Here is a 44,612-nt window from a genome sequence, read left to right as displayed (position 1 = left end):
TCTTTATTTTCGATTTTTGAAGTGTCAACTTATTCAGTACACTACATGTTGAGATCTAGTTATATAGAGTTCTGTTGGCAATGTTATAGAGTTCATGTTCATGCCCGTACGGTTTTGAGCTAAATGATAGTCAGCTGACCATTCAGCAGATCAGCGAACAGCTGAACTTCTCGAATCAATCATTCTTCGGGAAGTTCTTTAAGCGCTGTGCTGGTATGTCTCCAAAGGACTATATGAACAGTTGATCTGTTATTTCTTAGAATCGGCAGCGGAGGTCTATTCCGAATTGTACGGGACGTCCTTTCTGCATAAATCCTTTGTTCATTGTTTCAAAGTAGAAGGCTGCATAGTCTTTGTCCAGGAAGTTACGTGCCCAGAAGCTGATCATTGCATTCCCTTTTTCAAGATTTACACGCCAGTTCAGTGTGCCGTAAAAAGATTGGCTAACATCATTCAGTTCCGTCCAGTAGATGCGTCCGGCAGCATTGTAGTTTGCTTGGAATACAACACGGTCGAAGATGGAACGGGAGCTACAGGTGATGGCGTATTCTCCTCCGATATTAAGCGTATGCTTGGGGACGAAGGGAACATATTTGCCGTTGTAGTCAGCTTTTACTGTTAGGTTGCCATCTTTGTCTGCTTCATTTATAATATAGTCGGTAAAGGTGGCGTACGTATATCCGTAACTTGCGTTCAGACTTAGTTCGTTGGTCAGGCTGGCGCGGAGGGATGCTTCTGCACCGTAGCTGTTGCTTTTGCCTGCATTGATTGTGGTACGTCCAAGACCGCTGCCGATAAATTGAGAGAGTTGCTGGTCACGGGTATCCATATAGAAAGCTGCAAGGTCGGCCCAGAGTTTTCCTTCCCACAAAGTGAGATGAGTACCCACCTCATAATTCCATGAATATTCCGGTTTATAGGTGGTTGCATCTTTTACTTCGGGTATAGCAGGCATTTTGTCTCCTATCATTCCTTCAATCAATGTGCTGTATTTTTCGAACTCCGCACTTTTTTTAATGGCTTCTACCATCGAGTGCGCCTGTTGCCCAGTGATTATATCAGAGAACATTTGGACATTATAGCCTCCCGAACGGTAACCCTTGGATACTGTAGCGTAAACGTTATTGCCTTTTCTCCATTCGTATTGTAAGGCAAACTTGGGTAATAATTGGACATAATCTTCAGATAGTTTACCATTGTAGGCAGCATCTGCTATCAGGTCTTTGGCGGTAATAACCATAGGGCCCATGGCAAAGTTGAAGTCGAAGTTGAGTGGGTCGCTTGCCGAATTGTACTTCATACTCATCTTTTCGTAGTCCAGACGAAGACCTACAGTGAAGGATAGTCCTTTGGTAAAAAGGTTATTGAAGGTTGATTGATGAAAAATGGCTCCGTTCCATATTGGAGTATCAAAGTTGCCACTGACTTTTAACGTAGGGTTAAGAACACTCATGCTCATCTTAGGTGCTTTATTCCCTAAATTTTCAAAGATGCTGTTGGTATTTCCTTCAATAGTTTCTTTTACCCCGTCTTCTTTGAAGGTAACCGGACCGTCTGTATTCAATGTCTGATAGAATCCAAAGATACCTGTTGTCCATTCCCACTTACGGTTGGGCTTCGATTTAAGCACAATTTCTTCTGAAATAGTATTTAGTTTCTGCTTCTGGGTAAGATTGAATATGTTCTTTTCAGTAAAGTCCTGGTCGAGAAACATTCGGTCTTTCAGATGCTGATAACCGGTAACAGCGCTTAGGATGAAATTCTTGGCTTGATATTCGACATTAAATCCTGCATTCAGCAGGTTACGGTAGTAGTTGCTTCTATCATTATATGCAATCTTTCCGATCATTTCTTCCCGTTCTTCAGTCTTTCCCTTGTTGACGCCTTCCTGGGTGATGCCTGTGTAAAAGTAAGGATATCCTCCTTGGTCACTATATTCGTAGCTGACATTCAAGTCTAGTTTAAGGTTATCTTTCGGCAGATAAATACCTCTGAACCGTCCACCTCCTGCATTGCCTTTGTCTACCCGTTCATTATTGCGTGCAGAGTTTTGATAGAATCCTCCGGTATGTTCGTAGAATCCTCCGGTAGAAAAGGCGAATTGGTCGGATATACGGTGGTAATGTGTTAACGATACATTGTAGTCATTATAAGTTGCTGCTCCCATACGGATATCTGTACCTTGATATGTGAAAGGTGACTTGGTGTGTACCTTGATCAGCCCGCCCATTGTATTACGTCCATACAAAGTTCCTTGCGGACCGCGGAGTACATCAATACGTTCTATGTCGGAGTAGTTGAAATCGAAAGCTGATTTATCAATATAGGGTATGTTGTCTACATAGAGTCCGATAGCCGGTGTGTTGATACGTGAACCAATCCCCCGAATATAGATAGAAGTAGTCAGCTTTGATCCATACTCCGGAATGAAAATATTCGGAATGAGTCCGGATAATCTTTTCACGGAGTTCACTTGGTTAGCCTGCATGTCTTTCTGTGACAATACAGTTGTAGCTGCTGGCAGCTCACGTAGTTTCCGGTTTTCTTTCGGAGTGGCGATCACTACCACTTCTTCGATGTCTACTACTTTAAGAGAATCTTTAGGGAAATCTTCAGCCCATGTTGTTCCTGTCGTCAGGAATGTGAGGGCAATCATAATATTCTTTGTTTTCATTCGCAGTTAATTTGTCTGGTGCAAAGTAACGGCAAATATATAAGGTAGGCAATCCTCATTTATTAGGATTATGCCTCATATTTTAAGAAATCAGATTCGGTCCGCCTCTATGTATCCGTTCATTACTGCATAGATGGTTAATCCTGATACAGACTTGATTCCAAGTTTTTCCGTGATATTTTTCCTGTGGGTGATGACGGTAGTCAGACTGATATTCAGTTTGTCGGCAATTTCTTTGTTAATTAATCCTTTGGTAATTAGAACCAGTACTTCTATCTCACGGGCAGATAAGATTTCCTGATGTACCTCCGGCATGGCAATCGGGGGCATATCTTTTACAGGATAGCCGTTGTGGTGTGCATGTTGATGAAGCTTCAAAAGGCTTTTCACCAGTTTCTCTTCGGGTTCGTAGATATTGAGTACAGGCACACCCGACAGTTGGAATTGCGGGCTGTCACTGGCCAGCACAATTGTTTTCCGCTTTCGGGGGAGGAAGAAGGCATTGTGTTCAACATAGATTTGCGCCGAGATGAAGTAATGGGCATACATGTCCGGGGTATCATCCATTAGTTCACTGAAACTATGGAAAGTACGGATAGTTGCCATTGGAATAATTTCTTCCAATATACTTTTCAGTCCGAGACAAGTGAGGGTATTGGACTCGATAATGGCTATTTCAGGTTTGTAGTTCATTTGACCGTAGAATATTTATTAATGATTGATATAATTAGCTACCGCTTCCGCACACCGTTCTCCATCGACTCCTGCCGAAACAATTCCACCTGCATACCCTGCACCTTCTCCGCAGGGAAACAGTCCGCGAACAGTGACGTGCTGTAACGTCTCCTTATCCCGTACGATGCGGACTGGCGAAGAAGTGCGGGTTTCCACACCAATCATCACCGCTTCATTCGTAAGGAAACCGTGACTGGTACGCCCAAACTGCTGAAAACCGAGAGATAATCTTTTGCTGATAAAATCCGGCATCCAAAAATGAAGCGGAGAAGAAATCAGCCCCGGACTGTAGGAAGATTCCGGTAAATCAAAACTTAATTTCTTGCGAGTAAAGTCCAGCATACGTTGCGCCGGTGCCGTTTGGCGCCTGCCACCCTGCAACCAGCATTGACGTTCCAACTCCTCCTGAAAGTGAAGGGGAGTAAGTTGAGTCTTGAGAGTTGAGAGCTGAGAATTGCTCAGCAATGGATTAATGGCTAATAACTGCGCATTTTGTTGCGCAGCCAACTCTCCACTCTCCATTTTCAACTCTCCACTTATAAAATCTTCCGGTTGAATCTCTACCACCATTCCTGAGTTACTCCAACGCGATCCGCGGTTAGAAGGAGACATTCCGTTTACTACAACTTGTTCCGGTCCGCTGGCGGCAGGAACAATGAAACCGCCGGGACACATACAGAAGCTATAAACTCCTCTGCCTTCAGCTTGTGTCACGAAGCTGTATTCGGCAGCAGGAAGGTATTTCCCCCGCCCGTTCTTATTGTGGTATTGTATCTGGTCGATCAGCATAGCCGGATGTTCCAGCCGGACACCGACAGCGATTCCTTTGGCTTCTATCGTAACACCGTTTGCAGCCAGCCAGCGATATACATCCCTTGCGGAATGTCCGGTTGCCAGTATCACAGGACCGAGAAAAGTCTTTCCTGTGTTGGTTTCAATACCTTTGCTTTCGTTGTTCTCAATAATCAGTGCATCCATTCTGGTCTGAAAATGCACCTCTCCACCACACTCGATAATCGTATTCCGCATATTCTCAATGACACGCGGGAGTTTGTCTGTCCCAATGTGAGGATGGGCATCGGCCAGTATAGCCGCAGAAGCTCCGTGCTGACAGAATACATTCAGTATCTTGTCTATATTTCCTCTTTTCTTGCTACGGGTGTAAAGTTTTCCATCCGAATAGGCTCCTGCGCCTCCTTCGCCAAAGCTATAGTTCGATTCCGGATCTACGGTATGTTCTCTGCTGATTTGTGCCAGATCTTTTTTCCGTTCGCGCACATCTTTTCCTCTTTCTACGATAACCGGACGTAGTCCGAGTTCGATGAGGCGTAAGGCGGCAAACAGTCCGCCGGGACCGGCACCTACTATGATAACCTGTGGCTTGCCTTCCACATTATTATATATAGTGCGTTCGAATTCATCCTCCTTGGGCATCTCATTAATGTATGCCCGTACTTTCAGGTTGACAAAGATAGTCCGTTGACGTGCATCGATGCTCCGTTTCAGTATTCGGGTAGCAGTGATATTACGCAGGTTAATGCCTTTTTCTTTAGATATATATTCTTTCAGTCGCTGTTCGTTTGCTGCGATTTCGGGAAGGATGCGGAGTTGGTATTCTTGTGTCATGGATTTATTTTAATTTAAACTTATCCGAAGAGTGCTCTGAATGCCTCTTCCACCTTTTTTACAGGTACTAATTCTATTTTTAGTTTTTGGGTATCAATCCCTTGCAGATTATATTTAGGAAGCAGGAACCGTTTGAATCCTAACTTTTCCGCTTCTCCGATTCGCTGCTCTATTCGATTTACGGGGCGTATCTCTCCCGACAGACCGATTTCTCCTGCCATACAGACTTCCGGTTCGACAGCCGCATCCATATTGGAAGAAAGGATGGCACTGATCACTGCCAGGTCAATAGCCGGATCATTCACCTTCAATCCTCCGGCAATATTCAGAAACACATCTTTCTGCGCAAGCTTGAAGCCTACGCGCTTTTCGAGGACAGCCAGAAGCATATTCATTCTCCGTATATCGAAGCCGGTTGCCGACCGTTGAGGATTTCCATAGACGGCAGAACTCACCAAAGCCTGCGTCTCAATCAGGAACGGGCGTACTCCCTCGATAGCAGAAGCAATCGCTACTCCGCTCATCCCTTCATGATCCTGACTTAACAGCAACTCCGAAGGATTGCTGACCTGACGTAATCCGTCCTGACGCATTTCGTAAATACCTAGCTCGGCAGTGCTTCCGAATCGATTCTTGATGCTTCGCAGAATACGGTACATATAATGCTGGTCTCCTTCAAACTGGAGAACTGTATCTACAATATGTTCCAGTACCTTTGGGCCTGCAATACTGCCTTCTTTATTTATATGTCCGATCAGCAGGACGGGTGTATGCGTTTCTTTGGCAAAACGGAGAATCGATGCCGAACATTCCCTTACCTGGGCAATGCTTCCGGGAGATGATTCAATATTTTCCGTGGAAATAGTCTGTATGGAGTCGATAATGACCAGGTCGGGACTGGTGTTCTTGATATGCACGTAAATCTGTTCAAGTGAAGTTTCACAAACGATCAGACAGTCGCTGGAGACTTCCGAAAGGCGGTCGGCGCGTAGTTTCAGCTGTCGTGCGCTTTCTTCGCCGGATACATAGAGAATCTTCTTGTCCGGCATACGCAAGACAGTCTGCATGACGAGTGTCGATTTTCCGATTCCTGGTTCGCCGCCGATCAAAACCAGAGAGCCGGGCACAAGTCCTCCGCCCAATACACGATTCAGTTCGTCGTCGTGCATATTGATGCGCGGCTCATCATCGGCTTCTATTTCGCTGAGGATAACAGGTTTCGCTTTCTGCGTCTCGATGCCCGATACCGGACGGCGGTTAGTCGTTTCTTTCCGTACGATCTCTTCTACATACGTATTCCATTCTCCGCACGACGGACACTTGCCCACCCATTTCGGTGATTCCTGTCCGCAGTTACTGCATACATATACGGTTTTTTCTTTTGCCATTGAAATTCCTTTCTTTTTGTAGGGTACAAAAATAGGGATAATTTATTAGAAATAAGTTATCCCTGCCCAATAGATATGGATGAAGCCTATAGAGTGATCTCACCAGCTATCGACCGATTCATACGATCACGAACCTCATCCGGAGTATATCCGTGTCCCAATAAGAACATCAATTTAGTCACGGCCGATTCTGTCGTACTGTCATATCCGGAGACCACTCCTGCCTGTAGTAGCTGGTACCCTGTTTCGTAACGTTCCATCTCCACCATTCCGGCATTGCACTGGGTTACATTGACAATGACAATCCCCTGCGCACTGGCCTGACAAAGCCTGCGGATAAACCATTCCTTTCGGGGAGCATTGCCGGAACCATACGTTTCGAGTACGACCGCTTTTAATCCTTTGGTCTCTAACATCGTAGCTACTACATTCTCCTGAATGCCGGGGAATAACTTGAGAACCACGATGTTCGTATCCAATAAATAATGTGGCACTAACTCCTGCTTGCTTTTGTTGACATGAATCTGTGCCTGATTATATTTAATGTGAATACCTGCTTCCGCCAATACCGGGTAATTGAATGAGCGGAATGCGTTGAAGTTTTCCGCGTTCATCTTTGTCGTACGGTTTCCCCTCATCAGATGATTCTCAAAGAAGATGCAGACTTCCGGAACGAGTGCTTTCCCCTCCTTATCCTGTGCGGCGGCAATTTCGATACTTGTCATCAGGTTTTCCTTTCCGTCCGTGCGGAGCACCCCTATCGGGAGTTGGGAGCCCGTAAGGATCACAGGTTTGTCCAGTCCTTCCAGCATAAAACTCAGGGCGGAGGCTGTATAAGCCATCGTATCCGTTCCGTGCAAAATGACGAAGCCATGATAGAGATCATAGTTCTCATGAATAATGTGTACCAGCTTTCTCCACATATCGGGTTCCATGTCCGAAGAGTCCATCGGAGGGTCAAACTGATAAGTATCAATCGGGAAGTTGAATTTTTGCAATTCGGGGATATGCCTTTGGAGTTGCTCGAAGTTGAAGTTCTCCAATGCGCCTGTTGCGGTGTTTTCAATCATTCCAATTGTCCCACCGGTGTATATTAACAATACGGAAGTATTTAACGGGGTCATATGCTGGTTTTATGCTGTTGTTTTTGCAAATATAATAATATAAACGATATATAAATAGCAAAATGTCATAAAAGTGCAGGGCTTTTATGGGAGGGAAAAGAGACGGGATGTTCTTTTTATCAGAAAAAAACCGAAAAAAGTGATAGATTGAACGTTTTTATTATTACTTTTGCGACACTTATCAAAAACAATGGTAGAAACAGAGACTATGATGAAGTACTATCCACATACAGTCACATCCATGTGTACCATGACCCTTTGGGGTTAATGGATAGTATTTGTGTATCTACGTGATTCACGCCTGTGTAAGTAGGCAAAACTCAATTTTAATTTTTTCGTAAACAACCAATCACCCTGTAATAACTATACTCGAGGGGATTGTATTTAAATATGTATCTTCATGAAAGTAATGAAATTCGGCGGAACGTCCGTAGGTTCCGTGAACAGCATTTTAAGTGTAAAGAGAATTGTAGAGTCGGCCAGTGAGCCGGTAATTGTAGTTGTTTCCGCGTTAGGGGGCATCACTGACAAATTGATTAATACATCGAAGATGGCGGCAGCCGGAGATTCGGCCTACGAAGGAGAATTCCGTGAAATCGTCTATCGTCATGTGGAGATGATTAAAGAAGTGATACCTGCCGGAGCAGGGCAAGTGGCATTGCAACGTCAGATTGGCGAATTGCTGAATGAGTTGAAAGACATTTTCCAGGGTATCTATCTGATCAGAGACCTTTCCCCGAAAACATCGGATACCATTGTCAGCTATGGCGAACGTCTTTCGTCCATCATCGTTGCCGAACTGATCGATGAGGCAAAATGGTTTGATTCACGTACTTTTATCAAGACTGAAAAGAAGCATAATAAACATACGATTGATGCCGATCTGACTAATCAGTTAGTAAAAGAGGCTTTCCATTCCATTCCGAAAGTGTCGTTGGTTCCCGGATTTATTTCTTCGGATAAGGTGTCGGGAGACGTGACGAATCTCGGTCGTGGTGGTTCGGATTATACGGCTGCCATTATTGCCGCAGCGCTCGATGCCGGCAGTCTGGAGATATGGACCGATGTAGACGGCTTTATGACTGCCGATCCGCGTGTGATCTCAACAGCTTATACTATTTCCGAACTGAGCTATGTAGAAGCAACCGAACTTTGTAACTTCGGTGCGAAAGTTGTTTATCCGCCGACGATCTATCCGGTATGTCATAAGAATATTCCTATTATAATAAAGAATACGTTCAATCCTGACGGAGTGGGAACAGTTATCAAGCAAGAGACTTCCAATCCGCAGAGTAAGGCCATTAAAGGTATTTCCTCTATCAATGATACGAGTCTGATCACTGTTCAGGGGCTGGGTATGGTAGGTGTGATCGGTGTAAACTACCGTATCTTCAAGGCTTTGGCAAAGAATGGAATCAGTGTATTCCTTGTTTCGCAGGCTTCATCAGAGAACAGTACCTCTATCGGTGTTCGGAATGCTGATGCCGATCTGGCTTGTGAAGTGCTGAATGAAGAATTTGCGAAAGAGATCGAGATGGGAGAGATTTCTCCGATCCTTGCAGAGAGAAATCTGGCTACGGTGGCAATCGTTGGCGAGAATATGAAGCATACACCGGGTATAGCAGGTAAGCTCTTCGGTACATTGGGACGTAATGGTATCAATGTAATCGCTTGTGCGCAGGGAGCTTCGGAAACCAACATTTCTTTTGTTGTCGATTCCAAGTCATTGCGTAAATCTCTGAACGTTATCCATGACTCCTTCTTCCTGTCCGAATATCAGGTATTGAATCTCTTTATCTGCGGTATCGGTACGGTTGGCGGTAGTCTGGTAGAGCAGATTCGTTGCCAGCAACAGAAGCTGATGATGGAGAACGGATTGAAGTTGCACGTCGTAGGTATTATCGATGCTGCGAAAGCCATGTTCAGTCGTGAGGGATTTGACCTTGCCAATTTCCGTGAGGAGTTGCAGAAGAAAGGCAAGGATAGTAACTTGCAGACGATCCGTGACGAAATAGTCGGAATGAATATCTTCAACTCCGTATTCGTGGATTGTACGGCAAGTCCGGACATCGCGTCGCTTTACAAAGACCTTTTGCAGCACAACGTTTCCGTAGTGGCAGCCAATAAGATCGCTGCATCTTCGGCTTACGAGAACTATCGCGAACTGAAAACGATTGCCCGTCAACGGGGTGTGAAGTACTTGTTTGAAACAAACGTAGGTGCGGGACTGCCGATTATCAATACCATCAACGACCTGATTCACAGTGGTGACAAGATACTGAAGATTGAAGCTGTACTTTCGGGTACATTGAACTATATCTTTAATAAGATCAGCGCTGACATTCCTTTCAGCCGCACGATCAAAATGGCACAGGAAGAACGCTATTCCGAACCGGACCCGCGTATCGACCTGAGCGGAAAAGACGTGATCCGCAAACTGGTGATTCTGGCACGTGAAGCCGGATACCGCATCGAGCAGGAAGACGTAGAAAAGAATCTCTTTGTCCCGAACGACTTCTTCGAAGGTTCGCTGGACGACTTCTGGAAACGAGTGCCGAGCCTCGACGCAGACTTCGAAGCCCGTCGTCAGGTATTGGAGAAAGAACATAAACATTGGCGCTTTGTAGCCAAACTGGAAGACGGAAAAGCTTCTGTCGGCCTGCAGGAAGTGGGCGCCAACCATCCGTTCTACGGACTGGAAGGCAGCAACAACATCATATTGCTGACTACGGAACGCTATAAAGAATATCCGATGATGATTCAAGGATACGGTGCCGGTGCCGGAGTAACGGCTGCGGGAGTATTCGCTGATATCATGAGTATCGCAAACGTTTAAATAAGGGCTATTAAAATGAAGCATATTATTATACTGGGAGACGGAATGGCCGACTGGCCAGTGAAGTCATTGGGGGACAAGACGCTCCTGCAATATGCGAAGACGCCTTATATGGATAAGTTAGCCCGCATGGGACGCAATGGACGTTTGATAACTGTTGCCGAAGGTTTCCATCCGGGTAGTGAGGTTGCCAACATGTCCGTGTTGGGATATAATCTTCCGAAAGTGTACGAAGGACGCGGGCCGCTCGAAGCAGCCAGTATCGGTGTGGACCTGAAACCGGGAGAAATGGCGATGCGTTGTAATCTGATTTGTGTGGAAGGAGAGATTCTGAAGAATCACTCTTCCGGACATATATCTACGGAAGAAGCGGATGTACTGATCCAGTATCTGCAAGAGAAGCTGGGGAATGACCGCGTACGTTTCCATACAGGAGTTCAGTATCGTCATCTGCTTGTTATCAAGGGGGGGAATAAAGAACTGGATTGCACCCCTCCGCACGATGTCCCGTTGAAACCTTTCCGCCCGTTAATGGTGAAACCCTTAGTGCCGGAAGCGCAGGAAACGGCGGACCTTATCAATGATCTTATTCTTAAATCACAGGAACTGCTGAAGAACCATCCGTTGAATCTGAAACGGATGTCGGAAGGCAAGGACCCTGCAAACAGCATCTGGCCATGGAGTCCCGGCTATCGTCCGCAGATGCCTGCTTTCTCCGAAACTTTTCCGCAAGTAAAGAAAGGAGCAGTTATTTCGGCTGTCGACTTGATTAACGGAATCGGATATTATGCCGGCTTACGCCGTATTGCGGTAGAGGGAGCCACCGGACTGTATAATACAAATTATGAGAATAAAGTAGCTGCCGCTCTGGAAGCACTGAAGACGGACGATTTCGTTTATCTTCATATCGAGGCCAGTGATGAGGCGGGACACGAAGGGGATATCGATCTGAAACTCCTGACGATAGAGAACCTCGACAAACGTGCTGTAGGCCCTATCTACGAAGCAGTGAAGGACTGGGACGAGCCTGTGGCGATTGCCGTATTGCCCGACCATCCTACTCCCTGCGAACTTCGCACCCATACCTCCGATCCTATACCGTTCCTTATCTGGTATCCGGGCATCGAACCGGATGAAGTGCAGACGTATGACGAGATATCGGCATGCGACGGCATTTACGGTGTGTTGAAAGAAGATGAGTTTATAAAAGAATTTATGAATCAAAAGAATATCCAATGAAATACTATAGTACAAATAAACAAGCGTCGATGGCTTCTTTGCAGGAAGCTGTAGTAAAAGGGCTTGCCGCCGACAGAGGACTTTTCATGCCAATGACTATCAAGCCTCTTCCCCAAGAATTTTACGATACGATAGATACTTTGTCTTTTCAGGAGATTGCTTATCGTGTAGCCGATGCTTTCTTTGGCGAAGACATCCCTGCCGATACCCTGAAACAAATAGTGTATGACACATTGAGCTTTGATGTACCGTTGGTGAAAGTGGCGGACAACATCTATTCTCTGGAACTTTTCCACGGACCGACTCTGGCTTTCAAAGATGTAGGCGGCCGTTTTATGGCACGTTTGCTGGGCTACTTCATCAAGAAAGAAGGGCAGAAGGATGTGAATGTGCTGGTAGCGACTTCCGGTGATACGGGAAGTGCCGTTGCCAACGGTTTTCTGGGGGTGGAAGGTATTCATGTATATGTACTTTACCCGAAAGGAAAAGTCAGCGAAATACAGGAGAAGCAGTTCACTACTTTGGGACAGAATATCACCGCTCTCGAAGTGGACGGAACGTTTGATGATTGTCAGGCACTGGTAAAAGCTGCTTTCATGGATAAGGAACTGAACGAACATCTGTCACTGACTTCCGCCAATTCTATCAATGTAGCCCGCTTCCTGCCGCAAGCATTCTATTATTTCTATGCTTATGCACAGCTGAAGCGTGCCGGAAAAGCCGATAATGCCGTGATTTGTGTTCCTAGCGGAAACTTCGGAAACATCACAGCCGGATTGTTCGGCAAAAAGATGGGCTTGCCTGTCAAACGTTTTATTGCTGCCAACAATCGCAACGATATATTCTATCAATACCTGCAAACAGGTAAATATAATCCCCGCCCATCCGTTGCAACCATTGCCAACGCTATGGACGTGGGTGATCCGAGCAACTTTGCCCGTGTGCTTGACTTGTATGGCGGTTCTCATGCTGACATTTCCGCTGAGATTTCGGGAACTACATATACCGACGAGCAGATTCGCGAAACTGTGAAAGAAACCTGGAAGGAACATCATTACCTGCTCGATCCTCATGGAGCCTGCGGTTATCGCGCTTTGCAAGAAGGACTGAAACAAGGCGAAACGGGAGTCTTCCTTGAAACTGCTCATCCTGCTAAATTCCTTGAAACTGTAGAAAGTATCATTGGCGAAGCGGTAGAAATACCTGCCAAGTTGCAGGAATTTATGAAAGGGGAGAAGAAGAGCTTGCAAATGACGAAAGAATTTGCAGACTTCAAGAAGTATTTGCTTTCTGTTTGATTGGGTTGTTAAAGCAAGGAATAAAAGAAATAATTATGCAAGATATAGTAAACGGACGCTGTGGTTGGTGTGGAACCGACGAACTGTATGTGAAATATCATGATCAGGAGTGGGGAAATTTAGTTACTGACGACAAGACGCTGTTTGAGTTTCTTGTGCTGGAGAGTGCCCAGGCGGGGCTGAGCTGGATAACCATCCTCAGAAAACGGGAGGGTTATCGCAAAGCCTTTTGCGATTTTGATGCCGGGCAGGTGGCACAGATGACCGATGAAGATGTAGAACGGTTGATGCACTTTGAAGGCATTGTGAAAAACCGTCTGAAAATCAAATCGACCATTACCAACGCCAGACAATTCCTTGCTATACAAAAGGAGTTCGGTAGTTTTTACGACTACACTCTCTCATTCTTTCCCGACAGAAAGCCTATTGTCAATACCTTTTGTTCATTGAGCGAGATTCCAGCATCTTCTCCCGAATCCGATGCAATGAGTAAGGACATGAAAAAGCGCGGATTCAAATTCTTTGGAACAACGATTTGTTATGCTCACTTACAGGCTTCGGGATTTATCAACGATCACTTGAAGGATTGTATTTGCCGGAAAAAATAAATGACGTGCGGAAATAATTCAAATCTGTTTAGGAATGAACTAAACAGTAGCACACAATAGTAACTCAACTCTCCTCCTTCCCGAAGGAGGAGAATGGAAGATAGAACCGACTATCATTTAGCTCATAACAATACGAAAAGGAATAAATTGCTTTGAGCCGCTCTACTAGAGAATTGAAATATCCAAAATTGCTGTCATCTGTCACCAAATGATAGATAACGCACTGATTATAAACTAATAAAGAGGTGACAGCACAGCGTGACGGCATTGTGACAGCATATTTTGCTATCACAATGTCGTCACGCTGTGTTATTATATCCTGCTACAATAATATACTGACCTCTTGGAATGATAAGTCAGGAATACCTTAGCTTAGTTAGTTTCCATGCAATGAAACTATAGTTCCAAAGCCTTGAAACCAATAGTTTCAAGCTGAAGAAACTTTAGTTCCAAACTGCAGAAACTAAAGTTTCAAGCGCTGGAAACTCTAGTTCCAAGACCGTGAAACTAAAGTTTCATTAGGCAAAAAAATAATAGTTCCACAGTAGGAAACTATCAGTAGTAAGGCAGATGAAAGAATATTTTTCCGGAACAGGGATTTAATAAGCAAGGAATACTAAATATTCTCCTGTACAATGAATGGTAAACTCATCTGCTGTTGCTTCATTAAGTGTTCCCTGCCACCAGTTGCTGAAGTCGCTTAGCGGATAAAACAATCCTTCTCCTTTTAATCCTTCAGCTCCAAAATTGATGATAGAGACCTGCTGACCGGGATGTGAGGCAAAACTTTGCGTATCACTCACAGGAATAAATGTCCCGTAATCAGTGACTGTCCGTACTTCCATACCACTTCTCATATACTCCATGAGCAGGCTGATGTTTCCTAACGTATGATCTTCCCGTTTGCCGGTAGCACCTACGATGGCGATTTTCCGTATCCCTTTACTTTGCAGATAATGGACAGCTTTGGTCTGATCATTCGTCTCCTGATCCGAAATTTGAAGGATAATAGAGGAAAAACGCTTTTTATATTCCGGCAGGAGCGAGTCTCCATCGCCTATAATCACGTCGGGAGTATGTCCGCGGGAAATATATTCATTGGCGGCCCCGTCGCAACAAACGACGAATTGGGCTTCTGCCAAAAGACGCAGGGGAAGTTCGTGCGCAGGATATTCACCGTTGGCAAGTATGACGGCTTGGGGTATATAGTGTTCGTTTATCATTGCATGTTCATTATTTTTTTCCATTTGAAGTAGCCAAAGATAGCTATAATGGAGTAAAGTCCGTACAATGCGGAGGTGAAATAGAGATCTTTATAGATATAAAGTCCGCAACAGACGATGTCGACAAGAATCCAGGCAAACCATTGCTCGATGTATTTGCGTGCCAGCATCCACATTCCGACAATGCTCAACGCCGTTGTGAAACTGTCCAGCCACGGAACGTTACTGTCTGTGTATTCGATAAGTATCCGGGCGATGCCGACGAAAGACACGATAAACACAAGGAATAGTGGCAGATAGCATTTCCACGGGGTATGTATAATGGGGAGACTTTTCTTTTCCCCGTGTCCCCACATCCAGAAGAACCATCCGTAGATGGCAGCTATCAGATAGTAGATGTTGATGCCGAAGTCGGCATACAACCCCGCGTCGTAATAAACAAAGATATAAATGGCCGGCATGATGATGCCCGCCAGCCACAGATAGATACTGGCGCGATACTCCAGCCACAGGTAGATAATACCGATAAACGTACCGAATATCTCCAGATAATTCATTTCCATATTTGCTTATTTATTCGTTCTCTACGCCGGCATTACCCGGATCAGATTCTATGGGTATGTTCTCAGCCTGTCATGTTAGGGCACCCCTATTGCGTGAATCGGCGGTAAAATTACGAATTTAGCAGAAGGAAAACAAGGAATCATGTAAAAACAAGTCCTCCGTTGAAAAAACGAAGAGGAGATTTCAGCGGCATTTTTGCAATGCCGTGAAATCTCCTCTTCTCCTCATTTGTCGTGTATTATAAAACTTCTTTTTCTTTGGTCAGTTGCTCTTCATATAGCGTGTTACCGATCGTATATTTGAGGCTGAACTTTTTGGCGGTTGTGTTGTAGGTACTTTCTCCTGAGTCGATAATTACCGGTCCGTTTTCAGCATCCCATGCTTTGATCAAAACTTTCTTTACATCATTAGTGCCTTCCACTATCTGATCCGTGATGGTCAGTTCTATTGTACCCGTTTGGATATCAGCTTTCTCGTCGCTCTCGTTGTTCATGGCATAGAATAGTCTGACAGTGTTGACTCCGGTAGGCTTAATCGTTTTAGGCTTCTGAATCGTCTTCGGAGTTTCTCCTTCTAAGGTGGTATGCCCACTCATCTGGTAACTGCCCGAATAGTCATTCTTTAATTTTAATAGAATCAACATTTTATATCCGGATTCACTTATCGGATATCCTGTTGTACTTTCTATTTCGACGGGGATGACGTATGACTGGTCAATCTTCAGACTTGCTGTCTTTATCAACACAGGAACTTCGGCGGAAATACCTTCAGCGTGCTTGATTACCGTATTCTCCAAAGAAGGAATGGAATATAAATCAGTATCCAGTGATTTATAATATTTGTCCTCATTCAGAACGGTCCAGTATTTTTTATTGTAAATATCTACCAACTCTTCGTTGATCTTCATTTTTACGTTCACATCTCGGTCTAATGCTAATGTACCGGAACTGCTGACCGTGAAATAAGTTTTCACTTCTTCGTTACTGTAGCTTACTTCTGTGGTCCATACTCGGTTGTAAGCACCGATCAGGTAGATTTCTTTCTGATATTGTTCTTTTTCAAGCAGGTCTTTTTCACAAGAAGTGATGGAGAGCGTTAACAAAGAACAGACCACTATTTTGTATATTGATCTCATTATATGTTCAATTTTATATGATTAATAATCAGTTATATGATAGAAAGGGGAAAGTTACCAATCTCCGAATCCGTCCCATCCTGGATTTTGTTTCAGTTTGGCATTTTTATCCAATACGGCTCTCGGAATAGGATAGAAGTACATCTTCCTGTCAAAGCTGCGTAATGCATACTTATGAACTACATTGACAACAGTATAGAATTGGTCTCTTTCGGTTGTCTTCTTGGTAACGTCCATACCTTGTACCGGTTTGTTTTCTTCTGTTTCTGCTAGTCCCCAACGACGCAGGTCATGATATCTTCTTCCTTCGCACGCAAATTCGATCATGCGTTCGCGGATGATTAACTGACGCATCTTCACTTGATCGCTGGCATCGGCAAGGGTGATGCCCGGCAATCCGGCACGGTAACGAATCATGTTGAAGTAGTACATGATTTCCTCCGGATTATACAAAACATGATAAGTGGTGTTATCTGCCGCTTCCGTATATTCCGGTTCTCCTTTCAGTTCATTCAATGCTTCTACATAGTTCAACAGTATTTCCGCATATCTGAATACAGGGAATGTTTTCGGTTTTATTTTAGCACCTGTATGACTGGTACAGTTATCCTCCGGATGGATATATTTCTTTAGAGTATATCCCGTTAAGTTATAGTCTTCTGGATTGGCAGCCTGTTTTGCACAGTTGCCATTCACGTAATATCCTGCTGTAAAGTTAGTCACGTTGGGAGCTTCGGTTCCTGTTACCGAAGTTGCGGGCCAGAAACATTCACAGAATCCGATAGATGCGTAGAAACGCGGTTCGCGGTCCAGATACATTTTGGCAACGGTTGGTCTCAGCTCATATCCTGTGGCGATGGTAGGTACAGTACCCGCTTCTTCATAATAATCAGGTTGTTGCACATAATCTTCTCCATCTTTCATGTAGTAGGCATCTATGAGTTTCTGAGTGATTCCTAAGCCGTTCCATCCTCCCAGTTTCAACGGGAAGGCGATTGAAATGATGTTGTTGTTCAAGGGAGTAGCATAAATAAGTTCAGGGTTTTTCACAGCCAGTGCTTCTCCATTGAACATGTCTATATACGAATGGTAAGGATCGATTCCTCCTACTCCTAACGGGAATTCCGCTTGTGACGCCTGAGAGGATGCATACGTGTTTTCATCGCTGGGTACAGTGTATAATGAGTAAATACCGCTATCGATAATTCTCTTGGAGGCAGCAGCTGATTTCGCCCATTTCACCGGGTCATATTGCTGGGCTATCATGTTTCGTCCGTCGGAAGTGGTCCAGTCGGCATAATATTGATTGCCGTTGTACCACTTGGAAGCTTGATAAAGCCGGACACGTGACATGAGGGCGGCTGCCGCATATTTGGTAGGACGTTCGAATTGAGTGCTCGGGCGCGTCGGGTCCAGTAGACTGTAAGCTTCTTCGAGGTCTTTGCAGATATATTCCACACATTCATCGTACGTGTTACGTTCGAATGACAAGTTTTCAATGTTTTCATCTACCGACAGCGGCTCTTCGGGAAGGATGACTGCCGGTCCGTAAAGTTCCAACAGATAGAAATAGAAGGAAGCTCTCATGAAATGAGTCAAACCCATAATTTCACGTCTGTCCAATCCTTTCAGGTCTTTGCATTCATCGATGCGGGTGAAGATAGTGTTACACTTACGGATACCTTTGTAGTATTGTCCCCACATGTTGTAGTAAGAATCGTTTTGCGTAATTTTGTCTGCGTACAAGTAGGTACCGGCGTACTCAGCTTTCTGCCATGACAGAAGAACTTCATCTACCGCAGTCTCGTAAGGACCGTAGGAACCGGAAAACAAGTTGCCTTGAGCGGGCATTAATGCCGCAGTTCCCCACACATAACGCTCCAGATAATCTTGTCTGGCAAAGATGGAGTCGAGTGGAGTCAGGTCGTTAAAGTATTCATCAACTGCCAGATAGTTGCATGAAGTCAGCATGAACGGGATGATCCCCAGTGTCGTGCATAGAATATGAAGGCTTTTCTTTAATATCTTTTTCATAATAGTTTTCAATTAGAACGTAGCTGTTAACTGTAAAGAGAAAGTACGCTGTAGCGGATATACGGCGCCGTTTTTAGATGCCTGTCCCGGATCCCATAGTTTCACTGAATCCCATACTGCCAGATTCTGTCCGACAAATTGCAGATTCATATCACTGATGCCCACTGTCCTTAGTACTTTATTCGTTCCGATACGATAGGAAATATCCAATGATTTCCAACGCAGGTAAGAACCATCTGCCAGCCAGAAAGTAGAAGCACGGTTATTGTTCTTATTCTCTCCGTAAGTCAGGCGCGGGAAACGTGCATTCGGGTTTTCTGTAGAAGGATCCCCTGAATACCATGCCGGTGTCCAACGATTCTTCGGGTCGTTTACGATGGATAGAATGTTGCCGACTTCTCCGCCTGAGAAGGGATAGAATCCGGAACCGCCGTATAAGAAGTTAACTTTGGCTGCTCCAGTGAATAAAGCACTGATAGTCCATCTTTTATATCTGTATTCCAGTGCAAAACCGTATTGAATTTGCGGTACATTGGAGTGTGCAATAGGAACAATATCGTCATCGTCAATTTTTCCGTCAGCGTTCACGTCTTTATAGCGGATATCTCCGGGGCGTACTTCGCCGTATGTCTGTTTCGGGCTTCGGTTGATTTCATCCTGATTTTGAAATAAGCCTAATGCAACCAAACCGCGCATAACACCATAATTTACATCGCTATACGATTGGTAAGGGTAGCGCACCGCATCTTGGTCCCAATGTACAACTTTGCTGACAGCATATGTCATGTTGGCACGCACCGTGAAAGAGTTGTCTTCGTTTATTTTCTGGTTCAGGTAAATGTTACCATCTATACCGCTACTGCGCATACGTCCTACGTTGGTATATGGGTTGGTCACGACGCCTACTTCCGAAGGCATCATTTTTCTTTCCTGAAAGATATTATCACGAGTGTCTCTGAAGATATCTACCGTTCCACCTATTTTATCATTGAGAAATTGGAAGTCGATACCCAGGTTATATTTCTTGGCTACCTCCCAATGTAAGTTGTTGGCTCCGATTTGTTTTTCTGTCAATCCATTGGAACCCCAACGACTACCACCTCCAAAGTTAATCAACGTCAGATATGGGAACCGACGTCCACCACCGATCTGATCGTTACCAACTTCACCATAAGAAGCTCTGATCTTCAAAAAGTTGAGCCATCCTGCATGATTCTGCATAAATTCGTATTGGGTCGGGATCCATCCTAAGGCTATTGCAGGGAACAAACCGAATTGTTTGCCCGGTTCAAAGTTTTCGGAACCGGTGTATCCTACGTTTCCTTCTATCAGATAAGCATCTTTATAAGAGTAAGTGGCTCTGGCAGATAACGCTTGATAACGTTTGGGAATAGATGAAATTTCATCATTTGCTTCGGTGGTTTCGGTGCTTTGCATATAGTAATGTATCAAACCGGTTACACGATGTTCCTGATTGAAAAGTCTTTCATAGGCAAGTTGCGATTCGAAGTAATATCTCCGGTCACTGGCAGCACTCTTGGCGAATTGAATGTTACTGGCTGATACCGTACGTTGTGTCATTAATGAACCGTCATTGTAACGGCCAAAGGCCTTGTATAGGTCCGGCATTTTGGAGCGGACTACGTTGTGTATATTGTTATTGTTATACGAGAACATTCCTCTGGCAGTCAAACCCTTGATCCATTTTCCGAAGTCTTGACGTAAGGTGAAATTGATGTTCATAGTGGTCCGGTTTCCCTTTTTAAATCCGGTATGGTTCAACAAGATATATGGTGAGATTTGTTCTCCGTTTTTCCCATAAGCAGGAAGCATTCCATTGGAATAACGTAAAGGCACCGTCAGGGGAGTCAGATAGGCTTGTGCGGCCCAGAGTGCGTCATTGTTAGTTCCGAATCCCGGTGCTCTGTCTTCTACAATAGCTCCGTCCATAGCCAATCCCATGATCGTCGATGAAGTTAGGTTCATGTCTACCTTTGCGCGGAAATTATATTTAGCCCATTTGACATTCGTGTTGTATTTGTTAACTTTGTCTTGCTTGAAGATAGCATCTTTGAATGTACCTCCTACACTGACAAAATATCTGGCAACTTTTCCACCACCGGATACATTTAAATAGTGCTGATGATTAATAGTTACATCTTTCAGTATCTCTTTTTGCCAGTTAACGTTTGGATATAAGTCATTGTCCAGTCCTGCTTTAATAATCTCCAGTTCTGTCGGGCTATAAAGAGGGTCCATATTGCTTACCACTCGGGCTTCGTTTGCCAAGCTGGCATAATCGTATGCTTCCAGATATTCGGGCATACGGGGGGAATAAGAGAGAGTCATACTGCTTTTCCAGGTTACCTTGGTGCGACCTTCCTGACCGGAACGGGTCGTTACCAAAACAACGCCATTTGCACCACGTACACCATAAACGGCTGTTGCCGAAGCATCTTTCAAGATAGAGAAGCTCTCAATATCCGACGGGTCGAGGTCGTTGAGGTTTCCTTCAATACCGTCAATCAAAACCAGCGCAGACTGGTTGGCACCAAATGTGCTGATACCGCGAATCCAGAACTCAGAAACATCCTGCCCCGGTTCGCCGCTTCGGTCAACGGCTATAATACCGGGAACCACACCTCCCAGCATATTGGCTACGGAAGTTGACGGAGCACTGATGGCAGCCGGATTGACACTGGTGACAGCACCTACCACGCTGACTTTACGTTGTGTTCCCATACCTACAACAACTACTTCGTCCAATGATTCTGAGTCGGGCTCCAGAGATATACGCATCTTCTTATCGGTTTGAGCAACCACTATTTCTTTGCTCTTATATCCCATAAATGAAACAATCAGCGTTGTTTTTGGAGCTAATGATTTCATACTGAAGTTACCATCCATATCTGTTATAGTTCCGGTTTTTTCTTTCCCTTTAACAGATATGTTTGCACCCGGGAGCGGATCACCATGTTCATCTAACACGATTCCGGCAATTTGAATTGGTTCTTGTTGGGCCCATATCCCTTGTGTTGCATTTCCTGCCAATAGCAGAGAGAAACACAGGGTTAATTTAAAATATAGTGTTTTCATTTCTATTCCTTATTAATTATTCAATAGCAAGTTTTCTGATGCAGTGGTTGTTTTGATCTGCAATGTAAAGAAATTCATTTTTGTCCAAATAGACACCCCAAGGCTGATCGAATTGGGCTTCCAAAGGATCCCCGTCTTTGTATCCTTTCCCGCTACCTGCTATCGTGGTCACGATATTTAACTTGGTGTCAACTTTACGAATCCGATGGTTATTAACATCCGCTATATATAAATTGCCTTCTTTATCAATAGCAATTCCACGCGGCTCATTGAATTGTGCTTCTTGTACATCTCCGTCCCGGAAGCCTGCGCCTGCACCGGGAATATATTCTTCAATGTCTCCGTCTAGAGCTGGCCAACCGTCCGTATCGCGTGTGAGCTTAAAGCGATAAACTGCACTTTTACTATGCAACACACAATAAACATACTTATCAACCGGATTGTAAGCACATAAACCATTGGAGCCTACATTATAGAGTGTACCGATTCGTTTTGCTTTGTTGGGATTTAAGGTTCTTTTATTCTTATCAAAAGGTTGTGTCCACAATTGTCCTGTGTTTTGGCGGTATATCACAAAAGTAGAATCTACAGGGTCGAGAACAACACTATGCATCCATCCTCCGTTGGCTAAAAGCTGTCCCATTTTATCAGCCACCCAGCTCACATTAGCATCGAATAAGAAACAACCGAAGTTGGCATTATCGCATGGACCAAATAGTTGTTTCTTTTCTTTATCGATAAATAAAGGTTGGTCGATTACCATGCCATCCAGTAAAGTGATCGTTTTATTTTGTTCGATGGATGATAAACGCGTTCTTCCATCAGAGTCGAATATGAATACATTGTCATCATTGTCTACAGCTACATACCTTGGAGTATTGAATGTGGTCTCGCCGAGAGTTCCGTCTTTATTGCCACCTTCTTTGGCTTTTCCTACTACTGTAGATACGGAAGAAGTTACAATATATTTGAATGTTTTTTCAGCATTGCTGAGTTCAGCTTCTTTTCCGGCAATCTCCACCCGTACATGGCTTTCCCCTCCGGCTTGCTTGGGCACTTGGGCATAAATAACATCAGGCTTGACACCTAAAACCAATGCCTCCCGTTCATTACCTACTTCATCCTTGAAGTAAACTTTCACTTGGCTTTTGTCTTCTCCGAAATTGGAACCTTTAACAATGAATTTGGTTCGTATGCCACCGGAATCGGGCATAAACTCTGTAAACTTGACTGGTTGATTAGGATCGAAAGCTGTGCTTTTCTTGTCTTCATTACAACCTACTATTAGTAGCAGGAAGCCGAAAACCATCCAGATTAGATTAAATGATTTACGCATGTTTTTCTATAAGATTTTATTAGTTTGAAAAAAGGTCTTTTTAGGCTTTCTATTTAAATAAGGTTTAATAGATTCTAATTGATTTCAATTTGACTTAAGGGCTTTTGGCTTTTTCTCTCATGTGATTAATTGTTTTAAATATTACAGATTCAAAGGTGTAAATGGCTATATATAATTGTGAAGCACACTTTCCGTTCGGTTTTCAGGATACAAACTTAGGGGATTTCAAGGAATCAGGAGCATATGCTTTTATTCATCCATGTATATCTTTTCATTCAAAATTGCTTTTTTTATCATTTGCTTCGCCTTTCTGTTATAATATTGATTATTTTTGTGACACTTAAACTAATATGAATATATAATGAAGCGAACCGTTCGATATACCGTCCTTGTTTTGATTGCTATTATAAATTCTTTAGTTATTACTACTTCTCTCTATGCTGTTCTGCCTTATAATGAACTTCATCAGTTGAATATGAGTAATGGCTTGGTAGATAACATCATTACTTGTATCTATCAAGATCAAGATCGTTTTATGTGGTTTGGATCCAGTAATGGGCTGAGTCGATATGACGGGAAGCAGATTCGCAATTTTAGTGTAGACAATGCGAGGATGTATGTTTCCGATATAAAAGAGACTTCTGATGATAAATTGTGGGTAATAGCTAATGAGTATTTATATTGTTTTGATCGACGGAAAGAGAAATTTGTTCTTCCGTCTTTTCAGGATGGAAAAAAGGCCATTTCTGTAAGTGCTATGGAAATAACGGGGGATTCACTTTTTTGGATAGTAAAAGGCGGACAATTGCAATGCTTGAAACGACATTATAAATTAGTGAAAGGTGACTTACAAATAGAGATGACCGTCGAAGCAGGCTATCCGTTTTTTTTAGATGAGGGGGAATCTTTTTCGAATTTATGTGCTTCACAAGACGGGCATTTCTTGTATTTGGTTACCGATAAGGGAAATTTGTTGTTCTTTGATAAGATTGCAGGTAAAGTGGTCCGGAAGTTCAAATACTCTATTAATCCTAGTGCTAATGCTACTACTATCATGAGTGAAGGGGAATATATTTGGGTTTCTTCTATAGTGGGTGGAGTAACTCGTCTGCATATTCCCACGGGAAAATCTGATTATTATCAGTATAATGAGGATGCCAGGTTGTCTTCTTTATCACATTCAGATGCGTATGGGGTGGTTGCGTTGGATAATGATTCTTACATTGCAGTAACCTGGAATGGATATACTCTGTTAGCTCCTGAAGAAAATGATCCTTCTAAGTTGTCGGCAACGCCTTATACGAATACCTCATTTTTGCAGTACCGGAATGTAGAGACAAGAATGATTTCTGTTTATTATGATAAAGAGGGAATACTATGGATCGGAACTAGAGGAGGAGGGATTGTCTATTTTGATTTTAGACAGCATTCTTATATGCAATATCACAGCAAAAAACATAATGAAATCTCTGCTCAGGTAGCTGACAAAGATGGTCGAATTTGGTTGGGCACTTACCATGAAGGAATTATGCGTAGTGACCAGCCTTATGCTAAATCGCGACCGCTGAACTTTTCTCCTGTGGGCAATCAAAAGGAAGTCCCGGTGTTTTGTGCAATCAAAGATTCATGTTCTAATTTATGGTTTGGAAATGCTTCCGGAAACTTGATTTGTTATGACTGGAGTTCCGATTCTTTCCATATATATCCGCTCAATCATTTAGGGAAAAAGGTAAACTCCTATATAGTGGCCTTAATGATTGACTCCCGTTATCGGTTTTGGGTATGCACTTCTGCCGGATTGTACTTATTTGATCATCAGACAGGTCATTTTGAATTATTCTCATTGCGTGAAGCCTTGAAAGAAGATGCAGAGCCATGGGTCACTGCTATTTGTGAAGATAAACAGCGGAATATCTGGATAGGGACAGCAAAAGGTATTGTACGATTATCACAGGTCAATGTTCGTCCATTAAAGATGGTTCATGGATATGAAGAAAAAGAAAATATAGGAGCTCGTGTAGTTAGTGCTTTACTGACTGGTACTGACGGAACTGTATATGTGGGTTATAAAAATGGATTTGGAATCATTCCTGTGGGCGAAGATAGGATAACGTCTTTTTATACAGTAAAAGATGGACTTTGTAATGATTGTATAGATTGTATAGTGGAAGATGAGAAGAAGCGTATTTGGTTGGGGAGTATATCCGGTATCTCAAGATATAGCCGACAACAACATGTCTTCTACAACTATTATATTTCTAGTAGCAATAAATCTGTGATGTTGTTTAAGAATACTTTATTTTGGGGAAATAACAAGAGCTTAACTTATTTTGAACCGGAAATACTGACATCTGCCACCATTGCCAGCAAAACTCTTTTAACTGGATTGGAAGTCGATAATAAGCAAATCAATATAGGTGAGAAGATAAAAGGGCAAGTTGTTTTGGACTCAAATATTGCATCAATTGACCATTTGGAACTGGTCAATGCAAACCGTGATTTCTCTCTCCTTTTCAATAATCTGGCTTTTTCGAAGGATCTGCAAAAATATAGCTATCGGTTATATCCATATCAAAAAGATTGGATTGTTTCTGAAGCGGGTAAGGTCTCGTTTACCAACTTGTCTGCCGGTTATTATATTTTTGAAGTCAAAACATTGTTCCCTAATAATACGGAAGGAGACGTTACTGCATTGCCGATAACAATCCTTCCACATTGGAGCCAGACCGTTTGGTTTCGTTTGCTTTTGATTTTCTCGGTTTTATTTTTGGTTGGTTATATTTTCTATAGTTTGTTGCGGCGGCAACGTCGTTTCAAAAAAATGATTCAATTGAAACATGAACTGACGATTGCAAATTTGGAGAGAAACGCAGAACGGCATATACGGGAAGAACGTGAGAATTTTTTTATGAATGCTGCTCATGAGTTAAGAACTCCTCTTACTTTGATACTTGCTCCTATACATGATATAATGAAGTCCATTACCCCATCGGATAATTGGTTTGATTCATTTAGCAGATTGCACAAGAATTGTCTTTCTCTACAGACACTGGTTGATCGTCTGCTATATGTACAGAAGATAGAGGGAGGCATGATAAAACTTCATTTGTCAGAATCGGATATAAAGGAGATTGTTAGCCGGGTGGCTAATCCTTTTCTGCAAATGGCTATGGTCAAGAAGCGGGAATTTTTGGTCCAGGTGGATACAGTGCCTTTGTATTTATGGGTGGATGTGGCGAAAATAGAATCAGCTGTTCAAAATTTGTTATCAAATGCCTTTAAATACACTTCTCAGAATGGACGTATTGAACTGGCTGTGTCAGAGGCGGAAATTGACGGAAGACCTTATTGCCTTGTAACAGTGTCTGATAATGGAGTTGGGATACCTGATGATTTGCAACAGCACGTGTTTGATTCGTTTGTAACAGGGAAACGTATCCCGCAATATTCCACGTCAATAGGTCTTGGATTACATATTGTAAAGCATACGATGGGGTTGCATCATGGATTTGTAACGTTGACCAGTCGTGTTGGAGAAGGCAGCCGATTCGTTCTGCACATTCCGATGGGGCTTTCTCATTTTGCGCCGGGGGAATATGAAATGGTACCTGATCCGATGAAGGGGGATTTGTTGGAAGAGTGTCCGGCAGAAGAACGTCCGATGGAAGAAGTAGTAGAAGAAAAGAATGAGACTATGGAAGAACCCGTTAACAGAGTGAAAAATAATAAGGAATTTTTGTTGATTATAGAGGACCACGATGAGATGAGAGAATATTTATGCAGTCTATTTAAAGAAGATTATAATGTTATTGAGGCTGGAAATGGAGAAGAAGGGGTGGCTATGGCTGATAAATATATACCTAAATTAATCATATCTGATATAATGATGCCTGTTAAAGATGGGTTTGAATGTAGTCGGGAGATTCGTGAAAATAAGCGGACTTTTCATATACCGGTTATCTTTTTAACAGCTAAAGCAGAGGATGCTGACCGGTTGAAAAGTTTACAAATAGGGGTAGATGACTATATAATGAAACCTTTTAATCCGGAGTTATTGAAAGAGAAGGTGAAAGCGTTGATAGAACAACGTGATCTGTTAAGAAAACTTTATGCGAAAACTCTTATGCTGGATGAAAAGGTACTGGAATCTTCAGAAGATGTTCAGGATGTTTTTATGCCTAAAATGCTTCAGATTATAGAAGAAAATTTATCAAACCGGAATTTTACAATAAAAGTGCTGACGGACAAATTGAATATGAGCCAGCCGACCCTTTATCGCAAGGTTAAGCAGAAAACTGGTTTGTCGATTATAGAGGTGATTCATGGAGTACGGATGAGTAAAGCTGCCTCTATTATCATGAGCGGGCGATATAGCAGTCTGACAGAAGTGGCGGAAATGGTAGGGTATGATTCGATGATTTCCTTCCGTAAGCAGTTCGTTGCACAGTTTGGGGTGCTTCCTTCCAAATATATGGAAGAGAAAATGAGGAAATAAGAAGCCGCGTTCCATGTTGGCGGCTTCTGGCTTGTCTGTTTGAATAGTTATTGTTAAAAACGGAAAGAGACATGGGCCATAACATTTGTACCCGCTTGCGCAGCGTATCCGGCAGAGTCTATTCTGTGATTCACATCCTTGTCGTAAGAACTGGATGCCCAACCGTTGTTCTCGTATTCTTCGTTGAAGAGGTTGTAGACGGTCACACCCATAGTTACTTCTTTCACCACTTTTCGGGGTTTGAATGTATAGGCCAGATTTAGGTTGCTCACGAAATACTTATCCAGAGTCAATGCTTCCACTTCTGCATTTGTCATATATTGCTTGCCGACAAATTGGGATTGAAGGGCTGCTTCGAATCCTTGATAGGTAAAAGCAAAACGGTTGTTCAGCAGGAAATCCGGTGAAAAGGCGATGCGAGTACTCTTATGAGAAACGCTTACGACGTCCAGTAAGTTCCAGCCATCGTAAATGGGAATGTTTTCTACAAAATTCTTGATACGGTTTTTGCTCCATGTCGCATTGATATCCCATTGGAACCATTTACAGGGCTTGATACCTAGCATCAGTTCGATTCCCATCCGGTAGCTGTCCGGAACGTTTTCTGTCAGGGCTTCACCGATATCGTTCAAAGCTCCGGTGAGGACAAGCTGGTCGGTATAATCCATGTAGTAGAAGTTGGCGCCTGCTGTCAGCCAATGATTGGCGAATGTGTATCCGGCTTCGTAGTCGAGCAGCTTTTCAGCTTTCGGATAACTGTCGGGATCGCCATCCGTATAATTATTTCTTGTCGGTTCTTTTTGAGCTACGGAGAAAGAAGCGTAGACACGGTGATTGGAGTTGATATTCCAGTTCAGTCCGACTTTCGGGTTGAAAAAGTCGAATTTCTTGTCTACGGCCAGCAGACGCAACGCACTTTTATTCCAGTCGTATTTGTCATTTGCTCCGTCGATGGTGTAGTCGATGTGCCGGTATTGCAGGTCGGCATAGGCACTTAGTCCTCCGGTAAGGTCGTAGCTTGCTTTCAGATAGATGTTACCGTCGGTTTTCTTCGATTGGTTGCGGTAGTATTCATGGGCGGGAGATAGTGCGCCGATGTAGTTCTTTACCCAAGTCACTTTCCCGAAGTTATTGCCCCGATATTGATTGATGCCTCCGCCCAAAGATGCCGTTAGTCGGTGGTTGGTATAATTGAGGGAGAAAACACCCCCGCCAAACTTATTATCCATTTTCTTCTGGCGGACCAGATCGCTTTCCGAAATTTCTTTTCCGTCTGTTGTAAAAGGTTTCAGACCGTATTCTACGAAAGATCTGTCTTCTTTATATTCCTCATAGTAGCCGTCACCTTTGGTGTAGTGCAGAGCTACGTTCAGATTCCATGCGGTGGAGAAAGTATGGTTGAAAAGGAGTTGATAATTCTTTTGCAGATAGTTATCCGTCTGGTCGGCATAATAATGTTTTTCATTATCGTCTCCGGTATATTCGCCGCAAGGGTTATACTGTCTTCCGTGTTCTTCCATTTCTGCTTTAGTAGCATATCCCCAGGCATGATACGTCTTTTCTTTTCCTGCGAATGCGATCAGTTTGACAGACGTATTTTCGGCGAAATATCCTCCTTGCAGATAGTAAGAGTTGAGATTGACGGAGGCACGGTCGATATATCCGTCCGTACCGATGTTGGAAAGTCGGGCATCGAATGTCCAGTGATTGTTCAGCAGTCCGGTTCCCACTTTTACAGTTTCCTTGTGGGTGTTGAAAGAACCATAGGAACCGTTGAACTCGGCATACGGTTTCATGGACGCGCCTTCGGTCTGCATATTGACACTGGCTCCGAAGGCACCGGCGCCGTTGGTCGATGTTCCTGCGCCACGTTGCACTTGCATATCCTTTACGGAAGAAGAGAAGTCGGGCATATTTACCCAGAACAGGTTGTGGCTTTCGGCATCGTTCATCGGGATGCCGTTTACAGTGATATTGATACGCGTGCCGTCAGTGCCTCGTACACGAAGAGTCGTATAGCCGATGCCCGATCCCGCATCCGATGTGGTCAGCGTGGAAGGAGTCATGCTCAGCAGGTAGGGAATATCCTGCCCGAAGTTCACTTTTTTAAGTTCGGCTTTGCCTATATTGGTAAATGCTACGGGAGTTTTTGCTGTAGCACGTGTGGATACTACCTGCACTTCTTGCAGGTTGATTACTTTCAGACTATCCTTTGCACTCGTTTGTGCATGGACAGGGAAGCCTGCGCCCAATAAGGCGACGGCCATCATCATCATTTTTTTCATCTTGCTTATTAATTAGTTCTCTACGCCGGCATTACCCGGTTCAGATTCTATGGGTATGTTCTCAGCCCGTCATGTTAAGGCACCCCTACTTAGTGAATCGTTGGCAAAATTACTGCTTTTGCGGGAGGAAAGCAAAAAAAACTTTTAGATTTGCTAAAAACAATATAACTTTGTAGTTTGTTGAAATATGACAAGTCAGCTATTTATTCATTTTAATATAATTATCAAATTATGCTACTATTATTTCAAGCGACAGCAACACAGCTTGCGGATTCTACACAAATCGTCGCAGATAAATTAATGGAAGAAGCGATAGCCAATGCGGACGGATTGGATAAGCTTTCTCTGATCACCCAGCAATTGGTAGATTTCGGTATCCGTGCCGGAGAACGCATCCTGATTGCAACCCTTGTCTTCATTGTCGGACGCTTCCTCATCTCGATGCTCAACCGATTTGTCGGACGTCTGATGGACAGGAGAAAGGTGGATATAAGCATCAAGACTTTTGTGAAGAGTCTGGTAAATATTCTGCTGACCATTCTGTTGATTATCTCCGTAGTCGGTGCTCTGGGAGTCGAAACAACTTCTTTTGCAGCCCTGTTGGCTTCTGCCGGTGTGGCTGTCGGTATGGCGTTGTCCGGTAACTTGCAGAACTTTGCCGGCGGACTGATCGTATTGCTTTTCAAGCCTTATAAGGTAGGAGATTGGATTGAAAGTCAGGGAGTTTCCGGAACGGTCAAGGAAATACAGATATTTCACACCATTCTGACTACCGGAGATAATAAAGTGATTTATATACCGAACGGTGCAATGAGCAGCGGAGTGGTGACAAACTATAATACACAGACAACGCGCCGTGTAGAATGGATTGTTGGCGTGGATTATGGAGAAGATTATAATAAGGTACAGCAGATTGTCCGTGATATACTGACGGCCGACAATCGTATTCTGACTGATCCCGCCCCGTTTATTGCCCTTCATGCGCTGGATGCCAGCAGTGTGAATGTGGTAGCCCGTGTGTGGGTGAATACGGCAGATTACTGGGGAGTTTATTTTGATATAAACAAGACTATTTATGAAACCTTTAATGAAAAAGGCATCAACTTCCCGTTCCCGCAACTTACCGTGCATCAGGGAAACTGATCACTATAAGATATATACTAAAACGAGAGAGTTTCACTTCGGTGAGACTCTCTCGTTTTATATGAACAAATTGTCTGGTGTGATTGGAAAATTTCTTTTTTATTTGATGCCAAAGTCTTCTGCAAATTCATATCGGTCTTCTTTGATCCCCAGTACATGGTTGATTTTCCTTCTTTTTTCAAGGTCCTTAAAGTAGCTTTCTACTACCTGATAGAGATCAAAATTACTGGTTGATCCTGCGGCAAGATCGAGTGACTCCACCATTTTCTCTACTGCCTGGTGGATTTTCCCTGCGTCTATCAGATGCAGTTCGTTGCTGTGTATTAAATATTTCTCCATAACTGCAATGTTTTAATGTTATATTGTTATAACGTATCATAGTGATGGAAAGTTCAATCCCCGAATCTTCATTGCGTCTTGTTGTCAATCACATTTTAACAGACAAATAGGTTAGAATCTAATGTCAGATTTTGGCGAGTGCCTGTTCCAGATCGGCTATCAGGTCATTGATATGTTCCGTTCCGATGGATAGACGTACAGTGCCCGGATAAATCTCCTGTTCTGCAAGTTCCTGCGCATTAAGTTGCGAGTGTGTGGTACTTGCCGGATGGATGACTAGTGATTTCACGTCAGCTACATTGGCCAGCAACGAGAAAATCTCCAGACTGTCGATGAAGCGGTGTGCTTCTTCCTGTCCTCCTTTTACTTCAAACGTAAAGATGGAGCCTGCACCATTCGGGAAATAGCGTTGATAGAGTGCATGATCCGGATGATCGGAGAGTGACGGATGATTGACTTTCTTCACCTTCGGATGATTATTCAGGAAGTTCACCACTTTTAGCGCGTTTTCTACATGACGTTCTACACGCAAAGAAAGTGTTTCCAGCCCTTGCAGCAGGATGAAGGCATTGAACGGACTGATCGTTGCTCCCGTATCCCGTAGCAAAGTGGCACGAATGCGGGTGACGTAAGCAGCCGGACCGGCAGCGTCTACAAAGCGTACTCCGTGGTAACTCGGATCGGGCTCTGTCAACTGTGGGAATTTACCCGAAGCTACCCAGTCGAATTTACCGGAGTCAACGATTACTCCTCCCAAGGAACTGCCATGACCACCAATGAATTTGGTTGCGGAGTGCACTACAATGTCTGCTCCGTGTTCGATGGGGCGGATTAAGTAGGGAGTGCCGAATGTATTGTCTATAATTAATGGAATTTTGTGACGGTGAGCAATTTCGGATACCGCTTCTATGTCTATAATATTGGAATTCGGGTTTCCGAGTGTTTCGATAAATACGGCTTTGGTGTTCTCCTGAATCGCTTTCTCAAAGTTGGAAAGGTCGCTCGGATCAACGAAAGTGGTGGTAACGCCATAATTGGGCAAAGTATGTGCCAGTAAGTTATAGCTTCCTCCGTAAATTGTTTTGGCAGCTACGATGTGGTCGCCTGCACGAGTAATGTTTTCGAAAGCATAAGTAATAGCGGCGGCACCGGAGGCAACTGCCAGACCTGCTACGCCTCCTTCGAGGACGGCTACACGTTCTTCAAAAACTCCTTGGGTGGAGTTGGTCAGGCGGCCGTAGATATTGCCCGGATCTTGCAAACCGAAACGTGCGGCTGCATGAGCGGAATTGTGGAATACATAAGAAGTGGTCTGATAAATAGGTACTGCGCGTGCGTCTGTTGCCGGATCTGCTTGTTCCTGTCCTACATGAACCTGTAATGTCTCAAAGTGTAAATTCTTTCTTTCCATAATCGTATGCTTTTTAAGTTTGATATTCTCTCTTTATTTTCTTGCAAAGTTATGGGATGCAGATATATCGAACAATATATAGTAGAAATATAGAAAATAATGCTATTTTTGTATCGTTATACAGAATAAAGCAACTGCTTTATTCTTAAAAATCACCTGTTAGAAGAATATTTTTCTTATGGATACTTTTGAGAAATTAGATAAAGTGGATTTGCAGATACTCCGTACTTTGCAAGAGAATGCGCGGTTGACGACCAAAGAGTTGGCTGCGCGGGTCAGTCTTTCATCGACTCCTGTTTTCGAGCGCCTTAAACGTTTGGAGAGTGGGGGATATATAAAGAAGTATATCGCTGTGCTGGATGCCGAAAAGCTGAATCAGGGTTTTGTGGTCTTTTGCAGTGTCAAGCTAAGGCGGCTGAACAGGGACATTGCGGCTGAGTTTACCCGAATCATACAGGACATTCCCGAAGTGACCGAATGTTATAATATATCGGGCAGTTACGATTACTTGCTGAAGATCCATGCTCCTAATATGAAATATTATCAGGAGTTCATTCTGAATGTGTTGGGAACCATCGATAGCCTGGGTTCGCTGGAAAGTACGTTTGTGATGGCGGAAGTGAAGCACCGATATGGAATACATATTTAGTGGGAAGATTGATGTATTTCCTATTTTTGCGACTCTTTGTTTTCGGCTCAGGTTTCCGGTGGATTGCCGATAATGTCTCTGTATAAGCTGCCGTCATGGTCCTTGTATTTTGCGTATTGGTAGAGGCGGACCAGTATATCACTGTAATCAAGAATGGCTGTATTTGATTTCTGTGATAAATTGGTGCCCAAGATACCACTGCCTATGATACCGGGATTGTATAATACGGTGTCTTGTCTGATAGAGTTCATTATCAGTTCTGCACAAATATAGTCTTTAATCCTTGCCTCTTCTAGTCGGGTCGTGATGTATGAGTTCAGATGGCTTTTGTCATGTTGAGTCATAAAGCCGTACCATAATAAACACTTCATTCCTAAATGGGTAGCTTCTATTAATATATCCAGATAGGTTAGTCCCGATGTTCCTTTCTTATCTATCTCATAAGGATCGATATGAATGAAAGAATCTTTGGGGAGTGATGGCAGTAACTTCATGACCCCTTCGAGAGAATCAGTATTATATAGGTGGACGGATGTCTGTAGTTCCGCTTGCTTCGCATAGCGTTCCACATTATCCAAAGCACTCTTTTCTATATCGAAGAATAGAAATTTTTGTGCCTGTCTTCCTAATACCTCCATTGCTAAAGCCGGAGAACCTAAATAGTACCCTCTCTGCATTTCTGCATTTTCTATCTTATAGTAAATGGAGTCTTTTAGAACTTGATTGTCTTCCTCTACCGCTTTTTCTAAGAAATAGTAAATGCCATATTGCTGTTCCGAAGTCTGCTGCATCGGGTAGATGGCACAGGCAGAATTTGTTTCTACATAGACTTGTGGATGCTCGTTCCGAAGAACTTCGCAAAGTATCAGATGTTTCAGTACATCAGGCTGTTTGCCGAAATGAGTATAAGTTACCATGATACTAAAGGTTTATAGTGACAGTATAAATGCTATACAGCAAATATACGGGATAATTTTTAGATCCTTGCATCTGATTTCCAAAATTATCCTGTACATTTGTTATGTGATATGAACCTTATTTTTTTAACGCAATGAAATGGCAACGTTGTAAATAGCTTCGCTCTATATGGATGATGGACAATGGTGAAATCTGTTGTTCGAGTCTTATGTGGCTAAACAGGTCACCCGATATTTTATTATTTTATTTCAGAAACCTTATAAAGAAGCAATTACAATGAATACAAATATTTATCCGCGTACCAATGACCTTCAGACTGTCTATTTGAATGCTGTTATCAATAATCCTCATATAAAGGTTGGTGACTACACCATATACAATGATTTTGTAAATGATCCTGTTCAGTTTGAGAAGAACAATGTTTTATATCATTATCCTGTCAATGGAGACCGGCTGATCATAGGGAAATTCTGTTCGATAGCCTGTGGAGCTAAGTTTCTTTTCAACAGCGCGAATCATACGTTGAATTCTTTGTCGAATTATCCGTTTCCTATATTTTTTGAGGAGTGGCAGTTGGATAAGGGAAATATCACTTCGGCATGGGATAATAAAGGGGATATAGTGATTGGAAACGATGTATGGATTGGTTATGAGGCTGTTGTCATGGCGGGCGTACATATCGGTGACGGAGCGATTATTGCGTCGAGGGCAGTAGTCACCAAAGATGTACCTCCTTATACGATAGTAGGCGGGACCCCTGCGAAGAAAATCCGGATGCGTTTTGACGAAGATACGATTGCGCAATTGCAGGAATTGAAATGGTGGGACTGGAGTACTGATGAGATAGCTCATTATTTGCCTCATATCATGAATGGGGATATGGAGGAACTTATGAAATAAAAAGTATCATAGCGACATAGAATGGAAGCTCCAATAAAATCTATGTTTCATAGATCCTATTGGAGCTTCCTTTTTATAATCTTTCTTTTAGATACTTATTGATACATCTCCGGTCCCAATTTATCCCTCGCTTGACAATTTTGGCCGGTATACCTGCAATGATTACATTCGGCTCATTAAATTCTTTTGTTACGATGCTTCCCCAACCAACGATACTGTTGTCCGCTATCTTCACATTCTTGCCAATCTTGCTATCTTTCCCTATCCATACATGCTTGCCGATTTCTATGCACTTGGCAAAATTGATCGGTTCACCCTTTAAATCTGTTATTGTATGTGCATCAGTACACCATATATCAATTCCCCAGCTTAACTGACTGTCATCTCCAATACTAACATATGAGTCATCTTCCTGCAAATACAATGTAACCCCATTGATTACAACACGGTTTCCGATGTCTATCCGGCAATTGTTGGCTGTTCTTGAAACACCGGCACCCAGTCCCGGCAGCTGTCCGATGATTAGTTTCAATCCTGTCATACCTAATATGGTAGAATATCGTAGGATGATTGTTCCCATATTTACGATATTATTATCTCCTTTTACGATTAGCAGAAATCCGTTGCTAAGCAGCAATTCTTCCGCACTTTCTTCAGTGTCGAAATACATTGAGATACGATTGTTGTTTCCTGTGATTGTGATGTTGGCCTGATTAATAATCTTATTGAATTTGTCATTCTGAGAAGAAGTGCAATCAATTCTGTTATGTGGGAATATTAATGTAAATTCGTTGTTCTGTCCGGTAATATTTTCCATTTCATTCTAAGTTTTATAGTTTATATTCGTACCTTTTTGATACGACTTTCCACAAAGATACGAAAAGGAATAGTCAAAGATTCATTAGGTGGTTCTTTTTCTTTGTTTGTATTCTTATGGAGATTTCCATATCTTTTCTGTGCTGCTTTGATTTACTCCGTTGCCCGATATTCGTTCGTTCCTGCACCGTTATGAACTAGTTCCGAGTTTACGTAGATTTACTTTTTATGTTTAATGGATGTAAGATTAATGCTGCAATGTTTTATTCGTCTGACAGTTGTTTCTTTTTCGTCTGACAGTTGTTAGACGAAAGAATAACAGTTGTCAGACGAAAGTTCAACAGTTGTCAGACGAATAAGGTTATATAAACCGAGCATTAGATGATTGCATACAGCAAATTAATTTTAAGAGAGACTGGGATTAGTTCGTTACGATGCGTTTCAGTGAGTTGTTATTTACCGTTTGAAATATTTATTTCTCTCTGTGATTACATATTTCCGCTTTATTTCTCTATTTTATAAAAGTAAAAATATTCATTCTTTTGTTGGGCGCTTTTTATAGTCAAAACGTATTCAAATTAGAGTGTTTAATAAATTTCAATATCAAATTTAAAATCAAAGAATATGAATTATCCAAAAGCGATACTTCTTTCATTGGCGTTATTGGCTATGCATTCGCTTAACGCAGAGGTAGTCACATACCCTGCTGGGGTCGGGGTGAAAACCTTAAACGATTTTTCTGTGGAAGTGCGTCAGGGTAGCGGACCGTGGTTGCCCGTTGACGTTTATCCTGTTAAAGTTGATAGGGTTGATGAAAAAGGGCATAACGTGGAGGTTGCCTCCATTGCTTATTTCGATTTTGACGGAATGGTAGATGTGCGAGTAATCAGCAACAAAGAGAGAGTCAATAGTGCGAGAGTACGTCCTTTAAGCTATAAGATAACACCGGATTGTGTTGGAGACACAGTGACATTCTCACTTTCGCGTCCTCGCAATCTCTCAGTAGAGGTCAATGGAGATATTTTTCACAATCTTCATCTTTTTGCGAATCCGATTGATAAATTTCGTCCTTCCGATAAAGAAATCCAAAGGGCTCTCAAGAAAAAAAAAGGGTCCAATTTGATTTATTTTGGTCCCGGTGTGCATAATCTTCCTAATGATACTCTATTTGTCCCCTCAGGAACTACTGTTTATATCGATGGGGGAGCTCGTGTTTATGGCAATATATTCACGGAAGGAGCACATGATGTGAATATTTTCGGGAGAGGCGAGGTACACCCTGATGGCAGGGGAGCCGGTGTTTGGGTCAGACGTTCTAAAAATGTCAGGATAGACGGAATTGTGGTTTCGCAACTCCCCATAGGACAATGCGATTCGGTAGAGTTGACGAATGTGAAATCAATCAGCTATTATGGTTGGGGCGACGGAATGGATGTTTTCTCAAGCAGTAACGTGATATTAGATGGGGTTTTCTGTCGTAATAGTGATGACTGTGCCGCAGTTTATGCTTCTACGCAAGGATTTAAAGGGGGAAGCAATAATGTATTGGTGAAAAATGCGACACTTTGGGCTGATGTGGCTCATCCAATCAATATCGGAGGACATGGAGATCCGAACGGCATGGATACGGTGCAGAACGTCACTTTTAGGAATATCGACATTCTTGATCAGGCAGAAAAACAGATTGATTATCAGGGATGTCTGGCTATAAATCCAGGCGACAATACATTGGTGCGTAATATTACGTTCGAGAATATTCGGATTGAAGATTTTCGTAACGGACAGCTTGTGAATTTCAGAATCAGTTTCAATCCGAAGTATTGTGTCTCTACCGGCAGAGGTATTCAGAATGTGCTTGTTAAGGATGTTACTTACAATGGATCGGGTGAAAACTTGTCGATCATTGCAGGGTATGATGAGAATCACAAGATATCTGGTATCAGGTTTGTGAATCTTGTGGTCAATGGGCGAAAGATTACAGACGACATGCCTGGGAAGCCGAAATGGTATAAAACCGGAGATATGGCTGGTATCTTTGTTGGAGAACATGTAGAAAATCTCTCTTTTGAATAGAAACGAAGCAGGCAGAATGTTAGAAATGGCGCCACATGCCAAAAACTGTCATGCGGTCAGAAGGAAAGATTATACTTCAATTTTTATCACAATATAGATAAAAATTGAAGTTTTTTATCTATGTTGCAGCCGATTTTAGAAAAAGAAGTTTGGAATGAACAATAAATACGAAGAACGGCTGGGAACAGAACGTATGTTACCGCTTGTTTTCAAGATGGCACTCCCGGCAGTGGCTGCACAATTTGTCAATCTGCTTTATAGCATTGTGGACCGTATATACATCGGGCATATTCCGGGAATTGGCACCGATGCGCTGGCGGGTGTAGGGGTGACTACCTCTCTCATTATACTGATTTCTTCTTTTTCGGCAATTGTCGGCGGCGGTGGTGCTCCGTTGGCTGCCATTGCACTCGGACAGGGCGACCGTGTACGAGCCGGAAAGATATTGGGAAACGGGTTTGTTCTGCTGATATTGTTTACTTTGCTGACTTCTGTCATTGCATATACTTTTATGGAACCTATTCTCCTCTTTACAGGAGCTTCGGAAAACACCTTGGAATATGCGGTTGACTACCTTTCCATTTATCTTTTGGGAACGATATTTGTCGAAATATCCACAGGGTTGAATAGCTTTATCAATGCTCAGGGACGTCCTGCCATTGCCATGTTTTCAGTTCTGATCGGAGCCTTATTGAACATCATTCTTGATCCTATTTTTATTTTTTGGTTTGACATGGGCGTGAAAGGTGCTGCTTTGGCTACGGTACTTTCCCAAGCATGCAGTGCGGTGTGGGTGGTAAGTTTCCTCTTTTCCCGACGTGCCTCTCTACCTTTGGAGAAACGATATATGGGACTGGACCGGAAGATTATCCTTTCCATATTAGCTTTAGGAGTATCCCCCTTCATTATGGCAAGTACGGAAAGTCTGGTTGGGTTTGTCCTCAATAGCAGTCTGAAGGAATTTGGAGATATCTACATCAGCGCATTGACGATTCTGCAAAGTTCGATGCAGTTTGCCAGTGTACCGCTGACCGGATTTGCGCAAGGATTCGTTCCGATTATAAGTTATAACTTCGGGCATGGTGACAAGCAGCGTGTGAAAGATTGCTTCCGTATTGTGCTGGTAACCATGTTTTCCTTCAATTTGATATTGATGCTTTTCATGATTCTCTTCCCTTCGACGGTTGCCTCTGCTTTCACCAGTGATGAAAGACTGATAGAAACTGTACGTTGGACAATGCCCGTTTTCTTGGGTGGCATGACCATCTTCGGCTTGCAACGTGCCTGTCAGAATATGTTCGTTGCATTGGGACAGGCCCGAATCTCTATCTTCATTGCTCTGTTGCGTAAAGCTATCCTGTTGATTCCGCTGGCGTTAATTTTGCCGAACTTTATGGGAGTAACCGGAGTGTATGCAGCTGAGGCTATATCTGATGCGACTGCGGCCATCTGTTGCACGTTATTGTTCTTTTGGCAGTTCCCTAAAATTCTGGGAAGGATTAAAGGGAATACTTTGCGTGTGGAGTAATCGTTTCTTTGTAATTTATTTTTTTACTTCACAGATATGCATGGCATTACGGTTGTATTCTGACTGTTATCTCTCTCTTTATCTCATTTCCTGTGCGTAAATGTTGATTTATCCGGATATCTGTACCTGTTAATATATAGAAAAGTGTGTCTGTTTGCCAGGCGATGGTACCGGCTATCCTCTGATATAGGATTTCTCTTTTCATTCTTATTCTGTATCCGGCAAAGATACAAAAAGGATGTTTGTATCCTGGCAGGAGGTAAAAGGTGAATCTAAACCGGATATTTTTCAATTGTGTGAGTAACTGTGGAAGTCGGGCTTTTGGTAAGAAGCAGTTGTAGCCTGCGAATGGGCGTATCGTTCTCGTAGAAATTAATGAGATATTCGATTTTGTTACGAAGCATCGTTCTGCAAAGCCTCGTACAGCTTACCGGTATGCACTGGAGAAAATGCCTAAAGATATGAGAGCGGAAGCTATGAAAAAATAGCTTCCTTTTCCTTCCTTTACTCTGCTTTTCTGTTTGGTTTTCGCTTAATAAGCAGAAGCCGTTCCATATCATTGAATAGTTTTGTGTCTTTTAATTCAAACATGATCCATTTGCCGTCGTGGAAAGTGGTAGCTGCATCATAGATCATCTGTACCTCGTTTGAAAACTGTCCCCGCTGAATTTCAAATTTGGCACGTTCATCTTTTCCTAAGATAACCATAAATCCCAGAGTCTTTTCCTTCGCATATAAAGCACAGAGGGTTTTACCGCCTTTGCGGTATTTGTATTCATACGTCCACGCTTTGCCGCCACGGTTCCAAAGTAGCTCCATTTCGTAGCTCTTCTCGATGCGCTGGCAGAGTGAGTTCCATACATCATAAAGGTCTGTTCCTATCAGATTCTCTATATCTTCGGAGGTCGGTATTTGAAAAGGTTCTTTCATGGTATTTGCTGTTTTATCATATATGCCGCAAAGATAGGATGATCTTTTAGTAAATCGTTGTCCAATATAGGCATCCTGGGTTATAATTATTAGAAGAAGTTCCATTTTCATCTACATTTCAGTCTTTTTTTTAATTTTTATTGCACTTTTTCAAATATAGCAATGAGATTCTAGAACTAAGATGTAAAGACATATTCCATACTTCACCTCAATTATAATTTTAAAATTCAATCTATTTGTTGAGAAAAATAAAATATGCTGAAGAACGTTATTGTGTGTTTTGTAAAAGACAGTATATCAAACAGTTATAAATTCCTATTTTTGGTTTAAAACCAACAGGTCGTTCCTTTAAAACCAACGCCCCATTTCTTTAAAACCAAGAGGGCATTTCTCGGTGAGAAATGGAGGATTGGTTAGAAACTAGATATAAATTTAGGATAAATATTTAAATATTTCAAATAGGTCATTTGTTTTTGTAAGTAAGGTGATGTAGTAATTTGTTGTATTGAGGCAGGAAAAATGATAATTGCTTTAGCACAAAATAAATAGATTCCAAAGATTTTACTTACATTTGTTTCTATAAATAAAATGTAAGTGAAAAACATGAGAAAACAACTATTAGTATCACTCCTTTGCTGCCTTCTTGTTTCGGCTGCGTCATTGGCTCAAAGCTGGAAACCTTATGAACAGGCTGCGAAGGGGAAGACTTACGAAGCATCCGATTGTGTGACACTGTTGGATAGTACATCGGTATCTGTCCAGCCTACAGGACAAGGGTCGTTTGCTGTATGCAAAGTGATAAAGGTACAGACTCCGAGGGGAGCAGTGGATAATCGGGTGATTAAATACGATTATGACCCTTTGACTGCTTATGCCGAATTTAAACGTGTAACCATCCATCATGCCAATGGAAAAGTAGATGAACTTGATGTCAGGAAAACCTGTGATTATGCTGCTCCTGCGCGTGCTATTTATTGGGGCGCAAGACAAATCATGATTGAAGTGGGCGCCTTGCAGCCGGGTGATATTGTGGATTACGAAATAGCCAAGAAAGGCTTTACCTATGCGTTGCTTGCAGCCGGTAATGAAGATGAATCACGCTTTATTCCGCCTATGCGCGGACAGTTTTATGATATTGTTCCTTTTTGGAGCAGTACTCCTACTGTACGTAAAGTTTATGTAGTAAGCATTCCGATGGAGAAGGAACTTCAGTTTCAGTTCTATCAGGGTGAGTGCGCATCATCCATGCGTTATGAAGACGGTCGCAAGAAATATAGCTTTGCGATGGATGATATGATGCCTTTCGTTAAAGAGCCAAACATGGTAGACCTTTTCGATGCAGCTCCCAAACTGATGATGTCTTCCACTCCCCAGTGGAAAGACAAGTCGTTGTGGTTCAATAAAGTGAATGAAGATTATGGTAGTTTTGATCCATTGCCCGAAGCACAGAAAAAAGTGGATGAACTGATAAAAGGCAAGAAGACCGAAATGGAAAAAATAGCTGTGTTGACTCATTGGGTGGCAGATAACATTCGCTATTCCGGCATCTCGATGGGAAAAGGAGAAGGATTTACACTTCATAATACTAAAATGAATTATACTGATCGTTGCGGAGTCTGCAAAGATATAGCAGGTACACTGATTTCGTTCTTGCGCATGGCTGGTTTCGAAGCCTATCCTGCCATGACGATGGCAGGCAGTCGGGTAGAAAGTATTCCTGCCGACCATTTTAATCATTGTGTGGCAGTGGTGAAACTGAGCAATGGAACATATATGCCTCTTGATCCGACATGGGTTCCTTTCTGCCGCGAGTTATGGAGCAGTGCCGAACAGCAGCAGAACTATCTGCCGGGTGTACCCGAAGGTTCTGATTTGTGTATCACTCCGGTTTCGGCTCCCGAAAACCATTATGTACGTATCAAAGCCGACAACCGCTTGGAAGCAGATGGTACACTACGCGGTACTTTTACCCTTACAGCCGAAGGACAGAGTGACAGCAATATCCGTCGCATCTTTACCACCGGCTTTCAGAGCGAATGGAAAAGCACGATGGAACGTCAGCTGTTGGCCATCTCTCCCAAAGCCAGATTGTTGAGCGTAGACTATGGAAAAAATCCCAAAGACTATCAGGCTGCACCTATTAAAATCACTTTTCGTTATGAAATACCCGATTATGCCTTGAAAGGAGAGGGCGAGATGTTTTTCCGTCCGATGGTGATGAATAACCTTTATAATCAGGTACGTTCTTATATGTGGATCGATACTTCGGTAGAAAACCGCAAGTATGGTTTCAAAGATGCTTGTTCCCGTTTGGTCGAACTGGATGAAACGGTTCAGCTTCCGGCAGGATACAAGCTGGTGAGTGCGGTCAAGGATGAAACCATGCAAGGAGTGGGAGCCGATTTTGAAGGTTCGTTGGTACAGAAAGGAAATAAAGTGTTGCTCCACAATCGATTGGCTTTGAAGAAGCGTGTTTATGAGGCTTCTGATTGGGAAAGTTTCCGCAATGCTGTGAATGCCCACAAGGCGTATGGTGAATATTTGGTGATTAAAAAGTAGAGCAGAATGAAAAATACATATTATTATATAGTTACGCTGGCGATGTTGATTCTGGCATTTCCGGTGAAAGCGGCATCCGAAGCTGAATTTGGGAAATTGAGCAAGGCTTATACGTTACACGCTGACGGCAGTCAGGAAATGCGTGTGCAAAAAGAGCTGACTTTGTTTACTCATGCAGCGATGAACCGTGTGTATGGAGAGAGTTTTATCATTTACAATCCGGAGTTTCAGACACTGAAGATACACGATTCTTATACTCGTCAGAAAGACGGTACTATTGTGAAGACTCCCGAAAATGCCTTCGTTGAGGTGCTTCCTACCGTAGCGGCAGATGCTCCGGCTTATAATGGTCTGAAAGAGATGGTAGTCGTTCATACGGGACTGGAATTGGGAGCTACCATTTATCTGGACTACTCCGTCGTTACCCGTCCGGGATATTTGCCCGAACTGGATGTGTGCGAGCAGGTGGAAGAGCTTTCCCCAATCAGGGAATATGTGTTTTCGCTGTCAGTGCCCGAAAGCAAACCTCTGCATTATGAATGGTTGAATGGAAAAGCTGCTCCGGTGGTGAAAACTGCGGATGGCATGAAAACAGTGACCTGGACACTGAAAAATGTGCAACCGCGTTCTTATTCACTTGAAGTTTCTTTGCCGGCAGGTAATGTACAGGCTGTTGTGGCGTCCACTTATGCTTCAAAGGCTGATGCACTGAAAGTGATAAAACAACAACTGGAAAGTAATGGAAAGGATGTTTCCGAATTAGCACAGAAGCTGACTGCCAGTGCACAAACCACAGAACAAAAGAAGGAGTTACTCACTGCTTATGTAGAAGGATTAGGAAATTGCCGTCTGACCTTGTCGCAAACCGGATACCGTTTGCGTCCGGTCTCCGAAGTGATCCGTTCGGCATACGGAACTGAAGCGGAGAAGGCTGCTTTGCTGGTTGCCTTGCAACAGGCGGTAGGCATCCGTGCGGAGATAAAAGCGGCTTTTCCTAAAACAGAAGATAAAGATGCGGCCGGACTTGCCGCTGTCAGCGGATTGTTTGTGACCAATAAGGGGATTGCTGATATACAGAATTTTGTTTCTGTAGTTGATCTGAATGCTCAGCCGATAATTTTAGAGCAGGTTTCTCATGTTGTTTCACGAACTGATACCTTGCGGGTGAGCGATAAAACCGGAAAGGCATTGGCTGATGGTTATCGGAAATTCGACTTACCGCAGGCTCGCGGTGGATGGGCAAGTTATGATGGACGTGTGACAGCTCTGAATACAACTCGTCCTGTTAACCTGCTTTTGCGGTATTTGCCTGATGAGGCTTATACCTATATCATAAAGATTGATGAAGGAATGAAACCAGTGGTTGTGCCGACTAACAAAAAGATTGAAAATGCTGTCGGCATCATGGAAGTTACAGTGAAAAAGGCGGAGGATAAGATAGAGATAATCCGTACCTTGAAACTGAAAAAACAATTGATAACTCCGGCTGAATATCCGGCTTATTATCGCTTGATGGCGGAATGGATGGATACCAATGGCAATAGCCTGTTGTTTCAGACTGCGAAGTAAATCTGACAAGCATATTGTTCATTTTGAAATAGTGGTAACATACAATATGTTGACTTTTATGGCTAATTATGTCGGAAAGGC

General features: G+C 42.9%; 30 protein-coding genes, 1 pseudogene and 2 riboswitches. Of the genes and pseudogenes, 13 read left to right on the top strand and 18 right to left on the bottom strand.

All coding sequences use genetic code 11. The annotated features are described in order from the left end of the window. Nucleotides 1–119: 119 nt before the first annotated feature. A pseudogene (locus tag DW640_RS16040) lies at nt 120–245 on the top strand (helix-turn-helix domain-containing protein); the annotation flags it as partial. An 11-nt stretch (nt 246–256) separates the two neighbouring features. On the opposite strand, the gene DW640_RS16035 reads toward DW640_RS16040, so the two are convergent. The 5 genes from DW640_RS16035 to DW640_RS16015 all read right to left on the bottom strand — a co-directional run bounded on the left by DW640_RS16035 (nt 257) and on the right by DW640_RS16015 (nt 7,547). After that, nucleotides 257–2,674, bottom strand: coding sequence for a TonB-dependent receptor (locus DW640_RS16035; RefSeq protein ID WP_199610398.1), 2,418 nt, complete (start codon nt 2,672–2,674; stop codon nt 257–259). 90 nt (nt 2,675–2,764) lie between these two features. Continuing rightward, complete coding sequence (locus tag DW640_RS16030; protein ID WP_008763753.1) at nt 2,765–3,367, bottom strand: response regulator transcription factor; 603 nt, start codon at nt 3,365–3,367, stop codon at nt 2,765–2,767. An 18-nt stretch (nt 3,368–3,385) separates the two neighbouring features. After that, nucleotides 3,386–5,035, bottom strand: coding sequence for an NAD(P)/FAD-dependent oxidoreductase (locus tag DW640_RS16025; protein ID WP_117578686.1), 1,650 nt, complete (start codon nt 5,033–5,035; stop codon nt 3,386–3,388). Nucleotides 5,036–5,055: 20 nt separating this feature from the next. Further along, on the bottom strand, nt 5,056–6,423 hold the full coding sequence (gene radA / locus DW640_RS16020) for a DNA repair protein RadA (RefSeq protein WP_008763755.1): 1,368 nt from the start codon (nt 6,421–6,423) through the stop codon (nt 5,056–5,058). Nucleotides 6,424–6,509: 86 nt separating this feature from the next. Further along, nucleotides 6,510–7,547, bottom strand: coding sequence for an asparaginase (locus tag DW640_RS16015; protein WP_022470025.1), 1,038 nt, complete (start codon nt 7,545–7,547; stop codon nt 6,510–6,512). Between the two features lie 400 nt (nt 7,548–7,947). Between DW640_RS16015 and thrA the strand changes: the two genes are divergently transcribed. The 4 genes from thrA to DW640_RS15990 are packed head-to-tail and all read left to right on the top strand — an operon-like array spanning nt 7,948 to nt 13,528. Continuing rightward, complete coding sequence (gene thrA, locus DW640_RS16005; RefSeq protein WP_022470026.1) at nt 7,948–10,383, top strand: bifunctional aspartate kinase/homoserine dehydrogenase I; 2,436 nt, start codon at nt 7,948–7,950, stop codon at nt 10,381–10,383. Between the two features lie 15 nt (nt 10,384–10,398). Beyond that, nucleotides 10,399–11,622 (top strand): cofactor-independent phosphoglycerate mutase, encoded by a 1,224-nt coding sequence (locus tag DW640_RS16000; RefSeq protein ID WP_055229371.1) that lies wholly within the window; start codon nt 10,399–10,401, stop codon nt 11,620–11,622. Continuing rightward, nucleotides 11,619–12,920 carry a threonine synthase gene (gene thrC, locus DW640_RS15995; RefSeq protein ID WP_055229370.1) on the top strand — a complete coding sequence of 434 codons (1,302 nt, stop codon included), beginning with the start codon at nt 11,619–11,621 and terminating at the stop codon, nt 12,918–12,920. Before DW640_RS16000 ends, thrC begins: the two co-directional genes overlap by 4 nt. Before the next feature lie 35 nt (nt 12,921–12,955). Then, complete coding sequence (locus DW640_RS15990) at nt 12,956–13,528, top strand: DNA-3-methyladenine glycosylase I (protein WP_048694759.1); 573 nt, start codon at nt 12,956–12,958, stop codon at nt 13,526–13,528. Between the two features lie 599 nt (nt 13,529–14,127). Here DW640_RS15990 and DW640_RS15985 read toward each other — a convergent pair. The 6 genes from DW640_RS15985 to DW640_RS15960 form a co-directional block, all read right to left on the bottom strand. Then, nucleotides 14,128–14,751 (bottom strand): thiamine diphosphokinase, encoded by a 624-nt coding sequence (locus tag DW640_RS15985; protein ID WP_055229426.1) that lies wholly within the window; start codon nt 14,749–14,751, stop codon nt 14,128–14,130. Further along, nucleotides 14,748–15,314: a nicotinamide riboside transporter PnuC gene (gene pnuC / locus DW640_RS15980; protein ID WP_011108279.1), complete on the bottom strand. Its 567-nt coding sequence runs from the start codon at nt 15,312–15,314 to the stop codon at nt 14,748–14,750. Before pnuC ends, DW640_RS15985 begins: the two co-directional genes overlap by 4 nt. Nucleotides 15,315–15,316: 2 nt before the next feature. Further along, nucleotides 15,317–15,412, bottom strand: a riboswitch (TPP riboswitch). A 141-nt stretch (nt 15,413–15,553) separates the two neighbouring features. Then, on the bottom strand, nt 15,554–16,450 hold the full coding sequence (locus DW640_RS15975; protein ID WP_011108278.1) for a BT_3044 domain-containing protein: 897 nt from the start codon (nt 16,448–16,450) through the stop codon (nt 15,554–15,556). 54 nt (nt 16,451–16,504) lie between these two features. After that, complete coding sequence (locus tag DW640_RS15970; protein ID WP_010535408.1) at nt 16,505–18,484, bottom strand: RagB/SusD family nutrient uptake outer membrane protein; 1,980 nt, start codon at nt 18,482–18,484, stop codon at nt 16,505–16,507. A gap of 12 nt (nt 18,485–18,496) precedes the next feature. Continuing rightward, on the bottom strand, nt 18,497–21,580 hold the full coding sequence (locus tag DW640_RS15965; RefSeq protein ID WP_117578684.1) for a TonB-dependent receptor: 3,084 nt from the start codon (nt 21,578–21,580) through the stop codon (nt 18,497–18,499). A 16-nt stretch (nt 21,581–21,596) separates the two neighbouring features. Next, nucleotides 21,597–22,916 carry an IPT/TIG domain-containing protein gene (locus tag DW640_RS15960; protein WP_016268789.1) on the bottom strand — a complete coding sequence of 440 codons (1,320 nt, stop codon included), beginning with the start codon at nt 22,914–22,916 and terminating at the stop codon, nt 21,597–21,599. A gap of 361 nt (nt 22,917–23,277) precedes the next feature. Between DW640_RS15960 and DW640_RS15955 the strand changes: the two genes are divergently transcribed. Continuing rightward, on the top strand, nt 23,278–27,411 hold the full coding sequence (locus DW640_RS15955) for a hybrid sensor histidine kinase/response regulator transcription factor (protein WP_117578683.1): 4,134 nt from the start codon (nt 23,278–23,280) through the stop codon (nt 27,409–27,411). Nucleotides 27,412–27,464: 53 nt separating this feature from the next. On the opposite strand, the gene DW640_RS15950 is transcribed toward DW640_RS15955, so the two are convergent. Beyond that, a complete protein-coding gene (locus DW640_RS15950; protein ID WP_117578681.1) occupies nt 27,465–29,696 on the bottom strand; it encodes a TonB-dependent receptor in 2,232 nt (743 codons plus the stop codon). After that, nucleotides 29,697–29,793: riboswitch (TPP riboswitch) on the bottom strand. Between the two features lie 134 nt (nt 29,794–29,927). On the opposite strand from DW640_RS15950, the gene DW640_RS15945 reads away from it, so the two are divergent. Continuing rightward, nucleotides 29,928–30,839 (top strand): mechanosensitive ion channel family protein, encoded by a 912-nt coding sequence (locus DW640_RS15945; RefSeq protein WP_011108275.1) that lies wholly within the window; start codon nt 29,928–29,930, stop codon nt 30,837–30,839. Nucleotides 30,840–30,938: 99 nt separating this feature from the next. On the opposite strand, the gene DW640_RS15940 is transcribed toward DW640_RS15945, so the two are convergent. Next, nucleotides 30,939–31,178, bottom strand: coding sequence for a hypothetical protein (locus tag DW640_RS15940; protein ID WP_008763772.1), 240 nt, complete (start codon nt 31,176–31,178; stop codon nt 30,939–30,941). A gap of 124 nt (nt 31,179–31,302) precedes the next feature. Next, on the bottom strand, nt 31,303–32,589 hold the full coding sequence (locus DW640_RS15935) for an O-acetylhomoserine aminocarboxypropyltransferase/cysteine synthase family protein (RefSeq protein ID WP_008763773.1): 1,287 nt from the start codon (nt 32,587–32,589) through the stop codon (nt 31,303–31,305). 178 nt (nt 32,590–32,767) lie between these two features. Here DW640_RS15935 and DW640_RS15930 point away from each other — a divergent pair, with 178 nt between their 5' ends. After that, nucleotides 32,768–33,238 (top strand): Lrp/AsnC family transcriptional regulator, encoded by a 471-nt coding sequence (locus DW640_RS15930; protein WP_008763774.1) that lies wholly within the window; start codon nt 32,768–32,770, stop codon nt 33,236–33,238. Nucleotides 33,239–33,285: 47 nt separating this feature from the next. Here the strand turns inward: DW640_RS15930 and DW640_RS15925 are convergent, their stop codons facing one another. Continuing rightward, nucleotides 33,286–34,155, bottom strand: coding sequence for a 23S rRNA (adenine(2030)-N(6))-methyltransferase RlmJ (locus DW640_RS15925; protein ID WP_117578679.1), 870 nt, complete (start codon nt 34,153–34,155; stop codon nt 33,286–33,288). Between the two features lie 277 nt (nt 34,156–34,432). Here DW640_RS15925 and DW640_RS15920 point away from each other — a divergent pair, with 277 nt between their 5' ends. Continuing rightward, complete coding sequence (locus DW640_RS15920; protein WP_008764064.1) at nt 34,433–35,056, top strand: CatB-related O-acetyltransferase; 624 nt, start codon at nt 34,433–34,435, stop codon at nt 35,054–35,056. Nucleotides 35,057–35,129: 73 nt separating this feature from the next. Here DW640_RS15920 and DW640_RS15915 read toward each other — a convergent pair whose 3' ends face one another. Then, complete coding sequence (locus DW640_RS15915) at nt 35,130–35,873, bottom strand: acyltransferase (RefSeq protein ID WP_008764063.1); 744 nt, start codon at nt 35,871–35,873, stop codon at nt 35,130–35,132. 623 nt (nt 35,874–36,496) lie between these two features. Between DW640_RS15915 and DW640_RS15910 the strand changes: the two genes are divergently transcribed. Beyond that, nucleotides 36,497–37,945 (top strand): glycosyl hydrolase family 28 protein, encoded by a 1,449-nt coding sequence (locus DW640_RS15910; RefSeq protein ID WP_055300689.1) that lies wholly within the window; start codon nt 36,497–36,499, stop codon nt 37,943–37,945. A gap of 154 nt (nt 37,946–38,099) precedes the next feature. Beyond that, the gene (locus tag DW640_RS15905) at nt 38,100–39,473 is read left to right on the top strand and encodes an MATE family efflux transporter (protein WP_054959726.1); all 1,374 of its coding nucleotides are present in this window, start codon (nt 38,100–38,102) and stop codon (nt 39,471–39,473) included. Between the two features lie 46 nt (nt 39,474–39,519). Here the strand turns inward: DW640_RS15905 and DW640_RS24015 are convergent, their stop codons facing one another. Then, the gene (locus DW640_RS24015; protein WP_155249858.1) at nt 39,520–39,678 is read right to left on the bottom strand and encodes a hypothetical protein; all 159 of its coding nucleotides are present in this window, start codon (nt 39,676–39,678) and stop codon (nt 39,520–39,522) included. Between the two features lie 299 nt (nt 39,679–39,977). After that, nucleotides 39,978–40,403 (bottom strand): DUF3788 domain-containing protein, encoded by a 426-nt coding sequence (locus DW640_RS15895; RefSeq protein ID WP_074859670.1) that lies wholly within the window; start codon nt 40,401–40,403, stop codon nt 39,978–39,980. Nucleotides 40,404–41,006: 603 nt separating this feature from the next. Between DW640_RS15895 and DW640_RS15885 the strand changes: the two genes are divergently transcribed. Together DW640_RS15885 and DW640_RS15880 are read left to right on the top strand one after the other, a co-directional pair. Further along, complete coding sequence (locus DW640_RS15885) at nt 41,007–42,962, top strand: DUF3857 and transglutaminase domain-containing protein (protein WP_117578677.1); 1,956 nt, start codon at nt 41,007–41,009, stop codon at nt 42,960–42,962. 6 nt (nt 42,963–42,968) lie between these two features. Next, complete coding sequence (locus DW640_RS15880) at nt 42,969–44,531, top strand: DUF3857 domain-containing protein (protein ID WP_117578675.1); 1,563 nt, start codon at nt 42,969–42,971, stop codon at nt 44,529–44,531. Nucleotides 44,532–44,612 lie beyond the last annotated feature (81 nt).

This window comes from Bacteroides sp. AM23-12 (assembly GCF_003434395.1).
In the GTDB taxonomy this organism is placed as follows: Bacteria; Bacteroidota; Bacteroidia; order Bacteroidales; family Bacteroidaceae; genus Bacteroides; species Bacteroides thetaiotaomicron.
The sequence above is the reverse complement of the archived record's forward strand: the minus strand, read 5'-3'. Positions and strand labels throughout refer to the sequence as shown.

Bases quoted from the DNA above. Each gene is read 5' to 3' on its own strand.
- thrA (WP_022470026.1), top strand. From the start codon at position 7,948: ATGAAAGTAATGAAATTCGGCGGAACGTCCGTAGGTTCCGTGAACAGC.
- DW640_RS15915 (WP_008764063.1), bottom strand. From the start codon at position 35,873: ATGGAAAATATTACCGGACAGAACAACGAATTTACATTAATATTCCCA.
- DW640_RS15960 (WP_016268789.1), bottom strand. From the start codon at position 22,916: ATGCGTAAATCATTTAATCTAATCTGGATGGTTTTCGGCTTCCTGCTA.
- DW640_RS15970 (WP_010535408.1), bottom strand. From the start codon at position 18,484: ATGAAAAAGATATTAAAGAAAAGCCTTCATATTCTATGCACGACACTG.
- DW640_RS16030 (WP_008763753.1), bottom strand. From the start codon at position 3,367: ATGAACTACAAACCTGAAATAGCCATTATCGAGTCCAATACCCTCACT.
- DW640_RS15965 (WP_117578684.1), bottom strand. From the start codon at position 21,580: ATGAAAACACTATATTTTAAATTAACCCTGTGTTTCTCTCTGCTATTG.
- DW640_RS15945 (WP_011108275.1), top strand. From the start codon at position 29,928: ATGCTACTATTATTTCAAGCGACAGCAACACAGCTTGCGGATTCTACA.
- DW640_RS15910 (WP_055300689.1), top strand. From the start codon at position 36,497: ATGAATTATCCAAAAGCGATACTTCTTTCATTGGCGTTATTGGCTATG.
- DW640_RS15920 (WP_008764064.1), top strand. From the start codon at position 34,433: ATGAATACAAATATTTATCCGCGTACCAATGACCTTCAGACTGTCTAT.
- DW640_RS15975 (WP_011108278.1), bottom strand. From the start codon at position 16,450: ATGAGATCAATATACAAAATAGTGGTCTGTTCTTTGTTAACGCTCTCC.
- DW640_RS15930 (WP_008763774.1), top strand. From the start codon at position 32,768: ATGGATACTTTTGAGAAATTAGATAAAGTGGATTTGCAGATACTCCGT.
- thrC (WP_055229370.1), top strand. From the start codon at position 11,619: ATGAAATACTATAGTACAAATAAACAAGCGTCGATGGCTTCTTTGCAG.
- DW640_RS15935 (WP_008763773.1), bottom strand. From the start codon at position 32,589: ATGGAAAGAAAGAATTTACACTTTGAGACATTACAGGTTCATGTAGGA.
- DW640_RS16015 (WP_022470025.1), bottom strand. From the start codon at position 7,547: ATGACCCCGTTAAATACTTCCGTATTGTTAATATACACCGGTGGGACA.
- DW640_RS16025 (WP_117578686.1), bottom strand. From the start codon at position 5,035: ATGACACAAGAATACCAACTCCGCATCCTTCCCGAAATCGCAGCAAAC.
- DW640_RS16035 (WP_199610398.1), bottom strand. From the start codon at position 2,674: ATGAAAACAAAGAATATTATGATTGCCCTCACATTCCTGACGACAGGA.
- radA (WP_008763755.1), bottom strand. From the start codon at position 6,423: ATGGCAAAAGAAAAAACCGTATATGTATGCAGTAACTGCGGACAGGAA.
- DW640_RS15940 (WP_008763772.1), bottom strand. From the start codon at position 31,178: ATGGAGAAATATTTAATACACAGCAACGAACTGCATCTGATAGACGCA.
- DW640_RS15955 (WP_117578683.1), top strand. From the start codon at position 23,278: ATGAAGCGAACCGTTCGATATACCGTCCTTGTTTTGATTGCTATTATA.
- DW640_RS24015 (WP_155249858.1), bottom strand. From the start codon at position 39,678: ATGAAAAGAGAAATCCTATATCAGAGGATAGCCGGTACCATCGCCTGG.
- DW640_RS16000 (WP_055229371.1), top strand. From the start codon at position 10,399: ATGAAGCATATTATTATACTGGGAGACGGAATGGCCGACTGGCCAGTG.
- pnuC (WP_011108279.1), bottom strand. From the start codon at position 15,314: ATGGAAATGAATTATCTGGAGATATTCGGTACGTTTATCGGTATTATC.
- DW640_RS15985 (WP_055229426.1), bottom strand. From the start codon at position 14,751: ATGATAAACGAACACTATATACCCCAAGCCGTCATACTTGCCAACGGT.
- DW640_RS15950 (WP_117578681.1), bottom strand. From the start codon at position 29,696: ATGAAAAAAATGATGATGATGGCCGTCGCCTTATTGGGCGCAGGCTTC.
- DW640_RS15925 (WP_117578679.1), bottom strand. From the start codon at position 34,155: ATGGTAACTTATACTCATTTCGGCAAACAGCCTGATGTACTGAAACAT.
- DW640_RS15905 (WP_054959726.1), top strand. From the start codon at position 38,100: ATGAACAATAAATACGAAGAACGGCTGGGAACAGAACGTATGTTACCG.
- DW640_RS15895 (WP_074859670.1), bottom strand. From the start codon at position 40,403: ATGAAAGAACCTTTTCAAATACCGACCTCCGAAGATATAGAGAATCTG.
- DW640_RS15990 (WP_048694759.1), top strand. From the start codon at position 12,956: ATGCAAGATATAGTAAACGGACGCTGTGGTTGGTGTGGAACCGACGAA.
- DW640_RS15880 (WP_117578675.1), top strand. From the start codon at position 42,969: ATGAAAAATACATATTATTATATAGTTACGCTGGCGATGTTGATTCTG.
- DW640_RS15885 (WP_117578677.1), top strand. From the start codon at position 41,007: ATGAGAAAACAACTATTAGTATCACTCCTTTGCTGCCTTCTTGTTTCG.